Raw genomic sequence first — 57,671 nt, 5'->3', positions numbered from 1 at the left:
TAGCCTTTTTCATATGTTCGTTTTCCAACAACTTCATTAAAAGAAAATAACTCACCAGGAAATACAACATGATTATTTATTGCTTCAACTGCAAGGTTAATATTATGGGCACGGGATTTGTTTCTTTTATTAAAATATGTAACAAAATGCCCAATTGGTTTTACACGGATATTAGCTAGCAATTCACTATCTACTTTTGGATAAAGAGGAATCGTAGGTATTTCTATTTGTGATGGAGAATTGCCTAGTAAATAGTTAAAAAATAGCTGTATAAATTTTTCCCGATCTAGTTTGTAACCAATTTGTTCTGCGATTATCTTTCCTTGTTTATTAATATAAGCATTTATAGGACTGTAGTAAATTTGTTTATCTAATTTTTCGATAAAATCATTCGATTTTTCAATATCAATGACCGGTTCTCCTAAATTAGAAAAAAAATCGCTTTTATTTACGTTTCCGATTGTTTCACCGTTTAATATTAAGGTAAGGCTAGCTTCATTTACATTTGTTAGTTGCGCTAAAACAAAAAATACGAGTAATAATGAAAATCTCATTTTTAAAATCCTCCTACTGTATATTATGAGTAGGAAGATCTTAAAATAGTCGCTTAAAAAATTTGAGTTATAAAAAATACTCCAATTTGAAAATGGCAATTATTTGTTAAAACAACCCCAATTATATTAAAATAGGTTAATACTAGTTATATGGGGTGTTCACTATTGGGAGAAGCAGGCAGTATAAAAACATTTTATAATAATCACAGATCTATTTTATTTTTTATTATGATTACCTGGCTAAAAACATTTGTTGTTTCTACACTGATATTCCAACTGCATATTGCCAGAATATTTGAAGTCCTATTTTTTCTAGGAAGTACATTAGGCTTTTTAATTATGACATATGGCCTTGGAATGTATCTTAATGTAAAGTGGCAAAATCGATATTATTTATTTTTACATTGTGTGTTGACAATTATTTTATATGCAAACGTTGTTTACTATCGAGAATTTACAGATATTATTACTTTGCCAATGCTTTCAATGAGCGCAAACATGGGGGATTTAAGCACTAGTATTTTTGCTTTGGTTAAATGGTACGATATTATTTATTTTTTTGATTTAATTATAATTGTGTATCTATTGATGAAAAAAACAAATTGTTTAACTGTTCAAAAATTATTTTTTCAACAAACAAAAGGATATGTATTTACAGCAATCATCATTATGACGATTGTGATCTCACTTGGCAATGTTCTAGAAAAAACACATTTTTTTAATCGTGATCAGCTTGTTAGAACGATTGGGCTCTATAGTTTTTATGTTTATGACATGTTTGTACATACTCAGACAAATGCACAACCTGTCTTTTCTAATGAAGATGATTGGTCAAGAATTGAAAAACATTTAAATGAATATCACGTATCCCCAAACCCTGATATGTTTGGAATTGCTAAAGATATGAATGTGATCGTTGTATCGTTAGAGTCAGTAGAAAGTTTCGTTATTGGAGATACGTTATATGGTGAGGAAATTACCCCTTTTTTAAACGAACTGATAGATGATAGCTTTTATTTTGAGAATTTTTATTATCAAACAGGGCAAGGCAAAACATCGGATGCGGAATTCTTAATTAATAACTCTTTATATCCGTTGGGGAGGGGAGCCGTATTTTTAACTCATGATACAAATGAGTACCAGGCTTTGCCAGAAACATTGTCACATTATGGGTATTATAATTCGGTATTACATGCCAATGATAAAACTTTTTACAATCGTGATGTTATGTATCCGAATCTAGGATATGACAAATACTTTTCTTTTAGTGATTACAATATTTCAATTAGAAATTCTGTTGGTTGGGGTTTAAAAGATATAGATTTTGTGGAACAATCAATGAATTATATTAGAGAATTTCAAGAACCTTTTTATAGTACAATTATTACATTAACAAATCATTTTCCGTTTCACTTAGATGAAGAAGATCAATTCATTGAGCCGTTTGATTCTGAAAGTATTATCTTAAATCAATATTTTCCTACTGTTCGATATACAGATGAAGCGATAAGAGTTTTGGTTGAAAAGCTTAAAGAAGCAGGTCTTTATGAAAATACAATGCTAGTTATGTATGGTGATCATTACGGGATTGCCAATACGCATTACGAACAACTTGCTAGATTTTTAGATAAAGAGATTGATTTATATGAAGAAGTAAAATTAAACAGAGTACCTCTTATCATACACATTCCAGGAATTAAAGGGGAAGTACTTGATACAATTTCAGGACAAATTGATGTCATGCCGACATTGTTAAATTTGTTAGGCATCCCTGAAGGAGACCATACGATGTTCGGTAATGATTTGTTTTCAAAAGACAGAGAGGGATTTGCGGTATTACGGAATGGAACAGTGGTCACTGAAGAAAATATTTTTCTAAATGAAACCTGCTTAAATTATAAAAATGGTGAAGAAATTCCTTTGGAGCTTTGTGAACCAAATCGTGAACGAGGTGCATGGGAACTTTATTTTTCTGATAAAATTATTTATCGAGATCTTTTTCGCTTTAAAGAAAATCGACTTTTGGGCAATGAATAGTACGAATAATGATTTTGTTTATGGATAATTTTAACAATTTGGTGAATGATATAAACCTTACTTGAAATTCCCAAGTGAATTTACTGCAAAAAAGAAGACATTTATGGTAAACTTGATGATGTTACTATGATTATTAATACTATTAAAGAAACGTACTAGTTCAAATATTGGAGGGGAGTAGAGAAATGAGTAGTGTAGATCTTAAGGCATTTTTTCAAGAAAGAATTATAGAAGCTAAGAACCAGTTTGAACGCACCATCGATTGTAAATATACTGAATTTGATACTTTATATCCATATATGAGTGAACATCCGCAATTTTTCTGGTATAAGCGATATGTGGCATGGCAAGAATTATTAACTATTATTAAACTTTCTAAAGAGCTTGATGTAAAGTGGGATGATTCATTTACTAAAAAGCAAATTGATTATGTTGAAAAGAAAGTACTTGATGCTAAAGTTTTAGATGATTGGTATGATTTCGCAAATAATGAAGAAGAGGAATCTTCTGTAAACGAACACTAAGGGGCACTATAACAGTTTAGTTAAAACTATTTAATCCTACCTAAAATTTACTATTTTAGGTAGGATTTTTTATTTATTTCAGTATCTGAATTTAAAAGATACAATTCCTTTGCTTTTAATTCCTAAAAAATATTTTCTTGGGGATATTAACTGCAAAGGAGTGAAGTATATGCAGTCATTTACTCATTATAGATTAAATAAAACGAATAATGGGATAGAAATCATTTTATTTCTAAATGAAAATATGATGGAGTTTGCAGATGAACTTGGATCCATACAGCATGCTAATAAACAAACTATTGAAGAAGAGGCCGTTCGTTATACTAAAAAACAATTTCCTAATCTTAAAGTAAAAGCTATAAAGGTTATGGCTGGCGCATTATTAGTTACAACTATTGGTTTTTTTAGTCCTTCAACAAAAGCGGAAGCATCAGCAAGTGTACAACAAACTATTTCTACAACGTATCAAGTAGTGGCTGGAGATACGCTCTCAGAAATAGCTCAACGATTTGGTACAACTGTTAATGCAATCAAACTACAAAATAATTTAACAACAGATTTTATTAGAGTTGGTCAAACATTAATTATTCCATCTGGAAATATGCAAGATAGTACATACGTTGTTGTTGCTGGTGACACGTTATCACACATAGCTAAAAGAAATGGCACAACAGTTGCCGCCATAAAAAACAATAACAATTTAACGACAGATTTCTTACGAATTGGCCAAACGTTAGCCATACCAACTACTAATAACTCATCAACAATTCAACAACCTGAACAAACTGTAGGAACACATCATGTAGTAGCTGGTGATTCGCTTTGGAAAATTGCAAATACTTATGGCACTACCGTCGAAGTAATCAAAATTACGAATCAGTTAACGTCGGATTTTTTACAAGTAGGACAAGTATTAACTATTCCTAGTAGTTCTGAAGTAAGGACTGCTCCATCGACAGAGGTGAAAAATAATAGTAATCAAGAAGAATTAGAATGGCTTGCACGAATAATTTATGCCGAAGCTAGGGGGGAGTCATTAAACGGACAAATTGCTGTTGGAGCGGTAATCTTAAACCGTGTAAAAAGTAATCAATTCCCAAATAATGTGAAGGAAGTAATTTTTGAAAGAAGTCATGGACACTTTCAGTTTAGCCCAGCTGGAAATGGGGCACTAGATATGGCACAACCGAATTCCACTAATTATGATGCGGCAAAAAGAGCTTTGAATGGTGAAGACCCTACGAATGGTTCATTATATTTTTATAATCCAAGTAAGACAAGTGATACTTGGGTGAGGAGTAGAACTGTATCGACGATTATTGGAAATCATGTTTTTGCATTTTAAGAAAGAGTTAATGGATCGAAAACAGAACTCGTTCTAGCTTCGCAAGTACATCGAAAATTCAGATGGAGCCTTAACTCCACCTGAATGGAAGTTCCCACCAACACTACGCTTAGAAGTGGGGGGGCTTTGAACCTTAAGTACAAATTAGTTTGATTAATCATTTATCAGTAACGATTTACTTGTAAGGTGCATATTGACAAATTACATCTAGTATTTACACTCAAAAGTACCATCTTATAAAAAGGTAATTTACACCAAGAAAAGCTTCAGCGCCTTGGTCACGAGCGAAAGGCGCTGAAGCTAGACAGTTTCCGAGTTAGAAACTTTTAAATTCTGATTATGTAAAAAAGGCTTGGAGAAAAAATTATCTCTAAGCCTCTTAATATCTATTTTAGCTGTTTTTTATGACACATGTTCCGCTATTTTTGAAAAATTTGATTTAATTAAACTTTCGCGGACAACAGATATCTTATTTGATCAAAATCGTTAAAAGAATGACATTATAAGACTAAATAGCGGATCCTCTGTCCGTGAAATCTAAAATTTGCGTGTTATATTCAAAATAAAGGATCTACAGTCCGTTTAAACCGTAAATTTAACATAGTACACTACACGATTGAATTTGAGGACATCTTTTCACCAATTCCTTATTATCTCTAATAGATTTGGTGGTTCGATTTTCTGGATTAGTCAAATTTGTTGAGTGGGAATTCTGCAATTACTTTTGTGCCGTCTAAAAATAATAATGTTGAATCAAATGCATAGTTTTTTACTTTCTCCAAATCTGAGTCATCTTTTATTTGATACTCGACACTAAAGGTTGTATTGACTCCAGGCTCTAAAACACCACTTGCTCCTCCGCCTCTAAACATCATTTTTTTATATTTCGTATTATCTTCCATTACCATTAATGATGCTAACTTTTTATTTGGTTTAATGACAATCTCGAAACCATAATAGTAATGCCCAGGATAATCAAATGCGGGAACTAATCGGGAACCAGTTAGATTTTTTATCTTTATATCATAACGTAGTATGTGCTCTGCTTTTATTAGCGTCGTTTCTACATCAGTTATTTCAAGATCATTTTGACTCTCAAAGCCAGTTAATAAAAACAAACAAATAAACATAAATACAAATAGTTTTTTCAAAAAGATCATTCCTCTACAGTAATTTTATGAAAATTATTTTTTGAAAATAACACTCTCTTTATTCTATAATCAGAATTTATAAATTTCTAACTTGAAAACTTTCTAGCGTAAGCAGCCTACGAACTCGAGCACTTCAGTCAAGCAACGGACTTCAATTACTGCTTGAGTTCTTCGTCGATTAGCTTCATGCTACTTTGCTCCTGCGATTACTCGTCGCACGGAAAACAATTGCTCCTGCGATTACTCGTCGCACGGAAAACTGCTTCGAGGAAGCTTGCTACGAAGCTATGCTAGAAGACGCAGAAGCACTTAAACGTAAGAAGCCATCCAATATAGAATCGCTTTCAACAGTGAAAGCTGATGATTAGTTATTCTTATGCCTGTGGTATTACTTAAACTAACGATCAGTGTGGAATGAAGGAACCATCCCACCATTGATTAAAGTTCGACTTAATAATTTAAGTTGACAAGTTGCATTCTTTCTTCTCTTTTCATTTGATAAATCTAAAGAACGATATGTATCATCTCTTATCATTCGTTGCTTGATATTAAGTTATAAGCCGTTAGTCTTACCATAAATATATCTGAAGTACATTCTATCTAATAAGAAAGAAAAGTAAACTATATATGAACGAGGGACTCTCGCAAGAAATGACGAATAGTATGGTTGGATCAAGTAATGCGCCTCTTTTATCCCACTCTTAAAGGGCAGTAAGATCCCAACCTCAAAACGCAAGGGGAATCGAAAAAAGGTAAGGTGGGATTAACTGTCCTTAAAGGACAGGTATAGAATAACTTTCATAAGTGAAAGCTCGGTAATTAGTTATTCTTATGCAAATCGTATAAGTTAAGCTAATAATCGGTGGGAGATGAAAGAAAACCTATACTGATGGAAGTTCAACTTAATGGAAAAGATTATGAAGTTATTTCCTTCTCGGTCAACTTTAGGGCTTTTTAAAAAATTTAAGATATTAAATTCGATTAAGGAAATCTCTTAATCATTTAATTTAGCGAATGACGTGACACTATAAAAATTTAGGAGGGGTACAGATGAATAAAGTAACATTTTTAGGTTTATCATTAATAGTTATTGGCTTGTTTGCTTTAGTTATAAATTTTAATCAACCATTTTTTGGTTTGTTATCGGATAAAGTAGTGAATATAAATGAGAATGAAGTGATTGACGGAAGAAACATATCAAACATTGATGTTAACAACTCATCACTTCCAGTACTTATAAAACCTACAAAAAATAATGACATAAGGATTGAGTTTCAAGGTAAGGTAAGTGAAAAATATAAAAATGATTTTACTCTTGAAGTGAAAAAAAATAATGATAAGGTGCAAGTTATGATAAATAATAAAAGTCCAATAAAAACCGGTTTTAATTTTAGAACTACGAGAATAAATATGCAACTTAACATTTATGTCCCACAAAAGCTCTACGATTCTATTAGTATAAGTTCTTCATCAGGGAAGGTTATCGCAACAGATATACAAGCTAAGAACTTTTATTTAAGAGCAAGTTCGGGAAAAATTGAAGTTTTAAATTTATTTGTAGAAAAAAACCTTAAATTAGAAGCTTCAAGTGGTCGAATTGAGGCAAAAGATAGTGTAGCCACGTTTGTAGGTGTTACAGCAAGTAGTGGAACTATTTCTTTATCAAATGTTATTACAGAAAAGTTAGAGGTTACTTCTTCTTCTGGAAGAATTAATTTAACTGACATTGATGGAGATATAACAGCTAGTTCGAGCTCAGGTAAAATTACGATTAAAAACAAAGAGCTAACCAATGATATTACAGTAGCTACCTCAAGTGGTCGTGTCGAAGTAAAGTTTACTAATTCTCCGACCTCAGCCATTATTGACTTCCTAGGAAGCTCAGGTAATGGAAATGTTCATATTTCTGGTATGAAATTTGAGGAAAAGTCGAATAATCGTATTTTAGGAACAATTGGTTCGGAAAGTCCTAAAGTAAAAGTTCGAACCTCATCAGGGAGTTTTTATTTGAATTGATAAATTTATAAGGTATCTTAGTAAATAATGGCTCTTCCCAAATTGATTTTAGTATGTTAAGTATTAAATAAATATGTTTTGAGGGAGACAAGAATGAAAAAGCTATTCATTACATTCTCAATTATTGTTTGTCTTGTCGTTTTAGGGAAGTATGCTTATGATTTTTTTATTAATGTGGTTTCAGATAAATTAATAGAAAACGTTATTAATGATTTATTAGATGATCAGATTGTGGATGAACTTTTAAGTAACCCTGAAATTACTGAGCTAGTTAAAGAGTTTATGGAAAATCAGCAGATAAATCCAACACAAGAAAATCTTGAACAACTACCATTTTCCACAAAAGAAGAGGGAGTTAAAGTTATTTTGAAAAATTTTTCTATTAAAGAAATGAACGATATTTCAAATCAGTTCCAAAGCTCTTTAACGATAGATGAACAACTTCAATTAGTGTACCAATTAAAGGACCGCTTTTCTGAGGAAGAGTTAAATGCATTAATGGCCATAGGAGTTGCTGAGTTACAAAAGGAATTAATGAAAAGAAATCCTTAATATATACCGAAAAAAATTAAATAATATATACGAGAGCCCTAATTTTCAAAGGCTCTTGTTTTTTACAGTATCAAAATTTATAAATTTCTAACTTGGAAACTGTCCAGCGCAAGGCGTCATCCGCTCGATCACTTCAGACCTTCTCTTTCGGTCAAAAACCCGACCGCTACGAGCAGGTCTTCCAGTGTTTGTCGCCGATAGGCGGGCGCCTTGCGCTTTTCTTGAGTAAAAATTATTCATACGATTTTGGAAATAATAAAAACCTAAAGGAGGGTTTGAAATGAGTAAACTAAATAATGAAGCGGCACCAAATAACAATATGACACCTGGGGATATAAAAGCTTCAAAATATGCCCCGAAAGAAGACCATGAGTTTTCTGAAGAGCTTTCCGATGGTGGGGAGCGTGATGAAATAATAAAAAAACAGACGAAGGGTGTAAGACTTATTTAGTTGTAAATAAGGGAGTAAGGACGAAAAATCAGAGATCCTTACTCCTTTTTTCTTCTCACTCTTAATTGTGTAGTCAGTATACATAAGAATTCAATAAGAATACCAAATATAATTGACATTTTATAGTAGTGGTGTTAACTTAAGCGAAGTTAACTTATTGTATAAACGACACCTTATCGGACTATTTCATCCTAGCCTAAAATGGAATGTAAGGTTAGGTTTTCTTTTTGTAGAAAAAATTTATTATAAGGAACTGTGATAATTTTTTGCAATTGTACTATAAAGAAAATCTTTATTTAATATTTATTGCTTAACTACCTAAAAGGAGCTACATTTAGTATCAAGACTACCGGAAATAAGCAATTATGAAATTTATTAACTAATATATATTTAGATTTAAAGAAAGAGTGACGAAAATGGAAAAAACGATTGTGTTGATAACCGGAACAAACAGTGGGTTTGGTTATTTAGCTACGCTGCATTTAGCTAAACAGGGTTACTTTGTTGTTGCTACAATGCGAGACTTAAATAAAAAACATTTATTAATAGAAGAAGCCAAGAAAAACAATATATTAAACAATATAGATGTTTTACAATTAGACGTTACAAAAGATCAAGAAATTAATGAAATAAAAAATTATGTTCAACAAAGATATCATAAAATTGATATATTAATTAATAACGCAGGTTACTGCTGTGGGGGGATGACTGAACTTCTCTCCATTAACGATTGGAAATATCAATTAGAGACAAACGTCTTAGGCGTTGTCTCTGTTACACAAGCTTTTTTACCTATGATGAGAGAAAGGAGGAAAGGAAAAATCATTAATATTGGCAGTATTAGCGGCCGTTTTGGTTTCCCTGGTTTGGGGGCTTATGCTACATCGAAATTTGCCTTAAGTGGTTTTAGTGAATCACTTCGATTGGAAATATTACCTTTTAATATATATGTTAGTATCATTGAAGCTGGTTCTTTTCAAACGGATATTTGGAAGAAAAGTTTAAGTGAAGTTCAACTATCAGAGCAACAAGATTATCATGGTTTTATGAAATTAATTTTTAATGAAGCTAATAAAACAGCTAAAAAAGCCGCAGACCCAAACAAAGTTGTTTTATTAATTGAAAAAATATCTAAAGCAAGAAATCCAAAACTACGTTATCAAGTAGGTAGCGGAGTAAAATCAATGATATTTTGGAAGAATATATTACCTTGGTCACTACTTGAAAAAATAATCTTAGTGAAATTAAACAAGCATAATTAGATGAGATATTTAACAATTTTCATAAATAATAGGCTAAATTAGCCTTGGATTATATCGGTATGTAGGAAATCTCAAGAACTTGTTAATACTGGCTTCCTATATAAAATAAGCAGCCGTTATCGTTAAATTATTTTAAATTTAATGTTTAATTCCTTCTTTAATATAGTCGAAAACATCGTCAAGGTTATTATATCCTGTAGAGTCTCCTTCATCACACTCGATTACCCATCTAGAGTCAATTGGTGCTAATTTACCTTCATGATTTTTTTAAAATGGTTGGTGAATCATGTAAACATCACCGTTCTTACGTATTGTAAAACCAAAATAGTATCGATCATCTTCGCCTTCTTCTTCAAATACTGCAATATCTTCTAGTTCATACTGGTCAATCATGCTTGGTAATGATTCAGTCATTTCACGAATGATAGCTTCTCTTGATATAAAATCCATTTTCAAACCCCTTTATTAGTTTCTTTTACACTTTTAATATGCTTTAACTAGGTAATATTTATTTGATTTATTGAATACAACAAACTATATCTAGTTTGTACGATTAATGCGCCTAGATACAGTTTTCAAAATACGTTTTATGACACTCATTAAAATACATGTATATGAACGATAATTTTTCATTTTTGAGTCATAATAATTATATTGTTGAATGAAAGTAAAGGAGTTGTATGGATTGGGAGCGATCGATCGAAATGGTTATCGATTTGAACCAGAATACAGTGTGATCAGTCAGGTTGGAGCAGTACATGTCTATAAAAGTGGTACGTATGTTGAAGAAATAAAATTTCAATTTCAAGGAGAGTTTCCTGAATCAGAACAAATACAAAAGAATATTGATACATATTGTAATCAACACAATATATAATAATTGGAGGTAGTACAGATGGATGTAACATTAGGATATTTACGTGAATCTTTATCTAATTACACAGAAAAATATGAAAGTTGCCAACAAATTTATGATAAGTTAAAAGAAAATCAGTATAAAGACGAAGGTGAATTTGTTAATGATCTAAATGAGGCTGAGATTGCAGTATTAGATTTAGTGTTAAAAAATGAAATAAATTATGCAAAAAAAGAGCAAGATGAAAAAAGAGCTCACGAACTTAGCGAAGTGTATGAATTACTATTTTAGAAAATGGAATTTTGATTTAAAATAGATGTTGAAAGGGAGACGGTGTCATAAGTGCACTGTCTTTACTATTTTAATAAGTAAGTTTCTATGTGAATAAGAATGAGGTAAATTTATTATGGAAGACCTTATAATGTCTACATTAACAAAACTAGAAGAGGTACATCATATTAAAGTTATTTTTGCCTGTGAAGCAGGTAGTAGAGCAGCTGGCTTACATACGTCACTGAGTGACTTTGATGTTCGGTTTATATACATAAAGCCAATTGATTGGTATTTATCAATTGATTCCAAAAATGATGTGTTATCATTTCCTATAAATAATAAGTTAGATATACATGGTTGGGATTTACGCAAGGCACTGTATCTAATGAAGAAATCAAATCCAACATTGTTAGAATGGCTTTCATCATCCGTTGTTTATTTGGAAGATCCTATGATTGTGGCAGAACTAAGAAGGCTAATACCGTGGATGTATTCTAGAAAAACATGTTTTTTCCACTATTTGAATATGACTAAGAGGAATTTTGGGGTATGTAAACGTAAAGGTAATGAGGAAATAAAACACTATATTAACGTGATTAGACCATTACTTGCAAGCCTTTGGTTAGAAAAAAATAACTCATTCCCACCTATTGAAGTCAATGAGTTATTAAATGGAATTGATTTAAATCAACCAATAAATAAAGAAATCGAACAACTCATTAAAAGGAAGAAAGGAGATGAAAGCGAGGGTTGTATTCATTTTGATATTGTTAATTTGTACATTGAAAGCGAGTTAGAGAGATTATCAAATCAAGCTTTTCCAAATGATCAAGGACTAAATCAATCTACTTTTCAATTAGATGAAATATTTAGGTTAGCATTGATAAGATCGTGGGATATAAAAATATAAAACATTCTTGCTTATTCAATACGGTTTTAAAGAACTTTAAGTATTGGGAAAGGCTGACCAGAGAGGAATTATTATATGATTAAGTACATTATCTTTGATTTTGACGGTACATTAGTAGACTCGAAGGATATAGCTATTTCAGTTATAAACCAATTAGCGGTTAAATATAACTATGAAAAGTTAAGTCAAGAAAAAATTAAGGAATTAAGAAAAGTATCAATTAAAGAACGGTGCAAAACCCTTGGATTTCCTTTATATAAAATTCCCTTTGCCGTTATTGAATTCTTAGCTCTTTATAAAAAATTCACACATCAACTTAAGCTTTTTCCAGGAATAAAAGATATGCTTGAAAAGTTAGTAGGTAGCGGATATAGATTAGCGGTTATTTCTTCTAACGCCGAAGAAACGATTAGAGAGTTTTTTAAGAATAAAGGTATCTATTCAATCGATGAGGTTTATTGTTCAAATAATGTTTTTGGAAAAGCTCAGGTTATAAAAAGATTTCTGAAAAAACATAAATTACATCAATCAGAAGTTCTTTATATTGGGGATGAATTACGAGATATCGTCGCATGTCGACAAGTATCAATCAAAATCATTTGGGTAAACTGGGGTTTTGATTCCATTGAAGTGATAAATAAAGTGAGTCCAGATTATGTTGCTTCTACTCCAAATGATATTATTACAAGCGTATCATTAATAAATCATCCTCTATAAGTAAAGTTATTTTTAAATACTCATTAGCTGTATAATGAGGTAAGGTAGGAAAACATAAGTTTTTGAAGTGTAATTTTTCAATTTATCGTATAAATTTAATAAATCATCTAATTCTTGACTACACTTTATCGTTTGTTTTGATGAAATCCCATACTTTAATGATATTTGAAGCATTTCACGACGTTTTTCTTCAATCTTTTCGATTAAATTCAAAGTATTTAACATATATGTCACTCCCATTAAAACAGATAGTATTATTATCCTATAAATTTGATTGGGAATTAATGGGCTTTTTTGTCTAAAGTGTGAACGAAAAGTGAAAATAGTTCGAAAGTTTCAGTGTTGAAGATCCATCACCTACAAAAGGACTAAGGATACAGATTAGGAAAACACGGGACGAATTTCTCCGTTCGTTATTCTCGCCACAGTTACGTTGGTCCTTTCGCAATTAGATATAGATTTGTACGGATTGGTTTTAGTTATGAAACAGAAACTAGACTAATAATGGGCTAAATGATAAAGTTTCTCATAGTTACTATAATCGAAGAACTGCTAGAACTGAAATAATGTTTGGGTCTGCAGGTTACACGTACACGTATGTAATACATAAGCATTGTTTAGTAAACGTTGTAAGTGGACGCGTGAATCATCACCCAGAAGCTGTATTGATTAGATCATTAGAACCTTTTGTTGGCCTAGATTTGATGTATGAGCGACGAGGAACGATGAAAAAGGTTACTAAAGCGGTTAGGGAAGAATAGCTGACTTAGAAAGCCAGCTATTTAATCGTTATTGTTGTTGGATATTGCTCATTTGGTATTGTGGTTGACTAGGCATTTGATGCTGCATTTGATTAATCATAGAAGGTTGAGTTTGTTGGTGTATTGGTTGATATGAGTGTATCATGCTCGTTTGTTGATGCCCAATTTGACTTTCTATTTGATTACATGTTTGGATAATTTGTTGACACTGTCTTAGAGCTTGGTCATGCCCTTGTAAAGACTGTTGAATATATTGAACTGCTTGTCTTTCGCGTTGTAGCAATTGCTCTAACATTTGGATGTTCTGTTGTTCTTGCTGCATCATTTGTTTGTACTGTTGAGTACCTTGTTGAGTTTGGTGCATTAATTGTTGAGCTTGCTGACGACATTCATTAATTTGTTGGACCGAAGTACCTTGTGGCATCATAGTGTTCATAAGATCTAACCTCCAAATTGAATTTGTTTTTCGAAACAAGACTATTATGTGTTTTGTTTTTTTAAATATGTCTTACAAAATTTTGATATTACATAACCATAAGTTAGGAAGTTTCTTCCATTATAAAATGTGTTGTTTTAATGATGAAAAGGTGTGCTTTTGTTTGGGTATACGGATTTTTATTTTTTTCATTTACACAATCTAATTATTCATTATTTAAACTAGATCACTTACTTGGTAAGGTAAAGAGAGGAAAAACCCTCTCAAGAAATGCTTCATTTAGCGACTCATTCTTCTGAGCCATTGTCAAAACTAGTAATTGCTCTAAATGGTTCTTATAAAAGTTTACCAAGTGAACTCGTTTCAACAAGCTGAAACATTGGAAAATCAGGTGGAGAGTCTACTTCACCTGATTGGAAAATTCCACCTACGTTACGCTTAGAGGTGGGGGTCTATGAACCTTAAGTACAAATCATTTTGATTAAACATTTTGTGTTTAACTGCCGCTATGTGATCACACAATCTAATATCAGTGAAAAAACTTCTACTGATTGTACCGTTCAGTTTTATTGGATTTCTGTCGGCTCTGCATCTACCGCAAGTTCATAAGCAGTTAAAATCGAGTCTCTCTCGTCTGGATCGGTAATCCCCACTAAAAATTGTTCGTTATCTTGATCTTCAATTCTCATAAGAATTGTTTCACCATCATCTGAAAGTAGGACATAAGAGTTATCTTCCATATCAAATAACCCCTCAACATTGTAGTCCTTTATATTGCCATTTTCATCTTCAATTGTAATTTGATCTCTAATAGCATCGATTTCCATGATTTTATCACCTTCCTTCAAAGTCTCCTTTTAATTTTTCCTAGTTAATGAATTTCATAATTGTTTATTTTTGCTACTCTGATACTAAATGTTGTTGGATGAAGACCGTTTGAACAACATTTATACTTTTGTAGCTCCATTTAGGTAATTATGAATTTCACTCGGTATAAATAAAATTATTTTCTTTTTTCTAAACATAGAGGTCGATAATCAGGAAAATTTTACTTTATTCATAATTGATCAATCGAATAAATTATATAAATCGGTAAAAAATAATTCATATCTCGTTATTGTAGTGGTAGTACTTTTAAAATCAGTGGAGTTAAACTTTATAATCAGGAGGGGTAGTATGGAACAAAACTCTTTAACATACTTTGAAAAGTTAGAAAAGCTATATATATTAACCGAAACTCGTCAAATGTTACGTGATAAAGTTGCTGAATTAAGTTTCAGTAATGAAAACTTTGACAATATTAATGAAGATCTAACAAAAATTGAAGAAGAAATAATGTCTTATACAAATGGACATCCACTTGAAAATTTAGACTTTTCTAATATTTCATTATTGAACCCTGCAATTATCTCTTTATATGAAGAACATGAATAAGTTACAAGTGTAATAAATGATCGTAATATTTCTATCAATCAGAAGAAAATAAAGCTTATCGAGCGATTTGAAGAGAAATTGAAGAAGCAAGTTAACGAGACCACCATGTGCCATACACCCGGTTCATAATACATTTATTTGTCATTATGGAAAAAAACAAAAACAACTCAAATGAGATCTTATGAACTGTACTTGAAAAGTTTACGAAATGTCACAGGGATAGGAAATATCCTAAAGTAGAATTTTCAAGTTATTAACTTTGAACATAAAGGGACGAAACCACTTGGTTTCGTCCCTTTTAAATGATAAATGCAAAGTCATGTTTTCTACTCAATTTAGTAATTTACAAAATAGTACTTTGACTTCTTGTCAAAAAACACTATGGACATAGTGTTTTTGTATGGTGCATAATAGAAAAAAGACAATAGCGTACGAACAGGAAAAGAGGAAAATGAATTGGATTCTACAAACGCTTTTAGTAATTTTACCACTGATATTAAATATGCATTAGATGCAACTACAATAATCGCTATAACTGATTGTAAAGGTGAAATTATTTATGTGAATGATAAATTTTGTACCATATCAAAATACACCCGTGAAGAATTAATCGGACAGGATCATCGAATCCTTAATTCAGGTCATCATCATAAACAATTCTTTCACACAATGTATAAGACAATATTAAAAGGGATTGTATGGACCGGTGAAATTAAAAATAAATCCAAAGACGGAACGTACTACTGGGTTCATACAACGATCGTTCCTTTTTTAGATAAACACGGGAAACCGTATCAGTATATATCAATTCGCACTGATATTACCGACAGAAAAGCTACTGAAGAAAATTTGAAAAACACATTAAAAGTATTAGCGAATACTAATAAAGAATTAGCAGATATAAAACACGCATTAGATGCCTCTTCGATTTTAGCAATTACTGATAATAAAGGAATTATTACATATGTGAATGATACATTTTGTGAAATTTCAAAATATAGTCGTGAAGAATTAATAGGTCGAAGTCATAGCATATTAAACTCTAGCTATCATCGACCAAGCTTTTTTAAAGAAATGTGGAAGAAGATCGGAAAAGGTAATATTTGGAAAGGTGAAGTGAAAAATGTTACGAAAGATGGAAAGGAATATTGGGTAGATACGACGATTGTTCCTTTTTTGAATGATAAAGGCAAACCTTATCAATATGTTGCAATCCGTAAAGATATTTCAGACAGAAAAAAAGTTGAAGAAATGATATTAAGGTCTGAAAAACTTGCACTTATTGGAGAACTAGCAGCTGGAGTAGCGCATGAAATTCGTAATCCTTTAACCTCGTTAAGGGGATATACAGAATTTTTAAAAGATGAAACGATAGAAGAAGAAAAGCAACAATATTTTGACATATTATTAGATGAGATTGAGCGGATTGATTTTATTGTAGACGAGTTTATGTTATTAGCTAAACCAAAGATCTTAAAATTTAATCAGAAAAATCTAATTTCAATCCTTAATCATACTATAACATTCCTTAAAACAGAGGCTAAATATAAACGAGTTGTAATAATAACTGACTTTAATTCAGACGAGATTATTGTCGAATGTGATGAAAACCAGTTAAAACAAGTATTTCTAAATCTTGTTAAGAACGCGATTGAAGCGATGCCAACTGGAGGAAATCTTTATATTAGAGTAAGGCAAAATAAAAAAACGGTGAGTATTGATTTTCAAGATGAAGGTGTGGGTATACCAAAAGAAAAGTTACAACATCTTGGAGAACCATTTTATTCGACAAAAGAGTATGGAAATGGTTTAGGATTAATGGTTTGTTTTAAAATAATTCATGATCATAAAGGTACAATTTTTGTAGATAGTGAGGTTAATCATGGAACAACTTTTACCATTACAATGCCCAATTCGTAAAATTCAGTTGAATTTTTCTTGTACTTAAGAGTCGTATTTTCAAGTGAACCCTGGAGTATTATTATACTTCAGGGTTACATGTAAACCTAAAAAGATTAATGAACTTTTTGAATTTTTTACTGAGTTTTTAGTTTGTGCTTTACTTTTCTTAATACTTTATACACGAATGTCCTTATATCTACTCTTATGGGTTCGTATGTTTGTTTAAAAGTGTCAGCATTGCATGGATATTGCGCACCATCAGCATGTGTTATTAAATAATCTCCCGCCTTACCAGTTAATGTTCCTTCAGCCGTTTCAATAGTTATTGGGCTAGTAATTTTAACAGCTTCTACAATGACTGGCTTTCTTCTAAATTTTGGCATGTTAACTCACCCCCTATCTTAATTAGCGCCCCTAGGACAGAGTATTCATTATATAAAAAAACCGTGACACTCTAGTAAGTATAATAACGAAGTCATTTGGAATAATGATAAAGTATCGTTTTACTATTTTCATGAACTTCATAAACCGAGCAGAATAATATTCATTAATTTTAAAAATGAGGTGTTTACTTGAAAAAAAAGTCTTCAGAAATTAATAAACTAAAAAATAATCAGCAAGAACCACACTCAATAGAGATTAGTGAAACAGGGTATGGTTACGTTCCTACAGATTCAAGTATTGAAACTGAAAGAATCAATCAAATTGAGGATGATAATTAAATATAGTACCTTCATACAACATTTCTTTTTTGGCACATATTTTGGGAATAAATATAAATCTTAATAAATACATTCTTATTGTGCTTTCTTCTTTAATTTTTTGGAAATAATACTATCAGGAATGGGGTGATTTTAGTGCCAATTAGTGAAATGATTTCCAACTATGGTTTTCTTCTAGACGGCTTACTATTATTTCCACGAAGAGAGTATTGAAACAAAATTGGATTTAGGCACAAACAAAAAGACGACAGATATACGTTTTTATCTGTCGTCTTTTGCTTTATTTTTATAATCAGAATTTAGGGTCATAGACCCCCACCTCTAAGCGTAGCGTAGGGAATTTCCATTCAGGTGGAGTTGTGACTCTATCTAAATTTCTGATGTTCTAGCGAAGCTAGAACGAGTTTTCTGAGGTGTTATGCCGCGTTTTGTATTTCCGTTTTTTTGAAATACCATTTTAAAACTGAAGGGACAAACATAACGATTACAAGGATTCTTGTTAATTGTAGGGCACTAACTATGGCAGGGTCCCCACCGATAATAGAAGCTGTTAACACCATTTCAATTAAACCTCCAGGTGCAATACTTAAAATAGCCGTTGACAGATTTAGAGTAGTAAAGTGTGCTAACAATCCTCCTAAACCAAACGAAACAAAAATAAGGGCAAGAGAAACTCCAAAATAAACGAAACAATATTTCCCACCAAGTCTCAAGTCGCTAAAAGAAATATTTTTACCTAATCCAATTCCTACTGCTACTTGTGCTAAAATTAATAAAAAAGAGGGAAGGATTGATAAGTTGATCATACTTATGTTCATTAGTGCTGTAATTATTAGTGGTATTATTACTGTACCGGCTGGTAATTTATTTCGAAATAATATTCCCATAACTACGGGGATTACAAACCATAATAAATTCCAATTTCCAAAACTAAACACTGTTGCTGTTGACCACTCATAGCTAGAATAGCTTCGTTCATTGAAAATATAAGTAATCGTACTTGGTACCAAAAATAAAACGGTAAGTAACCTAACAGTTTGAAAAATTAATACAAATGAAGATTTAGCATTTAGAGCTTCACTAGCAATTACCATTTCTGTAATCCCACCTGGAATAGAACCGAAAGCACTAGTAATTTTATCTACATTTATCCACCTAGTTACAACTGAACTTAGTAAAATACTGAAAAGTATAAGGAGGAAGGTTGATATTAGGTAAGGAAGAAAATAGGGACCAACTGTTAAAAATGTTTCCTTTGAAAAATATAATCCAAAATAAATACCTAAAATAATTAACCCACTATTTTTTATGGAACCAGGCCAATATGACTTTCGCTTCATCAGTCCTTGCCAAACCATAACAAACGTTAATGACCCTAACATCCATGGTAACGGAAGATGGATGATACTAAATAAGTATCCACCAATAAAACCGACAACCGCAGTTTCGAGAAGTCGGAAAACGTATGTACTTCCCATGAAAATAACCCCTTTAATCATAATTAATAATATCAATATCGTGAATATTTATTAATGAGATTGTATCATAATATTCACTTTTACGTTTACCGAAGTGAACTCGTTTCAGCAAGCTGAAACATCGGAAAATCAGGTGGAGAGTCTACTCCACCTGATTGGAAAATCCGAGCTACGCTACGCTTAGAGGTGGGAATCTTTTATCCTAAAAAAAATTCAGATAAATTTTTTCAGTTTCAACGTAATTAATGAAAACATAAAAATGGCTTTTTAGTATGGTGTGAATTAAGTGCTACTAATTATTTAAGAGACCGTTTTATAAATGGGTTGTCTTTAATTTACGAGATATAACAAAACAAAAGAATATAGAAGAAAAAGCGCAAGCGCCTTGGTCACGAGCGAAAGGCGATGGAGCTAGACAGTTTACAAGTTAGAAATTTATAAATTCTGATTCGATGAAATAATCCATTATATGGATTATTTTAATTATTTAACAGATTTGCCTAATCGAAGGCATTTGAAGTACTTTAGCGGATTTTGGAACAGGTTATTCTGCAATTAATTATTTGCGAAAAATACCATGTGATATTATTAACATTGATAAGAGTTTAGTAAAGGATATACAAATAGAAGTAACAAATTTTGAAATAGTAGTTGGGATTGTTGCACTCTGTCATAAGTTAAACAAAACCAGTCGTTGCTAAAGCGGTTGAAACACCTCAACAGTTATTAATTTTGCAAAAAATTGAGTATAACGAAATTCAAGGATAGTTGTTTAGTAAGTCTGTTGAAGAAACTGAGTTTGTTGAGATTATAAATATGACTGGTTTTACAAAATTGTAATAAAGGATTAATTTAAGTAAAATTAAGACTGCAGCAAAGAACTGGCATAGAGAAAATATGTTATTTCTTTGCTTTTTTGTTTCAATATTCAATACTTTACGTTTATAATACTTTTGAACGTATAGACCGACCATGCTGCTTGGAAATGTTATTAAATGATTGAGTTTCATTATTACCACAACTGAGCCACGTAAAATAATATCAAGTTGCGAATGTTACTGGGACTAGCTATAGTATCTTAATGGTGAATATAATGAATGATGAAATTCAATGAAATAACTTTTTTTTTAAATTGGTTTCCTGTAAAATAAATATATATATGAGATATTATGACCTAGTCATAAGGAAAAGTTAGGGTGGTATAATGAAATGTGTTGGTATCATTGGTATTGGTGCCTATGTTCCAGAGAATATAGTAACTAATGAACAATTAGAAAAAATAGTTGATACAACTGATGAATGGATTCGCTCAAGAACAGGAATTGAAGAACGTAGGATTGCTGATAGCGAAATGGATACATCTGATATGGCAGTAATTGCAGCCCAAAAAGCACTAGTTGATTCTTCACTTGATGCTAAAGATATTGATTTGATTTTGGTTGCAACTGCGACACCAGATTATGTTTTTCCAACTGTAGCTTGTATGGTTCAAGAGGCTCTTGAAATACCGAATATTCCTGCTATGGATCTTAGTGCAGCATGTTCAGGATTTGTATATGCATTGGTGACAGCTAAGCAATTCATCGAAACAAATACATATAAAAATATTTTAATTATTGGTAGTGAAAAGTTTTCTAAAATTACTGATTGGTCAGATCGAAATACTTCAGTTTTATTTGGTGATGGAGCAGGTGCTGTTGTACTTAGTGAGGTTCCCCCTGGTAAGGGCATTTTATCTTTTGAATTAGGAGCAGATGGTACAGGCGGGAAACATTTACTTGTTGATAATAAATCGAATTTAGTCACAATGAATGGTCGCGAGGTTTTCAAATTTGCTGTTAGACAAATGCCTGAATCTAGTTTGAACGTAGTATATAAAGCTGGACTAAAAAAAGAAGATGTCGATTTTCTCATTCCACATCAAGCGAACATACGCATTATTGATGCTGCAAGAGAGAGACTGGGTCTTAACAAAGAAAAAGTTTCAACGACTGTCACGAAACACGGTAATACTTCAGCAGCTTCTATACCGTTAGCGTTATTCTCTGAGGTTGAAAAGGGCCTAATAAAAGATGGTGATATCGTTGTCATGGTTGGATTTGGTGGTGGTTTAACTTGGGGCTCGGTTTGTTTAAGATGGGGTAAATAATAATATTTTGAGAGGAGAGTTTACAATGAAAAAAAGAGTAGTAATTACAGGGATTGGAGCAGTAACACCTCTAGGAAACGATATTTTTACGACATGGGAAGAGATTAAAAAAGGTGTCTCCGGCATTGGTCCTTTAACAAAGATAGACACGGAGAACTTTAATGTAAAAGTTGCTGCGGTTTTAAAAGATTTTACTCCTGAACAATATATGGACAGTAAGGAAGCAAGAAGAATGGCACGCTTTACACAGTTAGCTATTGCTGCTAGTAAAATGGCTGTTTCTGATTCTGGTGTAGAAATTGGTAAGGATGTAGCCCCAGAACGGATTGGTGTTTGGATTGGTTCTGGAATTGGCGGATTAGACGCATTTGAGGAACAACATAAAAAGTTCTTATCTAAAGGACCAAAGCGTGTTAGCCCATTTATTATCCCAATGCTTATTCCGGATATGGCATCTGGACGTGTATCAATTGAATTAGGTGCAAAAGGGATAAATAACTGTTCTGTTACAGCATGCGCTTCAGGTGCTAATTCCATCGGTGATGCTTACCGTGTCATTCAGAATGGCGATGTAGACATGATGGTTACTGGAGGAACAGAATCTGCAATCACAGAAATGACAATCGCTGGTTTTTCAAATATGACGGCATTATCTACAAATCCTGATCCAAATACAGCAAGTCGCCCGTTTGACAAAAATCGTGATGGCTTTGTCATTGCAGAAGGTTCTGGGATATTGATTTTAGAAGAATTAGAGCATGCATTAGCACGTGGAGCGAAAATTTATGGTGAAATTGTTGGTTACGGGGCTACAGGAGATGCTCATCATATTACCACTCCAGCACCAAATGGGGAAGGTGGACAACGAGCAATGAAACTAGCATTGAAAGATGCTAATCTTGCTCCTGAACAAGTTGACTATATAAATGCTCATGGTACGAGTACACATTATAACGATTTATATGAAACGATTGCTATAAAAGAAGTGTTCGGAGAACATGCCTACAAGTTATCTGTCAGTTCAACAAAATCAATGACAGGACATATGTTAGGTGCTGCAGGAGCAATTGAAGCTCTATTCTCCCTATTAGCAATTAAAGATGGTATTATCCCACCTACCATTAATTACGAAACGCCTGATGATGATTTAGATTTAGATTACGTGCCAAATACCGCTAAAAAAGCGGACGTAAATACCGTAATTTCAAACTCATTAGGGTTTGGTGGACATAATGTTTCATTAGCATTTAAAAAGTATGAAGCTTAATTTCTAATAAATACCGAATAATCCCGAGAAGGTATTCTTTCCTGTTTTACTCGGTTAGCAAAAATAACGGACACGTATATTGACGATACGTGTCCGTTATTTGTTGAGCAGGTAAAAGAGGTCATCATAGGTCAGAGTGGAGCCCGTGATATGCAAAATTGACAATCAAACATACGTATGTTTTTGCGCATTAGACCTATTAGCTTCTTTCCTTCGTGATAACCTATCTCGCATAATAAAAGAAACAACATTTCGATAACCGGTCATATAATTAGAAAATAGGTTGATGTTTATCTAATTAACTCATACGTTTCTCGAAGAAAAGCAAAAAGTAAGGGGGGATACTTGCTATGCAGTTATCAGAACATTATGAATGGGTCTTGAGTAAAGTAAATATTGGTGTCCATATCGTCGATAGTCAAGGAATAACATCTTTTTATAATCAAACAATGGCTGATATCGATGGTTTAGTTCGAGAAAATGTTTTAGGTAAAAATATTTTTCAACTTTATCCCTCTTTAACAAGTGAGACGAGCACATTAAACCTAGCATTAAGTAAAGGATATGAAAGTGTCGATGTAATGCAAACTTATGTAAATTTACAAGGTAAACAAATAACCACAATTAATAGCACTTACCCATTGTATGAAGGAAATAAAATTATAGGAGCTGTAGAAACAGCCAAGGATATAACCCAAATTGTTAGCATGTACGATCAAACACTTGAATTAAGAAAACAACTTATTGAATCAAAGAGAAAAGGCAGAACATCAAATGGTTCGGCAGTTTATCATTTTAGTGATTTGATCGGTAAAAATCCAAATTTTCAACAGGCGGTATCAATCTCAAAAAGGGCTGCCCGTTCTCTTTCACCAGTTATGATTTGCGGAGCTACTGGAACAGGAAAAGAATTAGTTGCTCAAAGCATTCATAATGCCAGTGCTCGCCGCCAAAAGCCCTTTATTGCATTAAACTGCGCGGCAGTGCCAAAAGAATTGTTGGAAGGTTTATTATTTGGTACGAGTAAAGGTGCTTTTACCGGTGCAATTGATCGACCAGGTATTTTTGAACAAGCTGATGGTGGAACATTATTTTTAGATGAGGTTAATAGTCTTGAACTTTTACTTCAAGCAAAGTTACTCCGAGTCCTTCAGGATGGAAAAATTAGAAGGTTAGGCGGAAATGAAGAAAAAAAAGTCGATGTTAGAATTATTTCAGCGATGAATATGAAGCCTAAAAAAGCGCTAGAGAAAAATATACTAAGATCTGACTTATATTATCGATTAAATGTCGTCCATATAGAATTACCTCTCCTTAAAGATAGAAGAGGAGACATCCCTATCTTAATCGACCATTTTATTAATAAGTGTAATGAATTGTTTGGGTTGAAAGTTAAAGAAGTAAGTATAGAAGCATTACAATATTTACGTCAATACGATTGGCCAGGTAATATTCGTGAGTTAGACCATGCAATCGAATCTGCTTTTAATATTATTGATTTTGGTTATGAAACGATAGAGAAACACCACTTGCCCTCTCATATTTTTAATACGGCATCACAAGTAATTCCTGAAACGGCTAGATTTTCACCAATAAAAGATAGAATCGATCTACCAAATATTATAGAAGAATTTGAGCGTGAAACCATTTTCCGGATGTTTAATGATAATGATCGTAATATTTCGAAAACAGCCAAAGCATTAGGTATAAAACGACAGGCGTTACAATATAAATTAAATAAATACGGAATAGAAAAATAACGTAAGATATCTAAATTCCAAAATACAGATTTATGCGACTTAGATTATATCTAGTTGGATTAGTACGTTTCTAACTAGATGGATATAGTTTGCTATCGATTGAATAATTGAATTGAAAAATTCACTCAGATGCAAAAAAAATGGCAGTAATGAAAAATCATTTGCTGCCATTTTTTTTGCATTATATAAAAATTAGCCTCTTAACTACTTTTCTTTATATGGTTTTACTCCTTGGCACGTTTCTTGCAATGATAAATGGTAAGTAGATTGCATTGAAAAGTAGGGGGTAAATGTATGATAAACAAAAGTGGGAAAATTGTTAGACGTCACTACAGTGAGATAGATCTATGGAAAGGTGTCCCAGAAGAAAAATGGAATGATTGGATGTGGCAATTAACGAATACCATACGTACGTTAGATGACCTAAAGAAAGTTGTCAATTTAACTCCTGATGAAGAAGAAGGGGTACGTATCTCAACTCAAACTATTCCTTTAAATATCACTCCTTATTATGCATCATTAATGAATCCAAACGATCCACGTTGTCCTATTCGTATGCAGTCAGTACCTTTATCTGCAGAAATAAATAAAACGAAATATGATTTAGAAGACCCTTTGTTTGAAGATGAAGATTCTCCTGTACCTGGTCTAACGCATCGATACCCGGACCGAGTCTTATTTTTGGTAACGAACCAATGTTCAATGTATTGTCGCTACTGTACTCGTCGTAGATTTTCTGGGCAAGTTGGAATGGGAGTTCCTAAAAAACAATTAGACGTTGCTGTTAATTATATTCGTAATACGCCAGAAATTCGTGATGTGTTAATCTCTGGTGGCGATGGACTATTAATTAATGATACTATTCTCGAATATATTTTAAAAAATTTACGCTCCATTCCTCATGTAGAAGTTATTCGAATTGGTACACGAGCGCCAGTTGTTTTTCCGCAGCGAATTACTGAAAAACTTTGTAATATTTTAAAGAAATATCATCCAATCTGGTTAAATACACATTTCAATCATTCTCTCGAATTAACTGAAGAAGCTATAAAAGCTTGTGACATGCTGTCTATGGCAGGTGTCCCGATAGGAAATCAAGCCGTCATATTAGCTGGGATTAATGATAGTACGATAATTATGAAAAAGCTTATGCACGATCTTGTTCGGCATCGTATTCGTCCTTATTATATTTATCAATGTGATTTATCAGAGGGGATTAGTCACTTTCGCGCTCCAATTTCTAAAGGGTTAGAAATTATTGAAGGTTTACGTGGACATACGTCAGGATATGCTGTACCGACCTTTGTTGTTGATGCTCCTGGTGGTGGTGGAAAGATTGCCATACAGCCAAACTATATCATTTCACAAAGTCCCGATAAAGTTGTGCTTCGTAATTTCGAAGGTGTAATTACTTCCTATCCTGAACCAAAAGGATACGTTGCAGGGCGTGCTGATGAGTATTTTAATGAAATATACAATATGAAAAAAGAAAAATCCGTTGGTATTTCCGGTTTGCTTAATGATGAACAATTTAATTTAGTTCCAGAAGGGTTAGAACGCTTAAATAAACGAAAAAAGTATTATTCATCAGAAAATCACACAAGCCTTAAGGATCAACGTGAAAAACGAGATCAAATGAAAGAAAAGTTGATAAAGTCGAAGGGAAAAAAAGCGGAGGGCAATTCCGAAACGCAATAATAAAAAAGAAGGGGGAGAGATTGTGAATTGTATGTGGTGTGAAAGTAACCAGATAATAGAAGCAACAAAGGATTGTTATTGGATCCTACCTGATGGTTTGGCCTCCGTTCAAATTTTACAAGTACCAGCCCTTTCATGCAAAAACTGTGGTCTTTATTTAACAGATGAAATAAATCATGAGATAGACTTTGCTTTATATACACGGAACCTACCCGCTAGAAAAAACGGAATTCTATATAAGGAATTAATTAATGCTCCTTATAAAACTACGTTTTAATAGTGGGTATTTACCCCACCGATTGGAAGTGATCGTTCATATACTCGTTAAATTATAGTCAAACTTTCTAACGGTTTGATAGGGACATGACTTACTTGAAATAGTTAGATAACTATATTCCTACAATAATTATAGACTAAACTTCAATAAAGAAAGGAGAAAAAACGATGAAGAAAATTTATCTGTCCTATATTACCCAATGGGAAAAAGGTCAAAGTTATTCGATGCAAGTGTGTTATGACTTTGTGAGCGAACGATTACGTGTCGATGATTATCAAGGAAATATGGAAGAAATGGTTTCAATGTTAAAAAAACTTTCGAAGAAATCGTCTTTTTCAAAAATTATTGTTAAGTCTCGAGTTGAGGATTGGCGCTTTTTACTTTCAAAAGGTTTTTTCTTAGAAGGGGTTATTGATAACTATTTTAAAGGTCATGATGCTTACTTTATGGTCTACTATTTGTCAGATAAAAGAAGAACAAGCCGAGAATGGAAAAAGGAAGATGAGTTAATTGAAAAAGTATATGAGTTACCAACTTCAAGTTCAGTAGATCCAATACCTTCTGAGTACACAGTTAGACTAGCAAATGTAGAAGATGCATCGGCATTAGCTAGCTTATATAACCAGGTTTTTAGCTCGTACCCTACCCCGATAAACGATGAAATGTATATTCAAACTGCTATGAAAGAAGGATCGATTTTTTACGTAGTGGAATGGAACGGAAGTATTGTGAGTGCAGCAAGTGCAGAGGTAAATACTACGTATTTAAATGCAGAAATAACCGATTGTGCAACGCTTCCAGGATATCGTAGCTATGGATTTATGAAGTTACTAATCTCAAAATTAGAAAAAGAATTAGTAAAAAGAAAGATTTTCTGCTCTTATTCGTTAGCAAGAGCAGGATCTAATAGCATAAATGCATGTTTAAGAAAACTTGATTATCAATACAATGGGAGATTAACTAATAACTGCTCTATAAACGATAAATATGAAAATATGAATGTTTGGGTAAAAAAGTTAATCTAACTGAGTTAATTAATCTTATATTTTAATCAAATATCTTTTTTATCCCACTCTAAAGTGGCAGTAATAACCCTACCTCACTCAAACCTCAAAAAAATTAGGTGGGATTAACTACCCTAAATGTACGATATAGAATAACTTTCGCTCATCATTAGTTATTCTTATCCCTGTGGTTAAGTTAAACTAACAATCATTGGGGGATAAAGGAACACCCTCAATGATCGAAGTGCAGCTTTGTTAATAGTTTTTACGTTAACTAGGATTTTTTGGAACATTTGCTAGTAAGTATTGGCAAGAGGAGGCAAGGAATGGAACGTAGCCATTTAATTAAACCACTGTTAGACGGTGTCTATCCTACTATTGCTTATGGTAAAGGGGTCTATCTCTTTGACACTAATGATAAAGATTATCTAGATGGTTGTTCTGGTGCAGTAACCGCAAGTATCGGTCATGGGGTTCCAGAAATAATTGAAACTCTTTATGAACAGGCAAAAAGAATATCGTTTGTTTACCGCGCTCAATTTACAAGTGAACCAGCCGAATTATTAGCAAAAAAATTAAGTGAAATGACAAAAGGAGATGTAAATTGGACTTTTTTTGTTAATAGTGGCTCCGAAGCAACTGAAACGGCTATGAAAATAGCAATTCAACATTGGCAAGAACAAGGAATATATACGAAAAACAAAATCATTTCGCGTTGGATTAGTTATCACGGAATTACATTAGGGGCATTATCGATGTCAGGACATGTCGGACGAAGGGAGCGTTTTGTTCCGTTATTAGAGGATTTCCCTAGTGTGTCTGCACCTTATTGTTATCGGTGTCCGTATAACGATACGTATCCTAGTTGCAATCTTCTTTGTGCACTTGAACTAGAACGAGAGATTAAACGTATTGGGAAAAAATATATCGCGGCGTTTATTGCTGAACCAATTATCGGTGCAGCGGGTGGTGCTATTGATCCTCCGAGTGGGTATTACGAAAAAATTAAAGAAATATGTGCAAAAAATGAAATACTTTTCATTGCTGATGAGGTGATGACCGGAATAGGCAGAACTGGAAAAATGCTCGCAATGGAACATTGGAATGTTGTCCCTGATATAGTTGCACTCGGAAAAGGTATGACGGCCGGTTACACGCCAATGGCAGCGACATTAGTAAGTGACAAAGTTATGGCACCGATTTTAAACGGGTCAAAAATAATCATGAGCGGTCACACATATAGTGCCAATCCACAGTCAGCAGCTGTATCATTAGCAGTAATTAACTATTTAGAAAAAAATGATTTACTAAAGCAGGCTGAACAAATTGGTGATTATTTAAGATCTCAATTACTCACACTTGCTAAAGATTATCCGATGATAGGCGATGTTAGAGGGAAAGGTTTACTTCTCGGTATTGAATTTGTTGAAGATCAACAACAAAAACGTCCATTTCCAATTCAGTTCAGGTTGACAACTCTTATTGTTCAAAAATGTATGGAAAAAGGTTTATTAGTGTACCCAGCCAATTCTGGTGATGAAGGGGTTGGTGGTGATGCGATTATTATTTCTCCACCATTAGTTATTACAAAGAAGGAAGTTGATGAACTTATTATAAGACTAAAATCAGCTTTAACTGAAGTAAGTGAACTCGTTTCAGCAAGCTGAAACATTGGAAAATCCCACCTACGCTACGCTTAGAGGTGGGGGTCTTTTACTCCCCAAAAAATTCAGATAAAGAATTAAACCAAATTAAGATTAATTTACAGAAATAAGAGGGGATGAAACTCATGAAAGTTTTTACATTAGATGAGGCCCTAACGAATATAAAAGACGGAATGACTATCATGTACGGTGGTTTTGGTGGTGTCGGTAATCCTCCTACACTCATTAACGGAATTCTGACTAAAGGTAGTAAAGAGTTGACGTTAATTGGAAATGATGCTGGCTTCCCTAATATTGGGATTGGGAAGTTGATAAGTCAAGGGAGAGCGAAACGTTTAATCGCCTCTCATATCGGTTCTAACCCAGTGGCCGGGAAATTAATGAGTGATGGAAAATTAGATGTGGAATTTTCACCACAAGGAACATTAGTAGAGCGCATTCGCTCAGGTGGGATGGGATTAGGTGGTGTTCTCATTGATATAGGAATGAATACTAGTTTTTCAGAGAATAAAAAAGTAGTCGAGCTTGATGGAAGGCAGTATTTAATTGAATCAGCTTTAACTGCTGATATTTCTATCGTCTTTGCAAAAAAAGCAGACACTTACGGTAATTTAATTTATGACAAGAGTGCAAGAAATACAAATCCACTTATAGCAATGGCTGGTGATTTAACGATTGCGGAAGTAGAGGAAATTGTACCAGTTGGAAAACTCGAGCCAGAAGAGATTATTACACCAGGTGCATTTGTTGATATCGTCATACAAACCGAGGGAGTCGATTGGAAATGGGTATGGGAGTAGGCGTAAGAGAGCGAATTGCTATGCGTGCCGCTGAGGAAATAAAAGACGGGATGATCGTCAATTTAGGCATTGGTATCCCTACACTAGTAGCAAATTACTTACCTACATCGGTAAATGTAATGTTCCATGCTGAAAACGGAATTTTAGGAACTGGTCCTAGTCCCAGCAAAGGCAATGAGGACGCTAATTTGTGTAATGCTGGAGGATTTCCGATAACAGTTGTTCCTGGAGCCTCTTACTTTGATAGTGCTACTGCATTTGGAATTATAAGGAAAGGTTTAGTAGATGTCACGATTTTAGGAGCGTTAGAAGTTAGTGAAAAAGGAGATCTGGCTAACTGGATTGTCCCAGGAAAAAAAGTCCCTGGTATGGGCGGGGCAATCGAACTCGCACAAAAGTCGAAGAAAGTAATCGTGCTTATGAACCATGTAAATAAAAATGGAAGTCCTAAAATCTTGCAAACATGTAGTCTTCCATTAACTGCTCAAAGCTGTGTCAATTTAATTATTACAGACTTAGCGGTATTTAAAGTAACAAAAGATGGATTATTATTGCTAGAAATTATGAAACCTTATACCGTTGCTGATGTTTACAAACATACTGGTTGTGACTTTACAGTTAATTCTAATTTAAAAAATATGTAGTCGAATTGTTTTTTAAAGATTAAGAGTAAAAAATCATTAATTAAAAAGCTGTCTAGTTACAGTGCCTTACCGACTAGTCCCCTTACCTCATCTCACTTTGTCTACGATAAGTCTAGCTTTTTACGTATAGAGCTGTAGAGTTTTGGCTTTTGTAATCAGTTGATTTTTTTGAAGGAGGCTCTGAAATGAACCGAACGCAAGAAAATATCCACAAATGGTTAATCGAAAACCGTGAACAAGCGATTATATTTTTACAAGATCTTGTCAAACTTCCAAGTATTCAAGGTAATGAAGGACTTATCCAATCGGTTATTGCCACAAATTTTTTACAAATGGGTCTAGAAGTTCATATGTGGGAACTTGATGGTAAGGATTTAAAAAAACACCCTTACTTCTTTTCTACACGCGATTCTTTTGTAGAAAGCCCAAATGTGATTGGTATTTTAAAAGGGAAAGGGAATGGGAAATCATTGATTTTAAATGGACACGTCGATGTAGTACCGGCCGGGGATCTTTCGCAATGGGAAAATCATCCGTATCTTGGTGTGGTACAAGATGGAAAAATGTATGGACGTGGTACGAGTGATATGAAAGGGGGTAATCTTTCAAGTTATTTGGCAGTTAAAGCTATTAAAGAGTTAGGAATTCAATTAAAAGGGGATGTCATCTTACAAAGCGTAGTTGAAGAAGAAAGTGGTGGTGCGGGAACTTTAGCTGCAGTAATGAAGGGGTTTACAGCAGATGCAGCGATAATCCCAGAACCAACAAACATGAAAATTTTTCCAAAACAACAAGGCTCCAAGTGGTTTCGAATTCGCGTAAAAGGCCGCTCTGCCCACGGTGGAACAAGATACCACGGAGTCAGTGCAATTGAAAAAAGTGCAATAGTTGTTAAACATATTGAAGGACTCGAAACCGTTCGTAATCAACGCATTAACGACCCGCTTTATGCTAATATCCCCATTCCAGTCCCAATAAATATCGGTACAATTAAAGGTGGAGATTGGCCTTCATCAGTAGCTGATCTCGTATTATTAGAAGGTCGAATTGGGATTGCCCCAAATGAAATAATCGAAGACGTCCAAAGAGAGTTTAAAGAATGGTTAAAAAAACTTGAAAATATTGATCCGTGGTTTAAAGAACACCCCGTAGAATTAGAGTGGTTTGGAGCACAATGGGTACCTGGATGTATCGATGAAAACCATCCTTTAATGGCAATTTTAAAGGCAAAGTATAAGGAGGTCGTAGGATTCGACGCAGTCATAGAAGCATCTCCGTGGGGTACAGACGGTGGTTTACTTACACAAGTAGGTAAAACACCATCCATTGTTTTTGGACCAGGCATCTCCAGTAAGGCCCATTTTCCAAATGAATATATTGAATTAGATGATATTTTCCTTACAGCTGAAATTATAGCGCTAACGATTATTGATTGGTGTCAAATTGCAAAAATAAAAAAACGATGATTGTGAGGTGACCCTTTGAAAAAGTTCATTGATTTAAAAACTGAAATACCTGGACCTAAAGCAAAGGTTTTATTAGAGCGTCGTTACGAAAATGTTCCTAGAGGCCCTTTTAATACAGCGCTGACTTTTGTTAAAGAAGGTCGTGGTGCCTTACTTACTGATGTTGATGGAAATACATTTATAGATTTTGCCGGTGCAATTGGAACAATGAATGTTGGCCATTGTCCGAAACAAGTAGTAGATGCACTAAAACATCAAATAAGCGATTATTTGCATACTTCCTTTCATGTTATGATGTACGAACCGTATATTACATTAGCAGAAAAAATAAATTCGATTACACCTGGCACACATGATAAAAAAACATTTTTTTTAAATAGTGGTGCCGAAGCAGTAGAGAATGCGATTAAAATTGCTAGGAAATTCACGAAGCGAAGAGGAATTATTTCTTTTGAGCGTGGATACCATGGTAGAACATATATGGCAATGTCCATAACGAGTAAAGTAAAACCGTATAAAAATGGTTTTGGTCCATTTGCAACTGATACGTATAAAATGCCTTATCCGTATTACTATCGAAAGCCAAGTGGAATGACGAACGATGATGTCGATGACCTTATTTTATCTCAATTTGAAGACTTTTTTTTACGTGAAGTATCTGCTGAAGATGTGGCTGCAGTTATTATGGAGCCCGTACAAGGAGAAGGTGGGTTTATTGTGCCATCGGTTGGTTTCGTTCAAGGAGTTAAAAAATTATGTGAAAAATATGGAATTTTATTCATAGCTGATGAGGTGCAAACAGGGTTTGGTCGTACAGGAAAGATGTTTGCAATCGAGCACTATGGTGTAATTCCAGATTTAATGACATTATCAAAATCAATTGCTGCTGGTTTACCGATTAGTGCAGTTACAGGGCGTGCGGAAATTATGGATGCACCTTATTCTGGAGAGATCGGTGGAACATACGGGGGGAGTCCACTTGGCTGTGTCGCCGCATTGAACGTTATTGATATGATAGAGAAAGAAAAACTTTATGACCGGGCGCAATCTATTGGTGAACAAATTGTGAATCGATTTTCCATACTAAAGAAAGCTATCCCACAAATTGGAGATATTCGTACGTTGGGAGCTATGACTGCAATTGAGTTTGTGAAGGATTCCCATACGAAAGAACCAAACAAAGAGTTAGTTGGAAAAATTGTTCAAGAAACAAATAAACGTGGAGTTGTCATTTTAGGGGCTGGTCTTTACAGTAATGTATTACGTTTTTTATGTCCACTTGTTATTACTGATGAACAACTTCATGAAGGTCTAGAAGTGATTGAAGAAGTCATAGATGAAATTATTAATCGCGAAGTAGAATAGCAATATCTGTGTAACGACAATTGAGAGGAATAAACAAGCTTCTATTATGTTTTACAATATTTATATTGATGTTTCAAACAAAAGAATTGCACCTCGACTAATTGATCGTTAAAATGAGCAGTGAAATAAAATTTTAGGAAGAAAAGAGGAACTCCAAATGATTCAACGTATAGTTTTAGTTAAATTTTCCGAGGATACCACTGCCGATCAATTACTTGAAGTGATTGAACGATTTAAAGCATTGAAAGAACACCTTACTGGTATTGTTGAACTTCATGCTGGACTAAATATTTCTGAGCGAAACAAGGAATATCAAGTCGTTCTTATGGTTCGTTTTGAAGACCGTGCATCTCTTGATGCCTATGTAACAGACCCTAATCATCAAGCTGTTGCTAATTATATTAAAGAGGTTGGAAGAGTAGACAGTATCGGAGTAGACATCGAAATTTAATAAAGTTTAACGATTAAAAAAGCCTAATGTTTTCGTTAGGCTTTTTACAATTGTGTATGGTATATTTGGCATTGTTAATAAAAACTAAGGTGAGGCGAATAAGAGATGTCAAAAGTAATTTTATTTGATTTAGATGGTACATTGCTTCCTATGGACACGGATTTATTTGTGAAAAACTATATACAGAAATTAGCATCAAGAGTATCACACATACTTGATCCTCATGAATTTACAAAAGCTCTACTTGCTGGTACAGATGCGATGATACGTAATCTAGAGGAAGAAAAAACAAATGAACAAGTCTTCACGAAGTCATTCCTATCATTAGTGAATCTTAATAAAGAAGAAATTTGGCCGACATTAGATAAATTTTATGAAGAAACATTTCCTACTTTAGATTACTTAACGGAACCCACACCGGTCGCAAAAAAAGTAGTCGAAGAAGCCATAAATCAAGGTTACCGTATTGTGATTGCTACTAATCCCTTATTTCCAAAAGCAGCTATTTATGAGCGTTTACGTTGGGCTGGTATTAACGAATTAACATTTGATATCGTGACTGTATACGAAGAAAGTGTTTATACAAAGCCACATGTCGAGTATTACCGAAATATTTGTCACCGCCTAGAAGTGAAGCCAGAAGATTGTATTATGGTTGGAAATGACAAGCAAGAGGATATGTCCGCATCACAAATAGGAATGAAAACATTTCTAGTTCATGGTTTTGTCATTGATCGCGGTGAACCGAACTATCCAATCAATGACGAGGGAACATTGGAACAATTATACGAGAAGTTGAAAGGAAAACTAGGGATATTTGCTAAAGAAATAGATTAAACACTAAAGGAAGCAATTAAGAATACATTACATAAAAGAAGTCTGACTACGGAAATGTTGATCAGACTTTTTGTATTTTTATTTTCTGTCAGGAAAGAGTACAACAATTGAGATTCTGTTATGGCTAATACTGATGAACAATTTCACAATAAATTATAAAACTGACAACTCCTATAGGAATTCATATTTAGAGCCTTGCTTTAATACTGTAAGGGGTATATAATGGAAGTGCGAATGATTCTTAAAGTGATTAGCGTTTGATAAGTATTGCATGAAGGGTGGAAAAATAAATGAAATATGACGATAAGGTTAAAAATAGAGTAAAAAGAATTGAAGGACAAATAAAAGGAATTTTGCGAATGATGGAAGAAGAAAAGGATTGTAAAGAATTGGTTGTTCAAATGTCAGCTGCACGAAATGCTCTTGATCGCGCAATAGGCGTAGTAGTTAGTGAAAACTTAGAAAAATGTATCAGAGATCAAATAGAAAAGGGTGAGGGAACGGATAAGTTTATACAAGAAGCTGTGGAACTATTGGTGAAAAGTAGATAAAGCGTAATTCCATAAAAAAAGCTTCTAGGCTATTAATATAGCTTGAAAGCTTCTTTTTTTTCTATGTAAGAAAGTATAAAATTGCAAACTTGGAAACTGTCTAGCTTCAGCGCCTACGAGCTCGGTCACTTCAGTCAAGCTATTGACTTCAATAACTACATGAATAACGTCTCTGAATAGCTTCATGCAGCTTTGCTTCGAGGAAGCTTACTACGAAGCAATACTAGAAGACGCAGAAGCACGTAGGAAGCTAAAGAGCGGCTTCCGTCAAAGGCCTTCCAGTGCCTTTCGCTCGTGACCAAGGCGCTTGCGCTTTTCTTATATCGCAATACATTTATACAGCTGAAGATAAAATCTTTGGCTCTAATGCAGAATGGACAATTTGTGTTTCTTCAAGGGTAAGTGGAACTAACGGTAATCGTACCGACCCAACGTTTTGACCAAGCATTTCTAGTGCAGCTTTTACAGGAGTTGGGTTGGGTGCAATAAACATTGATTTCATAATCGGTAATAGATTACGATGCATTTGGGCAGCTTGTTTATATTCGCCATTTTGGAATGCTGTAATCATTTGTTTCATTTCAAGACCAACAACGTGAGAAGCAACACTTACTACACCGTACCCACCAATTGACATTAATGGTAGTGTTAAACTATCATCTCCAGTATAAACTAGGAAATCTTCAGGCGTGTGTTGAATAATATTGGCAATCGCTTCTAAGTCTCCACTAGCTTCTTTAATACAAACGATATTTTCAATTTGAGCAAGGCGTATAATTGTCTCTGGTAACATATTAACAGCACTTCGTCCAGGAATATTGTAAAGCATTACTGGTAATTCTGTTGATTCAGCTATTGTTTTGAAGTGTTGATAAAGTCCTTCTTGACTTGGTTTATTATAATAAGGTACGACTAACATAATGCCGTCGACCCCTACAGAACTTGCAATTTTTGTTAACTCTATAGATGCAACTGTATTATTTGATCCAGTTCCTGCAATTACCGGAACACGCCCGTCTACCACTTCTACAACATATTTAAATAATTCAGTTTTTTCTTGAGTAGTTAATGTCGGAGATTCACCTGTTGTTCCAGCAACAACGATACCTTCCGTTCCAGTTGCTATTAAGTAATTAATTAATGAGTTTGTTGCTTGAAAATCAACTTTTCCTTCTTGATCGAATGGGGTAACCATCGCAGTTAATAATTGCCCAAAATTCATGTAGAACACCTCTATTCATTAGATTTTTTTCGCCATTGTTTATAATGACGATGTTAAGTTCTGAATAGAGCTAAATCGCAAAGATCACCGTAAACCTTTAGAAAAAACAAAAACAACAACGAGGGAATCGCTGCTGCTAGGAAAAAATCAACGGTTATTCTAGCGTAAGATAGCCCTCCATATAGTTAAAAACTATACGACAGTTCTGTATTTGTTCAATGACAGACCCAGCAACAAAGCCAATGAGAAACTCGTCGCTTCGGCAAATCCCCCTTTTCAAACCCGTCAACGGAGCTCACTCTCCTTAAAGTTTGTACTAATGGTCATTGCGCCTCTATCACTTCAAAAAATGAAGTAGAGAAAATATGAACTTTTGTAAACCTTAACAAATTCTAGCCTCTTTTGCAATACAATTTGAAGAAAAAATAAAAGATTTCTTTTAGGAAAACACTTCTCTTATTGAGTGAATTTCATTATTCAAGCAGCATCAAACTATATGTAGTTTGATAGTGCGATCATTCACTACATATAGGTGAACTAGCACATAAATATCCCATTATGAAAATCGCTAATTTTATTTAACTCTTTAGCGGCAGTCACCCAACTAATTGAAGTTCAGCTTTGTTAATAGGTGAAGGTAACTCGGAAATATATTCATCTGAGTGAATTTCATCATTACAAAAACCGAGCTACATAAATCTATTTATAGTTACGAACAGTTTGATGTAACTCTATATAGCACCTTGGTGGCGAGAAGGATGGATTATGAAATTCATTAAACTATTAATTATTGCCACTTTTTTAACCGCCACTTTTTATACAATAACCTAAGGAGATCTCGGCGATATTTCTTAATGATATAATGGATGAGAAAGTAAAGGATGATGCCAAAAATAACCATATTAAGACACATGCCAACTATAAATGTCTTACCAATTTTCAAACCTGCTTCAAGAACTTCTTCAGGTTCAACGGGGCTCACTTCAATTTCTTCAATTATTATTTCGATGTTATTTTCAAATTGCATAGGTATTAAGGATTCACCGACGATAATATTTAAATAAAAAAATAACGGGAACGCCCAAATAAAGGCTATACATCCAATTAACCCTGCAACAGGATTTCCTTTCACTAATTTAGGTCCTATAGTGGAAAGAAACGGTCCAAAGCCAAATGATGGTATAAAGTTTATTAAAAAGCCAATCGAAAAGCCTCCTGCTATACTATGAGCTCTATCATTAATCCTTAATAACCTAAGACAAAGATATTTAAGTTTTCTTAGCTGTTTATTTATCATAGTTCACCAACCATTACAGTGTCTAATCTTAGAATATATCTTTTTGTGACATGATTCAAACTACTTCGATAAAAATTATTAATTTGTACAAAAATGTACTAGGGAAAAATTTGGAATGTGAAGATAGTGTCTTGTTTTGTCGAATGCATTCAAAAGTGTGTGTTTTTTTGACATAATGTGATTATAGTAATAAATTTGTGGTTTATTTAATGTAAGAGGGTGGTATCATGCGCAACAATACTGAATTGTTAAAGGAAATCGAACATACTAGAAAACTTATGGTTAAACATGCTTCTTTGAAAGGATTATCCTCTGAGGAAACTATTAAAGTTAGTCAGAAGCTTGACCACCTTTTAAATGAATATGACAAAATAGAAAAAATGTTAAGAAATGAAAGTACGGATCACTTAGCAATTGATATCGAGAGAATAAATTCTGTTATTAATAATGAGGCCAAAATTTTAATTACCGATACCGAGGGAGTTATTCTTTTTGTTAACGAAAAGTGCTGCCAAGTAATAGGTTATGAAAAAGACGAAATAATTGGAAAACACACTCGAGTTTTTAATTCCGGTTATCATTCAACACAATATTTTAAAGATATGTGGAACACCATTCTTTTAGGTGACATTTGGAAAGATGAAATTAAAATTAAACGCAAAGATGGCTCTACAACTTGGAATGAAATGACGATTTTTCCGGTTTTAGATGCAAAAGGAAACCCTTATCAATTCTTAACTCTTAGAGAAGATATTTCTGATAAAAAAGAATTTGAGTTTCGGGCCATACAAAAAGAGAGAATGTTAAATTTTTTTACAAAGAATTCAAATGATGTGATTGGCATCATTGATCAAGAGATGAAAATAATCTATCAAAATAATTCAGTAGAACAAATGATGGGATACAAAGTTGAAGATGTAATAGGAACAAATCTATTTGACTACTTTAATAATGAAGATACTAAAACGAAAAAGCTAAAAAATCTCGTAGCTAAACAGGAAAAATCATTACATTTTCATATTAATGTAAGACACAAAAACGGTTCGTGGATTCTGTGCGAATTAAATACTACTAATTATATTGATGACCCTTATATAAACGGAATAGTTTTCAGTTTACGTACTATTAACGAACAAGAGAAAGTGAGCCACCTTTCATATTATGATTATTTAACTGGGTTGAATAATCGCAGAAGTTTTGAAAAGCGTTTAGCTGAAGAAATCATTCACTCAAAAGAAGATAATCTACAGTTTACTGTTATATTAATAAACTTAGATGGATTTAAGTACGTTAATGATTCTTTTGGGCATGATGTAGGTGATAAACTTCTTAGAGAAGTTTCACTACGATTAAGAAATGTGTTAAACAAAAAGCTATTTTGCGGTAGATTAGGTGGAGACGAGTACGGCTTAATTTTTCCTAACACCAATAATTTTGATGAAATCCATCAGGTTGGAAAATTTTTGGTGAATTTATTTGACGAAAATCCATTTAAAATTGATGATTATGAATTTTTTATCTCAGCTAGTATAGGAATTAGTGTCTATCCTTCTTCTGGAGATACAATTAAAAAGTTATTAAAACATGCTGGTACTGCAGTGTATCATTCAAAAATGGAAGGGAAAAATCAATATCAAATTTATTCCCCAAACATGAATTTAAATAGTTTTAAAATGTTTACTCTTAAAAATGATCTGAAAAAAGCTTTAGTTAAAGAAGAGTTCATTATTTACTTTCAACCACGTATTAACCCATTAACATTTGAGGTAACTGGAGCCGAAGCGCTAATGCGTTGGAATCATCGGAAATGGGGCATTGTTTCTCCAATTGATTTTATTTCACTAGCTGAAGAATCAGGATTAATTGTAAAGATGGGCGAATGGCTACTAAGGGAAGTGTGTCGTCAAATTAAAGGATGGTTAGAACAGGGCATAAACTTTGAGAAGATATCGATAAATATCTCTTCCCTTCAATTATTCCAAGCGGACTTTGTTTCAACGGTTTCGACAATATTGAATGAAGAGGGCGTCGACTCAAGTTACTTAGAATTTGAAATAACGGAAAGCGTCATAATCGATCGAGAAGAACATGTATTAAAGACATTAAAGCAATTAAAAAGCATGGGTATTTCCCTAGCACTAGATGACTTTGGGACAGGCTATTCATCTTTAAATTATTTGAGAAAATTACCATGTGACACAATAAAGATTGATAAAAGCCTTATAAACGACATTTTAAGTAATAATGAAACTTATGAAATATTCGAAGCTACGATTCGCTTGTGTCATAAGTTAAATAAATCGGTAGTCGTTGAAGGAATTGAAACAAATGAACAACTTTCAATTATTCAAACTTTAGATTGCAAGGAATTTCAAGGTTACTTATGTAGTAAACCACTAAAACAAGAAAAGTTTGTAGAATTTCTACTATTAGGAAAATGGACGAAGGAGCCAAAAAAGAAAATGATGATACAAGAAAACCAAGAAATAATTTAAAAAATAATTTATGTTTATGTATAGCCTTGAATTTAATACAAAAAAAGTAGTCACCAATGGAGGTGAACTACTTTTTTGCATAATCAGAATTTATAAATTTCTAACTTGGAAACTGTCTAGCTTCAGCGCCTACGAGCTCGGTCACTTAAGTCAAGTTTCTGACTTCAATGACTACATGAATAACGTCTCTGAATAGCTTCATGCAGCAATGCTTCGAGGAAGCCTACTTCGAAGCATTGCTGTAAGACGCAGAAGCACGCGGAAGCCAAAGAGCGGCTTCTGTCAAAGGCCTTCCAGTGCCTTTCGCTCGTGACCAAGGCGCTTGCGCTTTTCTTATTTGCTATAAAAAGCACGTAAGCTTTTTAGCCTATGTATCCTTTTTCCTTTAGCGCTTCAAATGCTTCTTTTTCTTTTTCATCCTTAATTTGATAGACTAATGAAGTACCATCTACTTTTGCACATCTACCACCGAACGGTTTTAATAGTTCTTTTACTTCTTTTATATCAAATTCTGTTTTTATTTCGTAAGAAACTTTCATATCATTCACCTCCTCTATTAAATTATACACAATTTAAAGAAAGAATAGTTACAAATATTCCTTATATAACAAGATGTCTAATGAAATCTGGAGATGTTTACAATGCATTTCATTAGTTAACTGGAAACCTGCAATTTCTTCACACTTTTTAAGTCTGTAAGTTAAGGTGTTACGATGTATGTTTAATTCATTAGATGTATCGTTAATATTTTTATATTTTGTAAGGTATAAATGAAGTGTTTTTGCGTAATTTGTTTTATTTTTATGATCATATTCAATAAGAGTTTTACAACCTGGATACACAAAAACTAATGAGGATTCTTCTTTCAAAGCAGATTCAATTAAGTGTTGGTAAACATAATTTTCATACTTATAGTAGTTTTTTTTTCTATCTATTTTTCTTCCAATTTTATTTGCAACTATGGCTTGTCGATAATAAATAGTAGAATTGATTAATTCGTAATAGACATTACTAACTCCAAAATGAATAGTAAGATTTTTAAGTATGTCCACTGTAACTTTTATAGACCGTTCAATCCCTTTGCCAAATAATAGAAGAACTAGATAACCTCCGTGAGTACATAAATGGATATTTTCGATTTTTAACGTAAGCTGGTTATGTGCAATAGTTAATAATGACGTATTTTCTTTCATGAAATTTAGAGGTGCAGCGAAAATACAATATGGTGCTTTAAACGGTAGTTTAGCTCGAGCCATTGTTTTTTGAAGTGTATCTTCAGATGAAATCCCACCGTCCAAAAGATTTGCAAGAAATGTTTGTTTCAAAATAGATGGCTCACTAGCTGGTGTTGTTTTTCTTTTCAGAATAGAACATAAAACCTTACATACTAAATGGGTTATTTCATAATCTGCCTGCGAAAAAGGTTTATTGTATTCAATAATACCTAAATAACCATATATTTTCTTTCCATCAATAACTGTTGCAGAAAGTCTTGGTATTTCTTGTGCCCAACTCCAATTTAAATAAATAGGCCTATCACTAACTAATGACTTCTCTTTTGTTTTGTCTGTTTCAAACATCATAACAAAATCCTGTTCTAAAAATCCTCTTACATATAGACTATCCCATACTGGATCATTTATTTTTTTTTCTGGATAGAAGCCTAGCAGTCTATACGTAGGATCCGTTAATGCAATGGGATTTCCTAATATTCCGTAGGCTGTATAAAGGATTGAAGAGATACTAGATTCTTTGATTACTTCATCAAAAAGACGTTCTTTTGCGTCTTGAATAACTTTTTTTTCTGCAAGGGCCATTTTTACAATGGATACAGCGATATCAAATTTATGATCAGCTACGTAGATCAAATTATTATTATCAATGTTAATCAAGTCGCTAGCGAGATTACTTTGAAATAAAAAGTTGGCATTTTGTGGAAGCGTGGACAATACTTGTGTGCTGCCATAATAAAGTGTGTTTAACTCAAAATTTTGTAAATTTGAATGTAATGGTTCAATGTTAGCAATACTGCGTTCTGGATAACTAAGCTGTTTCAATGGAGCTAATTTTTGTAAGCGTTCAATAAGTTGTAATATTTTCATACAAAATCCTCCGCAGCCTAAAGATTAGTTATATCAACCATATTTTATCTTAGTTGTTAAAATTGCACAATTAGAATTGGTTAAATTATGAAAAATGACATTGTGAAACGTTTAACAAGTTAATATAATCGAAGTAAATAAAGATTGAGGGAGGGTTTTGTCATGTTGAAGATGTTAAGTAAAGCGAATATCGGTAAGATGAATTTACGGAATCGTGTATTTATGGCACCAATGGGAACGACTACAGATCCTGATGGTGGGTATTCTGATCGAAATATTCATTATTTCACCGCTCGTGCAAAAGGTGGAATAGGCCTCATCATTACTGGTGCAAATACAATAACTGATAAATATGAACCTCGTCCATGTCATCTCCTTGACCATTTCAATAAAGTTGGCCGATTAAATCTTTTAATAGAACGTGCGCATCAATATGGTGCAAAAGTATGTGTTCAATTAAGTCCTGGTTTAGGGCGCGTTTCATTTGTGGATCCATTTACACCACCATACGCACCAAGTCCAGTTCCCGCTTTTTGGTTTCCATCTTTAACATGTAAGCCATTTACTATTGAAGATATTCAATATCTAATAAAGGCTTTTGGATATTCAGCAAGCCTAGCCAAGCAAGCAGGTGCAGATGCTATTGAAATTCATGGTTATGGAGGTTATCTGATAGATCAATTCCACTCAACTTTATGGAACAAACGAACGGATGAATATGGTGGAGATTTAGAAGGAAGAACACGTTTTAGTCGTGAGTTAATAGCGGAAGTTCAAAAAACATGTGGAAAAGATTTTCCGATCATATTTAAATTTACTCCATATCATGGTGTAGAAGATGGACGTGAACTTGAAGAAGGTATTGAAATAGCAAAGATATTAGAGAACGCGGGTGTGGCGGCACTTCATGTAGATAAAGGCTGTTATGAAGCATGGTATCATGCAATCTCAACGGTTTATGAAGAAAAAGGCGCCCAAATTAACCTTGCTCAAGCTATTAAAAAAGCAGTAAAAATACCGGTTCTCGCACAAGGAAAGTTAAGTGAACCAGCTTTTGCAGAGCAAGTATTACAAGAAGGGAAGGCAGACTTTGTTGGACTTGGTCATCAACTACTAGCTGATCCTGAATGGGTAAATAAGGTCGCTGATGGAAAAATTGATGATATCATTCCTTGTATTGGATGTAATGAATGTCTCTTAGGTGGGTTCTCAGGTAAAAACACAACCTGTGCAATTAACCCAACGTGTGGTTATGTAAGCGAATACAATCTTAAGGAAGCGAAAAAAACAAAATCAATTTTAGTCGTTGGTGGTGGACCAGGAGGAATGACCGCAGCGATATCTGCTGCAAAACGAGGTTTTAAGGTAGAGCTTTGGGAGAAAAAAGACCATTTAGGGGGGAACCTACTTGCAGCTGGTGCGCCATCATTTAAAAAAGATGTTATAAAATATACTGATTATTTAAAAACACAAGTAAGTAAGCACCCAATTAATTTAAAATTACTTAAAGAAGGGTCAGTTACTGATATCATCAATCGAAAAGATGACCTTGTTATACTTGCTCTAGGGGCGAAAGAAGCAACACCACCTATTCCTGGGATTGATAAGGCCCATGTTAAGTATGCAAATAATGTATTACTTGGTAAAGAAATAACTGGTGATGAAGTAGTAGTCATTGGTGGCGGTTTAGTTGGTTGTGAAACAGCCCTTTTCTTAAAACAACAAGGGAAGGAAGTAACCATAGTTGAGATTCTTGATGATATTTTACAAGGAGATAGTCATTCATTAAATAATAAGATGAAGCTAAGAGCCTTACTAAAAGAAAGTGGTATTTATATTATGACAAAAACAAAAGTTGAGTCTATTTGCTATACAAACGTAACTTTGCTAACAGATGGAAAGGAACAAATGTATGATTGTGATTCAGTTGTCATTGCTACAGGATACCTTCCAGAGAGTGAATTAATAAAGGAATTAGAGGATACAGTTCCAATAGCTTCAGTAGGAGACTGTGTTAAACCAGGAAAAATTTTAAATGCTGTACACGATGCCTTTCATGCAATTCGTCTTCAAAATGCATAAAGTTACAACCTGTAAATAAAAGAAGTATGCCTCATTCTTCTTGAAGCGTACTTCTTTTTGTGTGTTATATGGATTGCATTTACCTTTTTACTAAAGATGGATACATAGTTCAGAAGTCATGTTTTTTAGTTAGATTAATGAATATTTTTCTTGATTAGTTTTAAAATAAAATTATTAATTCAAGTAAAGAGGAGTGCAAACATGGATCGGAAAATTTTAAGATTCCTACTATTATTAGGACTCGGGCTACTGCCTACTATTTTCTTGAAAAAGAAAAATATAAAGGATTGGGTTATTTCATTTTTACTAAATTCCTATTTTGTCACTTATATCGACTCACTTATGGTGAAAACAAAAAGAATTTCCTATCCGGCCCGGTTTTTACCAAAGTCTTTTGAAACGAGCGTGATTTATGATTATTTACTCTGCCCATTAGTTTGCGTTTGGTTTAATCAAGTTAGTTACAAAAAAAATATAAAAACAATCTTACTTCAAGCATTACTCTTTACGGTGCCAGCTTGCGGACTTGAATATTGGTTTGAAAAATATACTAATTTAGTTAAATATAATAAATGGTCAATTATTCGCACATTTTTTTCGTTGTTTATCATTAAACTGCTAGTTAGAGGATTAGTTGAATGTTTTAGAATATTTGAAGACTCTGAAAAAAATATGCATGAGAAACAAAAAACGTTTAACGATAATCTAGTTATCGTCAATAAATAAATGATCTCTTATCAGAGATCATTTTTTCATAGAAGGGTATCATTATATCTCAATAAATGCGCCAAGTTGTATGGAGTATTTCGATATAGTCCCATTAGGCAATTCCAGGGCTGATACGGCATGCTTAATAGGAAAAATAACTGACCAAGGTTTTACATTTTCTTTAATAAAAATAATTTGATTTTTATCGTTCAAAAAAACAACATCTATGGAGAAATTCATAAAAAACATGTGAATGGAATTGCAAGGTGACAGTAATATGCCTTCTTTAACAATGGGTTTCATACGAAACATTAAACCTTTTAATCTTTTAAGAAATGTATTGTATTGAAAAATTTTGATAGGAATATGTTGCACAGAATTTTCTAGGATTAACTTCATGAAAACCACATCCTTTTCTGCTAGTAACGTAATTGTTTATAAATCGAACGTTATAATTATTTTAAAATAATATACCAACATTATCTAAAATATGAACTATTTTGTCATTGTTGACTAGGTAAATTCCGTGCTACTATGACATTACAGCGACGAGATAACCTAAACAAATTGTTTAAGAATTTTTCGTTTGTTGCTTTCACATTATGTTAAGGGCAAACTAAAGGAAACTTTAGGACGCAAAGCTATAGGGGCTTCATCGAAGTTGCGATATGCTAGCCAGTTACCGAAAATAGTGATCACTAAGTACTATTCTTCGGATCGATATTATTTATACAAAAATACTATTTGAAGGGTGGTCACAAAAAGATGAACAAATTTATTAAATTTCTTAAAGAAGAAGAAGGTCAAGGAATGACTGAATATGGCTTAATTTTAGGTGTTATTGCGATTGGAGCGATTGCAGCATTCACATTATTCGGTGATTCTTTAATTGAAAAAATTAATGAAGTTGCAGAAACAGTATTTTCAAACTAAATTTAATTTATATATGTGACTTTTTAAATAAAAAAGGCAAACCATAGGAAACTTTGGGACGCAAAGCTATAGGGACTTCATCGATGTTGCGATAGGTCAGCCAGTTACCGAAAATAGTGATTTCTACTATTATTCTTCGGGTGTAGTATTTTTTTTTGATCGAAAAGTTTAAAATTTTGTACCTGTTATGATGTCTAACCAAGGTGCTGTGCGCATTTCTTATGTAATCAAATAAAAACTAATAAAGGATGGATACAAATTATGTTAAATAAATTCATGAAATTTTTTAAAGAAGAAGAAGGACAAGGGATGACTGAATACGGCTTAATCTTAGGTGTCATTGCAATTGGAGCGATTGCAGCATTCACATTATTCGGTGATTCTTTAATTGAAAAAATTAATGAAGTTAGAGGTTCAATCTTTTCAACTGAATAATTACAACATATCCTAGCGTAGTTCCTAAAATCCTACTTTCTTTTAAACAAAGAAAGTAGGATTTTTTTTACACCGTACAAATAAGATAGTAAATAAAACAAATACTAATTTATAAGGACTAATTTTGGTGAACACCCCTATCGATTAAAGAATTTGAGGTGATAGGAAATGACATTTGTCGTTTTACTGATTACGTTAGCGATTTCATTTATTACTGATATAAAAAGTAGAAAAATATTCAATATTGTTACGTTTCCATCCATGTTTATAGGAATTATTTTTAACACCATTACATTTGGATGGGAAGGGTTGTTTTTTAGCATTTTAGGTTTATTAACCGGGTTTGGGTTGTTAGTCATCCCTTATGCGTTAGGTGGAATAGCTGCGGGCGATGTTAAGCTATTAATGGCTATTGGCGCCTTACAAGGGAGTTCCTTTGTTTTTGGTTCCTTTTTATATATAACCATAATTGGTGGTGTCATTGCTCTTGTACTATTAATAATGCAAGGAGAATTGCGAAATACAATTAAACGTATTTTTACAACAGCTCAGTTAAAAACTTTAAATGGTCTAAATAAAAATGAATTACATCATGCATTTCCATATGGTGTTGCCATTGTTTTAGGAACAATATGTTATACGGGAGTGATTTACTTTTGATTAGATCACAAAAAGGACAAGCTACCGTTGAATTAGCGATTACATTAACCATTCTAGTTTTTCTCATATTTATCATTATTGATTTCGGCCGTATTTTTCATGCTTATCTTACCCTAGAACATGCAGGGCGAGAAGGGGCTAGGGTTGCAAGTGTAGGGGGGACAGATACAGACGTTATTCAAAGGGTAAAAGAGTCTGCCCCATCACTTAACACGAACCAAATTACGATTTCTCAAATACCTTCAAAAGTAGGACGAACGAGAGGAACATACGTAACCATTGACTTGGCCTATCCAATTACGCTCTCCGTCCCGTTATTAAAGACAGTATTACCCGATCCCGTTGTATTAAATGCTAAAACAGTAATGAGAGTGGAATGAAGAAATGAAAACATTTTTAAAAGAAGAATCTGGATCTGTTATTATTTTAGTTGTTTTATGTATGACCGTCTTTATTGGAAGTATAGCTTTCGTTATTGATATGGGATCCTTATATCTTGAGAAAAATCGCCTTCAAAAAATTGTTGATGCCGCTGCTTTAGCTGGAGCACAAGAGCTTCCAAGCAGTGAAACAAAGGCACGTCAAGAAGTGTATAAAACTATCGAATTAAATGATGACGATCTTAAACAGTTTACAACCTCGATTAATAGTGATTCTACGTTAATTGAAGTAAGTGGTGAAAAACAGGGGACACTATTTTTTGCAAAAGTACTTGGTTTAAGAGAACCAACGATAAAAGCTAGCGCTGTCGTTCAACTCCAACCACTTACGACAGGGAAGGGGTCAATTCCTTTAGGAGTACAACCATCAATGAATTTATCATTTGGAAGTCTTCAAACGTTAAAGGTAAGTGACTCCGCATATGGTCATTTTGGTGCCATTGCATTAACGGGCCCAGGAGCTAAAGATTATGAAACTGATTTAAAAAATGGTTATGAATTTGATTTAACGGTAGGCATAACTCTAAATACACAAACAGGACAATTAGCAGGTCCTACGAGACGGGCTGTTTTGGATCGAATTTCTCGTTGCCCAAATGCAACGTATTTAAATTATCCGCCAAATTGCTCAAGAGTTGTACTTATTCCGATCTACGAACCAGTACAAACCGATCAAAAGCAAATTAAACAAGTCAAAGTTGTTGGATTTGGTTCGTTCTTTCTTGAAGACGTAGCAACAACTAGCGAAGGTGCTGAAGTAACTGGACGTTTTATTCAATTTAGTCAGTTAGGTACTTCGTCTCCTAATCAAGTCAATTATGGTACATTCGGTTTTAAACTTGTTCAATAAAACAAAGGATTATATCCGATATTTTCAACAGTAATTTTCAACCACCGGGCGAAAGGCATCTTTAAAAGATTAAAGGAGATGGAAATGAATACAAAAAAAATATGGATATTAGCGATTTTTTTTGGGTTGTTAATGTCAATACTCGTTTATACATTAACATCAAGTAACGGGAATGCTAATCAAACATTAAATGAACCACAATTAAACGAACAAGAGATAAACGATCAAGAAGACTTGGGAATGACAGAAAAATTTTTTTTTGAAATTCAGCCAGGAAAAAGAGCCATTTCAATTGCAGTCAATGAAGTGCAAAGCGTTTCTAGATTTGTAAAACCGGGTTCTTATGTTGATGTAGTTGCCATTTTGCCTTTTCCTATTGGTGAACATACATCAGCTCGAATTTTACTTGATGATATTAAAGTGTTAGCAGTTGGCAAAACGTTTCAAATAGAGAATGATGAAAGAAATGAAGTATACGAAATGGTGACACTAGAAGTAACGCCGGAAGAAGGAACTGCACTAGCGTTTGCAAAAGAAATTGGTGTAGTCACGCTTATGTTGAGGGGAGCGGACGAACAGGAGACATCTATTCGTACTAAGATTTCATTTGAGGATTTAGTAAAAGGAAAGATGCAAAGATGAGAATGAATTATTTGATTCTTTCAGAAAAAAAAATGTATTCAACTGCCATAAAAATGATGTTAGATGATTTGAAAAAAAATAATAAGATTTATGAAATTTTTTCTGATCTTAAAGCTGATCTATTTAACTCTAAAGCAAATATTGTTGTAATCGGACCAAATTCGTTACAAAATCCATATGAAATTTGCCAAGAAATAACGAGGAGCTTTCCATTAACAGCGGTATTATTATTGTTAAACAGCGAAGATATTGATTATAAAAAAGGCATGTATTCAGGTGCGGTTGATGTACTCGATATTGAAAGTGACGAACAAGAAGTTATCGATTCATTAAAAAAGGCTGAGACCGTCGTTACTCTTAAAATAGATGCAGACATTGATGAGGATGAAAAAAATAATGCAAAAATCATTACAGTTTGTAGTACAAAAGGTGGAGTTGGTAAAACCACTTTAAGTGTGAATATGGCTGTTGCTTTTAATAAGCATAATTTGAAGGTTGTAGTTATCGACTTGGACTTACAATTTGGTGATGCAGCACTACTTTTTGATCAGCAACCAACTCATACCATTTACGATTGGGTGAAAAGATCTTACGAAAATGGGGATAAATCATATCAAAGCTTTGTAACAAAGGACAAATTCGGAATTGATATTTTAGCGGCACCTGCTCTCCCTGAATTTGCAGAATTAATTACAGGAGAACATATCACATATCTGTTAGAAAAGATGAAAAAAGATTATGATGTGATCATCGTTGATACACCAGCAGCATTTGTTGAAACAAGTTTAGTTGCTTTAGAATCATCAGACGTCATTTTACTTATTGCATCATTAGATTTACCTACGTTAAAAAATGGAAAGTTAGCGATAGAAACGTTAAATTTATTGGGGTTAAAAGAAAAAATTTACGTGATATTAAATCGTGATTCTGAAATGGCAGGTATGACCAGAAGTTTAGTTGAAGAGGTTTTGGAAATGAAAATATTTGGGAGAATTCCGAGTGATTATCATACCGTAATATCTTCGATTAATAAAGGTGAGCCATTTGTAGATATGGCTACTAGAACGCCTATCGCAAAAGCAGTGATGAAAATATCTGATCAATTATTGCAGGAAGGACAAGAAGAAGTAGAAGTAAATAGGAAAGCGAAGAAGAAAAATAAGTTATTTTTTTTTCAAAGAAATAAAAAATAGGGGGAGTGTCATTTGTCATTATTAAAACGATTAAATGAAAAAAATATCGCTGCTTCCTCAACTGATCGTAAACAAGATCATCACCAGTCTCAAACTCGAGAAGGGAGTAAATCAAAGGAAACAGAGTTAAAAGTTTCGTTACAAAATCATTTAATTTCAGAATTAAAAAAGAAGCCAGACCTTACAGACAATGGACAAAAAGAGTTAATTGAATTAGAAGCAATGAAGTATATAAATGAAAAAAACGATCGGTTATCGTTTGAAGCAAAAAAAGAATTAATCGAAATAGTTTCTCACGAACTCATTGGCTATGGACCTATTACAGCTCTATTAAATGAATCTGATGTGTCGGAAATAATGGTCAATGGGCCAGATCAAATTTACGTCGAAAGAAATGGAAAACTTATGTTAAGTGATCACTATTTTCGGGACAATGAACACGTACTACAAGTGATTGAAAAAATTGTTTCACCATTAGGTAGGAGAATAGATGAGAGTAGTCCGATGGTTGATGCTAGACTTCCTGATGGATCTAGAGTGAATGCGATTATTCCACCCCTATCGTTAGTAGGACCAGTGATTACCATTCGGAAATTTCCGCAAAATCGCTTGCAAATTTCAGACTTAATAAATTTCAACTCATTAACAGAACATATGTCACAATTTCTTGATGCGTGTGTAAAAGCACGGCTTAACATATTTATTAGCGGGGGTACGGGTAGTGGTAAAACAAGTTTATTAAACATTTTATCTTCCTTCATCCCACATGATGAAAGGATCGTCACGATCGAGGATGCTGCTGAACTACAGTTATTACAAGACCACGTCGTTTCTTTAGAAACAAGACCACCGAATGTTGAAGGAAAAGGAGCCGTTTCGATTCGAGATTTAGTAAAAAATTCGTTAAGAATGAGACCAGACCGGATTGTGATTGGAGAGGTTCGTGGTGGTGAAGCGTTGGATATGCTTCAAGCCATGAATACCGGACATGATGGTTCACTAGCTACGGGACATTCTAATTCTCCTCGAGAAATGTTATCTCGACTAGAAACGATGGTATTAATGGCAGGTATGGATCTTCCAATTCGAGCGATTAGGGAACAAATGGCTGGTGCTGTTGATCTCATAATCCAACAGTCCCGATTAAAAGATGGAAGTCGTAAAGTCATTAATATTACCGAAGTGATCGGTATGGAGGGTGAAACGATCGTTTTACAGGATCTATTTGTTTTTCGTCAAACCGGTACAACTGCTGAGGGAAAAGTAATTGGACAACATACATCTACCGGCATTCGACCTTATTGTTCTGATAAATTAGAGCAGTATGGATTTGAGTTACCTGCGACCTTTTTTGTAGAAAAAAGTTAATAAAAAATTGTAATCAAAAAGGCTTAAATATGAGCAATAGTCTTTTGTTTTCTTATTGGGGGGATCATTTTCATGTTCATTTTTATTTTTATTCTCTCTACTTTATCTTTTGCGTTGACTACTATTTATTATCGGAATAAAAAGCAAAAGGTTCAAAAAAGAATTAATCGATTTATCCCACGATCTTCAAAAGTATCTCAAGAAAAAGAAGTGGAAGTACCATCAGTCAAACCGACGGTGTTCAAAGAATTCATAACAACAATCGCTAAAAATATTAAAGCTTCAGAAACGAAACAAAATAAATGGAAAATTGAGTTAGAAAGTGCCGATATTCCCTTAAAAGTGGAAGAATTTATGACTATAAGAATAGTCCTTTTCTCAATTATGTTTATAGCCCTAATATTATCAGGTGTGAACGTACTATTATCAATCGTAATTGGATTAATCAGTTGGAAGCTCCCCACTATTTATGTAAAAAAGAAAAAAGAAGCAAGAGTATCAGATGCAGCGACATTATTGCCTCAAACATTAGAAACGATGGCGAGTGCAATGAAATCAGGCTTTAGCTTTCTACAAGCCATGCAATTAGTGTCAAGGGAAGTCCCTGCCCCAATAGGAATTGAGTTTGAACGAACGATTAAAGAAATTAATTTTGGTATACCGACAGAAACCGCATTTGCAAATTTACTGAAACGCCTTCCTAATAAAGATTTAGAAATAGCTGTTACAGCTGTCGTGATACAACGTTCAACAGGTGGAAATTTAGCTGCGATATTAGAAACGATCCATGAAACGATATCTGAGCGTGTGCGAATGAAAGATGAACTAAAGGCACTTACTTCTCAAGGGAGAATGTCTGCTTTAGTCATTACATTATTGCCGATTATTTTAGGTCTACTATTAAATGTAATGAATCCCGAGTATTTTAGTCCAATGTTCTCACATCCACTAGGATGGTTGTTATTGGCCGGTGGAACGATTTCAGGTATTTTGGGATGGATATTTATTCAAAAGGTCGTAACGATTGAGGTGTAGAATATGTTAATATTTAGTTTATGGCTTTTTTCTTTCTTGTTTTTTACATGCATTGGTTTTCTCTTCTTTAACCGACTGTATAAAAGTAAAATGATAATGCATAAAAGGGTTTCCTTATTAATAACACCGACACAAAAAGGTATAAAAGTAGATGAAACTTTAAGAAATAAAACGTTATCAGCAAGACTAATTCAACCTACAATATCAAAGATACGTGTTTTGGCTGTAAATAAAATGCCAAAACAAAAAATGGTTCAAATTGAAAAAAAACTTCAAGCAGCGGGGCATCCACTAGGAATGTCTGCAGGTGATTTTCTGTTAATCCAACTAACCTTACCGGTCGCTTTATTTATCGTATTTACGATATTATTAGCCCCTGCAACTGAAGAAACAGGAAAGGTCGTCCTATTATCTGGTATTGTTGCTTTTTTTTCTTATGGTTATATGAATTATTATTTAGTTGCAAAAAGTAACCAACGGACGAAGCAAATTGATAAAGCAATGCCTGACTTTTTTGATATGTTAAATGTTTCAATAGAAGCTGGTATGGGATTGGATGGCGCATTAAAAAAAGTGTGTTCTCAAATGGATTCACCACTTTCAAGAGAATTTTTATCGGCATTGGAGGATATGAAGCTCGGAAAATCAAGAAAACAAGCATTTATTGAGTTAAAAGAGCGAGTGCCTTCAGATTTTTTTAAAAGTGTAATGAGTTCAATGATCCAGGCTGATCAAATGGGAATAGGAATAAGTAAAGTATTAAGAGCTCAAACAAAGAGGATTAGAGAAAAGCAACGTTATAGTGCAAAAGAACAAGCTATGAAAGCCCCTGTTAAAATGCTTATTCCAATGGTTTTGTTTATCTTCCCTACATTGTTTATCGTTCTAATTGGCCCCGTCGTAGTAAATTTTATTACTCAATTTTTGTAAATCTTATTTAAATCTAAATAAAGATGAACTTCAATCAGTGGGGGTTTTACTGCCTCTTATAGAGTGGGATGAAATTTATTGTTGTAGGAAATTTAAAGAATAATTTTTCATAGTTTGTAGCAAAAAAGGGAAAATTTAAGTCAAAGGAGGTTGAAAATGAAAAACATCTTTTTTATCTAGTGTCTTTGTTGTTATTTTTTGTAATAAGCGCCTCACTCCCAATGGATGTTTATGCAACCATTACTACTAAAACGACAGAAGAAGAAAGCTCCGCTCGAATTCACAAAATAGGCGAAACAGCTAATGTTGGCGGATTAGATGTTACTGTTTTATCCTATACAGTAGCAGAAGATTATGGTGAAGGGCTAAGGTTAATCTTACACTTATCCATATTTAACCACTCAGAAGAGAAAATCGATGTTTTAACGAATAACATGAAGCTAATAGATCAACAAGGTAAACTTCAACCTAGAATTATTGTGGAAGGTGAAAAGGCTATTCCAACGATTACGATCAAACCAGCAGAAATGTATGATGAGAAAATTATTTTCGAAATCAATGATTTAGACATGTACAATTTTTCTGTAAGGAATCCATTTTATACAGGTGAGGCACATTGGACAATTGAACTTAATGACTAATATCAAAAAACTACCTTTTACTATTTATTTAAAAGGTAGTTTTTTGATATATTTTTTTGTACGATTAACATAAAAGATTTTTCAGATGGTAGTCTAAGAAAAACGAAGGTGTGCTTATGAATAGAATAAAGAAATTACCAAATTAATCAAAAAAACAGTAAATGGAGGAATTGTTTTGGATCCACGTAGTAAATGGAATAGCAAGTATAAAGACCGTTTAAGTAGTAATACGCAACAGGTTGCTCCAAATGAAAGGTTAAAAAATGTGTCCGACTATCTTACAGGTGGGAAAGGCCTAGATCTTGCCTGTGGCCTTGGAGCAAACAGTTTTTTTCTTGCTCAATTAGGCTATAACATACAAGCATTGGATATTTCGGAGGTAGCTACACAATATGTTAGAGAACAGGCGAGGGAAAAGCAACTTGATATAGTTGCTACTGCAATTGATCTAACTAATTTAAGTAAACTCAATTTTAAAAAGAATTTATTTGATCTAGTTATCATTACTTATTATCTTGATCGCGAAATTTTTCCATATGTTAAATCAATCATTAAAGATAATGGATACTTTTTTATGGAAACATTTTATTTATCAGAAGAAACAAAAGAAGTTGGAGTTTCTAATAAATACAAGCTACATCCTAATGAGTTACTATCTACCTTTACTGATTGGCAAGTTCTTTATTTTGAGGAAAATGAAAAAGAGGGACGACAAACAATACTAGTAAAAAAAAAGTCGATTTCAAATGACCTCGAATAAAGCTAAGTTATTTGATATGAGATTAATATCTTAAGTATGAAATGAGTAAAACTCTAATTCTATTTAGTCAAGAAAAGCGCAAGCGCCTTGGTCACGAGCTCGTAGGCTGCTTACGCTAGACAGTTTTCAAGTTAGAAATTTATAAATTCTTATACTGTAAAAAAACACAATTAGTTTCCTATAATCTAATTATGTAAACTACGTTTTCTAATAATAAAAAAAAATAGAATGATTATTTATCATTAGTAATTTTAAACATTCACTGAATGTACATTTACTTTCTCTAATAATTTTGTATAAATTGTGAAACGATTCACAAATACAAGTAGGTACAGCATATTATTAAAATGTAAAGTATTTAAGATTTAGCAGAATAGTACATGTTTATTATTTTATAAAAAGAGGTGGATGTTTATGGAAAAAAACAGTAACATCTCATTAGAAAAACTTTTAATAAATACTGAGGTCCATCGCAATTTATCTGTACCCCAACTTATAGAAGTCGCGATAAAAAGAGGAGAGGGAAAGCTTACTAACACTGGAGCCTTACGAGTTTCTACAGGAAAGTATACAGGACGTTCTCCCAAAGACAAATACATTGTAAAAGAACCTACTATAGAACAAAAAATTGCGTGGGGAGCTGTCAATCAGTCAATTGAAGAAGAAAAATTTGAAGCTCTTTTTGCAGATGTTCTGCAATATTTAAATGAAAAACAACTATTCGTGTTTGACGGCTTTGCGGGTGCTGATGACTTGTATTGTCTACCGATTACTGTTGTAAATGAGTATGCATGGCATAATTTATTTGCTCATCAGTTATTTATTCGCCCAACTGACGAGGAATTAAAACATCATAAAGCTCAATTTACAGTAGTATATGCACCAGGTTTTCGAGCCAAACCAGAAAAACACGGCACAAAAACAGAAACTTTTATTATTGTAAATTACAAAAAGAAAATGGTCTTGATTGGTGGTACTGAATATGCAGGTGAAATGAAAAAGTCAATTTTTAGTGTAATGAATACAATCTTACCAGATAATGACGTTCTACCAATGCACTGTTCAGCAAATATTGGGGAAAATAATGATGTAGCACTTTTCTTTGGTCTTTCTGGGACCGGAAAAACAACATTATCCGCCGACCCGAATCGCTATCTAATTGGAGATGATGAACACGGTTGGTGTGATGCTGGAATATTTAACTTTGAAGGTGGCTGTTATGCTAAGGCAATCCACCTTTCTATGGAAACTGAGCCAGAAATATATAAAAGTGTTCGTTTTGGCGCCATTCTTGAAAACGCTATTATTAATGAAAAAACAAGAGTACCAGATTATGATGATAATAGTTTAACTGAAAATACTCGTGTTGCTTACCCAATTAACCATATTGATAATGTAGTTATTCCAGGGTTAGCTGGGCACCCGAACGTAATAATATTCTTAACTGCAGATGCATTTGGAGTATTACCACCAATTTCTAGACTTACAAAAGAACAAGCAATGTACCATTTCCTTTCTGGCTACACTAGCAAACTTGCTGGAACAGAAAGAGGAGTAACAAAACCTCAAGCGACATTCTCTACATGTTTTGGCGCACCTTTCTTGCCTCTCTATCCAAGCGTTTATGCAAAACTACTAGGTGAAAAAATTGATAAATATAATACAACTGTTTACCTTGTTAATACCGGCTGGACTGGTGGGCCTTACGGAGTAGGAAAACGTATGAAATTAAGTTTTACACGAGCTATGATTACAGCAGCTTTAAAAGGAGAATTAGATAAATTTGCATTTAATCCGGACCCGATATTTGGGCTACTAATACCGGAGTTTTGCCCTGGTGTTCCTAGAGATGTATTAAATCCTCGCAACACGTGGCCAAATAAAGATGACTATGATCAACAAGCTAAAGATTTAGCTGATCGCTTTAAAAAGAACTTTGAGAAACTAGAAAGTAATGATCTAGGTATTAAATTGATGAAGTTTTAATAAGAATTTTAAATTCATAAAATATTAAATTAATAGTAGAAAAAGCATCTTCACCATAAACGTGAAGGTGCTTTTTACTTTTTCATATAATCCAGAATTTATAAATTTCTAACTTGGAAACTGTCTAGCTTTAGCTCGTGACCAAGGCGCTTGCGCTTTTCTTGTCTTAATTGTATATTTATTTGGCTCATAATGATTTGATTACTAATATTTTTCATCAAAATAATTTCAAATTCAAATTTAGAATGTCTATGTTTATTAATTTAAATGATAAATACATTTAGCCAGTCACTTTAATTTATCTCTATTTAAAAACAACGCTTCAACTTGTATTTGGCAAGTAAAAAATGTATGAAATGGCAATTAAAAATGCATGCCACTTGCCACCTATAAATTATTGATGCAATAAAGACTCTTTATAACGGAAACTATCACCTTTAAATACTAATAAATGCGAATGATGAATTAATCGGTCAATGACAGCCTCAGTTAGTATGGGATCACCAAAAACATGGTTCCACTGACCGAAATTGTAAGTTTGTTGTAATTACTATACTGGAATTTTCATAACACATTGA

59 protein-coding genes, 2 pseudogenes and 3 riboswitches (1 of these 64 running past the window's edge) are annotated in these 57,671 nt (G+C 33.4%); of the genes and pseudogenes, 46 read left to right on the top strand and 15 right to left on the bottom strand.

What is annotated here, in order from left to right; genetic code table 11:
- Positions 1-554, bottom strand: partial view of a VanW family protein gene (locus BKP37_RS16915; RefSeq protein WP_071310809.1) — the 5' portion only. 301 nt of this gene lie to the left of the window's left edge; the window shows 554 of its 855 coding nt (coding positions 1-554); its start codon is at positions 552-554; the stop codon falls past the left edge of the window.
- Positions 555-719: 165 nt separating this feature from the next.
- Between BKP37_RS16915 and BKP37_RS16910 the strand changes: the two genes are divergently transcribed.
- From BKP37_RS16910 to BKP37_RS16900, 3 genes are all read left to right on the top strand, one after another.
- A complete protein-coding gene (locus tag BKP37_RS16910) occupies positions 720-2,591 on the top strand; it encodes an LTA synthase family protein (protein ID WP_245712553.1) in 1,872 nt (623 codons plus the stop codon).
- Positions 2,592-2,776: 185 nt separating this feature from the next.
- Positions 2,777-3,115, top strand: a complete 339-nt coding sequence (locus tag BKP37_RS16905) for a hypothetical protein (protein WP_071310807.1) — start codon at positions 2,777-2,779, stop codon at positions 3,113-3,115.
- Between the two features lie 169 nt (positions 3,116-3,284).
- The gene (locus BKP37_RS16900; protein ID WP_071310806.1) at positions 3,285-4,460 is read left to right on the top strand and encodes a LysM peptidoglycan-binding domain-containing protein; all 1,176 of its coding nucleotides are present in this window, start codon (positions 3,285-3,287) and stop codon (positions 4,458-4,460) included.
- Positions 4,461-5,146: 686 nt separating this feature from the next.
- Here the strand turns inward: BKP37_RS16900 and BKP37_RS16895 are convergent.
- A complete protein-coding gene (locus BKP37_RS16895) occupies positions 5,147-5,611 on the bottom strand; it encodes a hypothetical protein (RefSeq protein ID WP_071310805.1) in 465 nt (154 codons plus the stop codon).
- 1,050 nt (positions 5,612-6,661) lie between these two features.
- On the opposite strand from BKP37_RS16895, the gene BKP37_RS16890 reads away from it, so the two are divergent.
- From BKP37_RS16890 to BKP37_RS16880, 4 genes are all read left to right on the top strand, one after another.
- Positions 6,662-7,627: a DUF4097 family beta strand repeat-containing protein gene (locus tag BKP37_RS16890; protein ID WP_071310804.1), complete on the top strand. Its 966-nt coding sequence runs from the start codon at positions 6,662-6,664 to the stop codon at positions 7,625-7,627.
- 93 nt (positions 7,628-7,720) lie between these two features.
- Positions 7,721-8,179 (top strand): hypothetical protein, encoded by a 459-nt coding sequence (locus BKP37_RS16885; protein WP_071310803.1) that lies wholly within the window; start codon positions 7,721-7,723, stop codon positions 8,177-8,179.
- A gap of 280 nt (positions 8,180-8,459) precedes the next feature.
- Positions 8,460-8,630 carry a hypothetical protein gene (locus BKP37_RS20230; RefSeq protein WP_169823177.1) on the top strand — a complete coding sequence of 57 codons (171 nt, stop codon included), beginning with the start codon at positions 8,460-8,462 and terminating at the stop codon, positions 8,628-8,630.
- Between the two features lie 416 nt (positions 8,631-9,046).
- Complete coding sequence (locus tag BKP37_RS16880; protein WP_071310802.1) at positions 9,047-9,892, top strand: SDR family oxidoreductase; 846 nt, start codon at positions 9,047-9,049, stop codon at positions 9,890-9,892.
- A gap of 267 nt (positions 9,893-10,159) precedes the next feature.
- On the opposite strand, the gene BKP37_RS21080 is transcribed toward BKP37_RS16880, so the two are convergent.
- Complete coding sequence (locus BKP37_RS21080) at positions 10,160-10,342, bottom strand: DUF5634 family protein (protein ID WP_084034835.1); 183 nt, start codon at positions 10,340-10,342, stop codon at positions 10,160-10,162.
- A gap of 235 nt (positions 10,343-10,577) precedes the next feature.
- Here BKP37_RS21080 and BKP37_RS16870 point away from each other — a divergent pair, with 235 nt between their 5' ends.
- The 4 genes from BKP37_RS16870 (at position 10,578) to BKP37_RS16855 (ending at position 12,648) form a co-directional block, all read left to right on the top strand.
- Positions 10,578-10,769 (top strand): YbxH family protein, encoded by a 192-nt coding sequence (locus BKP37_RS16870; RefSeq protein ID WP_071310801.1) that lies wholly within the window; start codon positions 10,578-10,580, stop codon positions 10,767-10,769.
- Between the two features lie 18 nt (positions 10,770-10,787).
- Positions 10,788-11,039, top strand: a complete 252-nt coding sequence (locus tag BKP37_RS16865; protein ID WP_071310800.1) for a sigma-G-dependent sporulation-specific acid-soluble spore protein CsgA — start codon at positions 10,788-10,790, stop codon at positions 11,037-11,039.
- A gap of 115 nt (positions 11,040-11,154) precedes the next feature.
- Positions 11,155-11,931 (top strand): nucleotidyltransferase domain-containing protein, encoded by a 777-nt coding sequence (locus tag BKP37_RS16860; protein ID WP_071310799.1) that lies wholly within the window; start codon positions 11,155-11,157, stop codon positions 11,929-11,931.
- Positions 11,932-12,006: 75 nt separating this feature from the next.
- Complete coding sequence (locus tag BKP37_RS16855; protein WP_071310798.1) at positions 12,007-12,648, top strand: HAD-IA family hydrolase; 642 nt, start codon at positions 12,007-12,009, stop codon at positions 12,646-12,648.
- A 12-nt stretch (positions 12,649-12,660) separates the two neighbouring features.
- On the opposite strand, the gene BKP37_RS16850 is transcribed toward BKP37_RS16855, so the two are convergent.
- Entirely contained in the window at positions 12,661-12,873 is a 213-nt protein-coding gene (locus BKP37_RS16850) for an aspartyl-phosphate phosphatase Spo0E family protein (RefSeq protein ID WP_084034833.1), read from the bottom strand.
- Between the two features lie 341 nt (positions 12,874-13,214).
- Between BKP37_RS16850 and BKP37_RS19470 the strand changes: the two genes are divergently transcribed.
- A complete protein-coding gene (locus tag BKP37_RS19470; protein ID WP_342707803.1) occupies positions 13,215-13,409 on the top strand; it encodes a DNA-3-methyladenine glycosylase in 195 nt (64 codons plus the stop codon).
- 28 nt (positions 13,410-13,437) lie between these two features.
- Here the strand turns inward: BKP37_RS19470 and BKP37_RS16845 are convergent, their stop codons facing one another.
- Both BKP37_RS16845 and BKP37_RS16840 read right to left on the bottom strand, forming a co-directional pair.
- The gene (locus BKP37_RS16845) at positions 13,438-13,845 is read right to left on the bottom strand and encodes a hypothetical protein (protein WP_071310796.1); all 408 of its coding nucleotides are present in this window, start codon (positions 13,843-13,845) and stop codon (positions 13,438-13,440) included.
- A 566-nt stretch (positions 13,846-14,411) separates the two neighbouring features.
- Positions 14,412-14,672: a DUF1292 domain-containing protein gene (locus tag BKP37_RS16840; protein ID WP_071310795.1), complete on the bottom strand. Its 261-nt coding sequence runs from the start codon at positions 14,670-14,672 to the stop codon at positions 14,412-14,414.
- A gap of 349 nt (positions 14,673-15,021) precedes the next feature.
- Here BKP37_RS16840 and BKP37_RS16835 point away from each other — a divergent pair, with 349 nt between their 5' ends.
- Together BKP37_RS16835 and BKP37_RS16830 are read left to right on the top strand one after the other, a co-directional pair.
- Entirely contained in the window at positions 15,022-15,279 is a 258-nt protein-coding gene (locus BKP37_RS16835) for a hypothetical protein (protein WP_071310794.1), read from the top strand.
- Positions 15,280-15,735: 456 nt separating this feature from the next.
- Complete coding sequence (locus BKP37_RS16830) at positions 15,736-17,199, top strand: PAS domain-containing sensor histidine kinase (RefSeq protein ID WP_071310793.1); 1,464 nt, start codon at positions 15,736-15,738, stop codon at positions 17,197-17,199.
- Positions 17,200-17,315: 116 nt separating this feature from the next.
- On the opposite strand, the gene BKP37_RS16825 is transcribed toward BKP37_RS16830, so the two are convergent.
- Positions 17,316-17,564 (bottom strand): hypothetical protein, encoded by a 249-nt coding sequence (locus BKP37_RS16825; RefSeq protein ID WP_071310792.1) that lies wholly within the window; start codon positions 17,562-17,564, stop codon positions 17,316-17,318.
- Between the two features lie 189 nt (positions 17,565-17,753).
- Here BKP37_RS16825 and BKP37_RS20225 point away from each other — a divergent pair, with 189 nt between their 5' ends.
- Entirely contained in the window at positions 17,754-17,903 is a 150-nt protein-coding gene (locus BKP37_RS20225) for a hypothetical protein (RefSeq protein WP_169823175.1), read from the top strand.
- Positions 17,904-18,319: 416 nt separating this feature from the next.
- Here BKP37_RS20225 and BKP37_RS16820 read toward each other — a convergent pair whose 3' ends face one another.
- Entirely contained in the window at positions 18,320-19,381 is a 1,062-nt protein-coding gene (locus BKP37_RS16820; RefSeq protein ID WP_071310791.1) for an AbrB family transcriptional regulator, read from the bottom strand.
- Positions 19,382-19,917: 536 nt separating this feature from the next.
- Between BKP37_RS16820 and BKP37_RS21075 the strand changes: the two are divergent.
- The 15 genes and pseudogenes from BKP37_RS21075 to BKP37_RS16750 all read left to right on the top strand — a co-directional run.
- Positions 19,918-20,082 (top strand): annotated as a pseudogene (locus tag BKP37_RS21075) (EAL domain-containing protein); the annotation flags it as partial.
- A 503-nt stretch (positions 20,083-20,585) separates the two neighbouring features.
- Positions 20,586-21,530: a beta-ketoacyl-ACP synthase III gene (locus BKP37_RS16815; RefSeq protein WP_071310790.1), complete on the top strand. Its 945-nt coding sequence runs from the start codon at positions 20,586-20,588 to the stop codon at positions 21,528-21,530.
- Between the two features lie 25 nt (positions 21,531-21,555).
- Complete coding sequence (fabF, locus tag BKP37_RS16810) at positions 21,556-22,797, top strand: beta-ketoacyl-ACP synthase II (protein WP_071310789.1); 1,242 nt, start codon at positions 21,556-21,558, stop codon at positions 22,795-22,797.
- 350 nt (positions 22,798-23,147) lie between these two features.
- Positions 23,148-24,557, top strand: coding sequence for a sigma-54 interaction domain-containing protein (locus BKP37_RS16805; protein ID WP_071310788.1), 1,410 nt, complete (start codon positions 23,148-23,150; stop codon positions 24,555-24,557).
- Positions 24,558-24,851: 294 nt separating this feature from the next.
- A complete protein-coding gene (kamA, locus tag BKP37_RS16800) occupies positions 24,852-26,255 on the top strand; it encodes a lysine 2,3-aminomutase (protein WP_071310787.1) in 1,404 nt (467 codons plus the stop codon).
- Positions 26,256-26,286: 31 nt separating this feature from the next.
- A complete protein-coding gene (locus BKP37_RS16795; RefSeq protein ID WP_245712556.1) occupies positions 26,287-26,532 on the top strand; it encodes a YokU family protein in 246 nt (81 codons plus the stop codon).
- Between the two features lie 167 nt (positions 26,533-26,699).
- Entirely contained in the window at positions 26,700-27,557 is an 858-nt protein-coding gene (gene ablB, locus BKP37_RS16790) for a putative beta-lysine N-acetyltransferase (RefSeq protein WP_071310785.1), read from the top strand.
- Between the two features lie 305 nt (positions 27,558-27,862).
- Entirely contained in the window at positions 27,863-29,203 is a 1,341-nt protein-coding gene (locus BKP37_RS16785; protein WP_071310784.1) for an aspartate aminotransferase family protein, read from the top strand.
- A gap of 122 nt (positions 29,204-29,325) precedes the next feature.
- Entirely contained in the window at positions 29,326-30,000 is a 675-nt protein-coding gene (locus tag BKP37_RS16780) for a CoA transferase subunit A (RefSeq protein WP_425425001.1), read from the top strand.
- Positions 29,985-30,644, top strand: coding sequence for a 3-oxoacid CoA-transferase subunit B (locus BKP37_RS16775; protein WP_071310782.1), 660 nt, complete (start codon positions 29,985-29,987; stop codon positions 30,642-30,644). Before BKP37_RS16780 ends, BKP37_RS16775 begins: the two co-directional genes overlap by 16 nt.
- 185 nt (positions 30,645-30,829) lie before the next feature.
- On the top strand, positions 30,830-32,110 hold the full coding sequence (locus tag BKP37_RS16770; protein WP_071310781.1) for a peptidase: 1,281 nt from the start codon (positions 30,830-30,832) through the stop codon (positions 32,108-32,110).
- A gap of 15 nt (positions 32,111-32,125) precedes the next feature.
- Entirely contained in the window at positions 32,126-33,475 is a 1,350-nt protein-coding gene (gene gabT, locus BKP37_RS16765; RefSeq protein ID WP_071310780.1) for a 4-aminobutyrate--2-oxoglutarate transaminase, read from the top strand.
- Positions 33,476-33,632: 157 nt separating this feature from the next.
- A complete protein-coding gene (locus tag BKP37_RS16760) occupies positions 33,633-33,926 on the top strand; it encodes a Dabb family protein (RefSeq protein ID WP_071310779.1) in 294 nt (97 codons plus the stop codon).
- A 105-nt stretch (positions 33,927-34,031) separates the two neighbouring features.
- Positions 34,032-34,763: an HAD family hydrolase gene (locus BKP37_RS16755; RefSeq protein ID WP_071310778.1), complete on the top strand. Its 732-nt coding sequence runs from the start codon at positions 34,032-34,034 to the stop codon at positions 34,761-34,763.
- A gap of 290 nt (positions 34,764-35,053) precedes the next feature.
- The gene (locus BKP37_RS16750; RefSeq protein WP_071310777.1) at positions 35,054-35,314 is read left to right on the top strand and encodes a metal-sensitive transcriptional regulator; all 261 of its coding nucleotides are present in this window, start codon (positions 35,054-35,056) and stop codon (positions 35,312-35,314) included.
- Between the two features lie 24 nt (positions 35,315-35,338).
- Here BKP37_RS16750 and BKP37_RS20220 read toward each other — a convergent pair whose 3' ends face one another.
- From BKP37_RS20220 to BKP37_RS16740, 3 genes are all read right to left on the bottom strand, one after another.
- Entirely contained in the window at positions 35,339-35,500 is a 162-nt protein-coding gene (locus tag BKP37_RS20220) for a hypothetical protein (protein WP_169823173.1), read from the bottom strand.
- Positions 35,501-35,648: 148 nt separating this feature from the next.
- Entirely contained in the window at positions 35,649-36,536 is an 888-nt protein-coding gene (gene dapA / locus BKP37_RS16745) for a 4-hydroxy-tetrahydrodipicolinate synthase (RefSeq protein WP_071310776.1), read from the bottom strand.
- Between the two features lie 162 nt (positions 36,537-36,698).
- Positions 36,699-36,881, bottom strand: a riboswitch (Lysine riboswitch).
- 442 nt (positions 36,882-37,323) lie between these two features.
- On the bottom strand, positions 37,324-37,833 hold the full coding sequence (locus tag BKP37_RS16740) for a DUF2062 domain-containing protein (RefSeq protein ID WP_084034829.1): 510 nt from the start codon (positions 37,831-37,833) through the stop codon (positions 37,324-37,326).
- A gap of 227 nt (positions 37,834-38,060) precedes the next feature.
- Here BKP37_RS16740 and BKP37_RS16735 point away from each other — a divergent pair, with 227 nt between their 5' ends.
- Complete coding sequence (locus BKP37_RS16735) at positions 38,061-40,328, top strand: EAL domain-containing protein (RefSeq protein ID WP_071310775.1); 2,268 nt, start codon at positions 38,061-38,063, stop codon at positions 40,326-40,328.
- A gap of 362 nt (positions 40,329-40,690) precedes the next feature.
- On the opposite strand, the gene BKP37_RS20215 is transcribed toward BKP37_RS16735, so the two are convergent.
- Together BKP37_RS20215 and BKP37_RS16730 are read right to left on the bottom strand one after the other, a co-directional pair.
- A complete protein-coding gene (locus BKP37_RS20215) occupies positions 40,691-40,867 on the bottom strand; it encodes a hypothetical protein (protein ID WP_169823172.1) in 177 nt (58 codons plus the stop codon).
- 48 nt (positions 40,868-40,915) lie between these two features.
- On the bottom strand, positions 40,916-42,430 hold the full coding sequence (locus BKP37_RS16730) for a PucR family transcriptional regulator (protein WP_071310774.1): 1,515 nt from the start codon (positions 42,428-42,430) through the stop codon (positions 40,916-40,918).
- 162 nt (positions 42,431-42,592) lie between these two features.
- Here BKP37_RS16730 and BKP37_RS16725 point away from each other — a divergent pair, with 162 nt between their 5' ends.
- Together BKP37_RS16725 and BKP37_RS16720 are read left to right on the top strand one after the other, a co-directional pair.
- Positions 42,593-44,512: an NAD(P)/FAD-dependent oxidoreductase gene (locus BKP37_RS16725; RefSeq protein WP_071310773.1), complete on the top strand. Its 1,920-nt coding sequence runs from the start codon at positions 42,593-42,595 to the stop codon at positions 44,510-44,512.
- A 201-nt stretch (positions 44,513-44,713) separates the two neighbouring features.
- Positions 44,714-45,238, top strand: coding sequence for a CBO0543 family protein (locus BKP37_RS16720; RefSeq protein ID WP_071310772.1), 525 nt, complete (start codon positions 44,714-44,716; stop codon positions 45,236-45,238).
- Between the two features lie 42 nt (positions 45,239-45,280).
- On the opposite strand, the gene BKP37_RS16715 is transcribed toward BKP37_RS16720, so the two are convergent.
- The gene (locus BKP37_RS16715) at positions 45,281-45,619 is read right to left on the bottom strand and encodes a DUF192 domain-containing protein (RefSeq protein ID WP_071310771.1); all 339 of its coding nucleotides are present in this window, start codon (positions 45,617-45,619) and stop codon (positions 45,281-45,283) included.
- A gap of 201 nt (positions 45,620-45,820) precedes the next feature.
- Positions 45,821-45,907, top strand: a riboswitch (cyclic di-GMP riboswitch).
- Positions 45,908-45,985: 78 nt separating this feature from the next.
- Here BKP37_RS16715 and BKP37_RS19780 point away from each other — a divergent pair.
- The 13 genes from BKP37_RS19780 (at position 45,986) to pckA (ending at position 57,093) form a co-directional block, all read left to right on the top strand.
- On the top strand, positions 45,986-46,153 hold the full coding sequence (locus BKP37_RS19780) for a Flp family type IVb pilin (protein ID WP_139193168.1): 168 nt from the start codon (positions 45,986-45,988) through the stop codon (positions 46,151-46,153).
- Between the two features lie 25 nt (positions 46,154-46,178).
- Positions 46,179-46,265: riboswitch (cyclic di-GMP riboswitch) on the top strand.
- A 149-nt stretch (positions 46,266-46,414) separates the two neighbouring features.
- Positions 46,415-46,588: a Flp family type IVb pilin gene (locus tag BKP37_RS19775; protein WP_139193167.1), complete on the top strand. Its 174-nt coding sequence runs from the start codon at positions 46,415-46,417 to the stop codon at positions 46,586-46,588.
- A gap of 168 nt (positions 46,589-46,756) precedes the next feature.
- Positions 46,757-47,248, top strand: coding sequence for an A24 family peptidase (locus BKP37_RS16710; RefSeq protein ID WP_071310770.1), 492 nt, complete (start codon positions 46,757-46,759; stop codon positions 47,246-47,248).
- Positions 47,245-47,628 carry a TadE family protein gene (locus BKP37_RS16705; protein ID WP_169823171.1) on the top strand — a complete coding sequence of 128 codons (384 nt, stop codon included), beginning with the start codon at positions 47,245-47,247 and terminating at the stop codon, positions 47,626-47,628. The genes BKP37_RS16710 and BKP37_RS16705 overlap by 4 nt, the downstream gene beginning before the upstream one ends.
- Positions 47,629-47,632: 4 nt before the next feature.
- On the top strand, positions 47,633-48,538 hold the full coding sequence (locus BKP37_RS16700) for a pilus assembly protein TadG-related protein (RefSeq protein ID WP_071310768.1): 906 nt from the start codon (positions 47,633-47,635) through the stop codon (positions 48,536-48,538).
- Between the two features lie 84 nt (positions 48,539-48,622).
- Positions 48,623-49,180: a Flp pilus assembly protein CpaB gene (gene cpaB, locus BKP37_RS16695; RefSeq protein ID WP_071310767.1), complete on the top strand. Its 558-nt coding sequence runs from the start codon at positions 48,623-48,625 to the stop codon at positions 49,178-49,180.
- Entirely contained in the window at positions 49,177-50,373 is a 1,197-nt protein-coding gene (locus BKP37_RS16690) for a CpaE/TadZ family protein (protein ID WP_071310766.1), read from the top strand. Before cpaB ends, BKP37_RS16690 begins: the two co-directional genes overlap by 4 nt.
- Before the next feature lie 12 nt (positions 50,374-50,385).
- Positions 50,386-51,741, top strand: a complete 1,356-nt coding sequence (locus BKP37_RS16685; RefSeq protein WP_071310765.1) for a TadA family conjugal transfer-associated ATPase — start codon at positions 50,386-50,388, stop codon at positions 51,739-51,741.
- Between the two features lie 72 nt (positions 51,742-51,813).
- The gene (locus BKP37_RS16680; RefSeq protein WP_071310764.1) at positions 51,814-52,776 is read left to right on the top strand and encodes a type II secretion system F family protein; all 963 of its coding nucleotides are present in this window, start codon (positions 51,814-51,816) and stop codon (positions 52,774-52,776) included.
- A 96-nt stretch (positions 52,777-52,872) separates the two neighbouring features.
- Positions 52,873-53,706, top strand: coding sequence for a type II secretion system F family protein (locus BKP37_RS16675; RefSeq protein ID WP_169823170.1), 834 nt, complete (start codon positions 52,873-52,875; stop codon positions 53,704-53,706).
- A 188-nt stretch (positions 53,707-53,894) separates the two neighbouring features.
- Positions 53,895-54,347 carry a DUF4352 domain-containing protein gene (locus BKP37_RS16670; RefSeq protein WP_169823169.1) on the top strand — a complete coding sequence of 151 codons (453 nt, stop codon included), beginning with the start codon at positions 53,895-53,897 and terminating at the stop codon, positions 54,345-54,347.
- Between the two features lie 175 nt (positions 54,348-54,522).
- Positions 54,523-55,107 (top strand): class I SAM-dependent methyltransferase, encoded by a 585-nt coding sequence (locus BKP37_RS16665; RefSeq protein WP_071310761.1) that lies wholly within the window; start codon positions 54,523-54,525, stop codon positions 55,105-55,107.
- Between the two features lie 414 nt (positions 55,108-55,521).
- The gene (gene pckA, locus BKP37_RS16660; RefSeq protein ID WP_071310760.1) at positions 55,522-57,093 is read left to right on the top strand and encodes a phosphoenolpyruvate carboxykinase (ATP); all 1,572 of its coding nucleotides are present in this window, start codon (positions 55,522-55,524) and stop codon (positions 57,091-57,093) included.
- A gap of 394 nt (positions 57,094-57,487) precedes the next feature.
- On the opposite strand, the pseudogene BKP37_RS19460 reads toward pckA, so the two are convergent.
- Positions 57,488-57,671: pseudogene (locus BKP37_RS19460) on the bottom strand (ATP-binding protein); the annotation flags it as partial.

The sequence above is a fragment of the Anaerobacillus alkalilacustris genome (assembly GCF_001866005.1).
Classification (GTDB): Bacteria; Bacillota; Bacilli; order Bacillales; family Anaerobacillaceae; genus Anaerobacillus; species Anaerobacillus alkalilacustris.
This window is presented reverse-complemented; position numbering and strand designations above follow the sequence as displayed.

What these genes read in the sequence shown, in the direction of transcription:
- BKP37_RS16725 (WP_071310773.1), top strand. Translation starts at nt 42,593, where the DNA reads ATGTTGAAGATGTTAAGTAAAGCGAATATCGGTAAGATGAATTTACGG.
- pckA (WP_071310760.1), top strand. Translation starts at nt 55,522, where the DNA reads ATGGAAAAAAACAGTAACATCTCATTAGAAAAACTTTTAATAAATACT.
- cpaB (WP_071310767.1), top strand. Translation starts at nt 48,623, where the DNA reads ATGAATACAAAAAAAATATGGATATTAGCGATTTTTTTTGGGTTGTTA.
- BKP37_RS16675 (WP_169823170.1), top strand. Translation starts at nt 52,873, where the DNA reads ATGCATAAAAGGGTTTCCTTATTAATAACACCGACACAAAAAGGTATA.
- BKP37_RS16820 (WP_071310791.1), bottom strand. Translation starts at nt 19,381, where the DNA reads ATGGGAAGTACATACGTTTTCCGACTTCTCGAAACTGCGGTTGTCGGT.
- BKP37_RS16775 (WP_071310782.1), top strand. Translation starts at nt 29,985, where the DNA reads ATGGGTATGGGAGTAGGCGTAAGAGAGCGAATTGCTATGCGTGCCGCT.
- fabF (WP_071310789.1), top strand. Translation starts at nt 21,556, where the DNA reads ATGAAAAAAAGAGTAGTAATTACAGGGATTGGAGCAGTAACACCTCTA.
- BKP37_RS16795 (WP_245712556.1), top strand. Translation starts at nt 26,287, where the DNA reads ATGTGGTGTGAAAGTAACCAGATAATAGAAGCAACAAAGGATTGTTAT.
- dapA (WP_071310776.1), bottom strand. Translation starts at nt 36,536, where the DNA reads ATGAATTTTGGGCAATTATTAACTGCGATGGTTACCCCATTCGATCAA.
- kamA (WP_071310787.1), top strand. Translation starts at nt 24,852, where the DNA reads ATGATAAACAAAAGTGGGAAAATTGTTAGACGTCACTACAGTGAGATA.
- BKP37_RS16740 (WP_084034829.1), bottom strand. Translation starts at nt 37,833, where the DNA reads ATGATAAATAAACAGCTAAGAAAACTTAAATATCTTTGTCTTAGGTTA.
- BKP37_RS16785 (WP_071310784.1), top strand. Translation starts at nt 27,863, where the DNA reads ATGGAACGTAGCCATTTAATTAAACCACTGTTAGACGGTGTCTATCCT.
- BKP37_RS16780 (WP_425425001.1), top strand. Translation starts at nt 29,326, where the DNA reads ATGAAAGTTTTTACATTAGATGAGGCCCTAACGAATATAAAAGACGGA.
- BKP37_RS16860 (WP_071310799.1), top strand. Translation starts at nt 11,155, where the DNA reads ATGGAAGACCTTATAATGTCTACATTAACAAAACTAGAAGAGGTACAT.
- BKP37_RS20215 (WP_169823172.1), bottom strand. Translation starts at nt 40,867, where the DNA reads ATGAAAGTTTCTTACGAAATAAAAACAGAATTTGATATAAAAGAAGTA.
- BKP37_RS19470 (WP_342707803.1), top strand. Translation starts at nt 13,215, where the DNA reads ATGTTTGGGTCTGCAGGTTACACGTACACGTATGTAATACATAAGCAT.
- BKP37_RS16770 (WP_071310781.1), top strand. Translation starts at nt 30,830, where the DNA reads ATGAACCGAACGCAAGAAAATATCCACAAATGGTTAATCGAAAACCGT.
- BKP37_RS16710 (WP_071310770.1), top strand. Translation starts at nt 46,757, where the DNA reads ATGACATTTGTCGTTTTACTGATTACGTTAGCGATTTCATTTATTACT.
- BKP37_RS16900 (WP_071310806.1), top strand. Translation starts at nt 3,285, where the DNA reads ATGCAGTCATTTACTCATTATAGATTAAATAAAACGAATAATGGGATA.
- BKP37_RS19775 (WP_139193167.1), top strand. Translation starts at nt 46,415, where the DNA reads ATGTTAAATAAATTCATGAAATTTTTTAAAGAAGAAGAAGGACAAGGG.
- BKP37_RS16890 (WP_071310804.1), top strand. Translation starts at nt 6,662, where the DNA reads ATGAATAAAGTAACATTTTTAGGTTTATCATTAATAGTTATTGGCTTG.
- BKP37_RS16760 (WP_071310779.1), top strand. Translation starts at nt 33,633, where the DNA reads ATGATTCAACGTATAGTTTTAGTTAAATTTTCCGAGGATACCACTGCC.
- BKP37_RS16735 (WP_071310775.1), top strand. Translation starts at nt 38,061, where the DNA reads ATGCGCAACAATACTGAATTGTTAAAGGAAATCGAACATACTAGAAAA.
- BKP37_RS21080 (WP_084034835.1), bottom strand. Translation starts at nt 10,342, where the DNA reads ATGGATTTTATATCAAGAGAAGCTATCATTCGTGAAATGACTGAATCA.
- BKP37_RS16750 (WP_071310777.1), top strand. Translation starts at nt 35,054, where the DNA reads ATGAAATATGACGATAAGGTTAAAAATAGAGTAAAAAGAATTGAAGGA.
- BKP37_RS16730 (WP_071310774.1), bottom strand. Translation starts at nt 42,430, where the DNA reads ATGAAAATATTACAACTTATTGAACGCTTACAAAAATTAGCTCCATTG.
- BKP37_RS20220 (WP_169823173.1), bottom strand. Translation starts at nt 35,500, where the DNA reads ATGAAGCTATTCAGAGACGTTATTCATGTAGTTATTGAAGTCAATAGC.
- BKP37_RS16905 (WP_071310807.1), top strand. Translation starts at nt 2,777, where the DNA reads ATGAGTAGTGTAGATCTTAAGGCATTTTTTCAAGAAAGAATTATAGAA.
- ablB (WP_071310785.1), top strand. Translation starts at nt 26,700, where the DNA reads ATGAAGAAAATTTATCTGTCCTATATTACCCAATGGGAAAAAGGTCAA.
- BKP37_RS16720 (WP_071310772.1), top strand. Translation starts at nt 44,714, where the DNA reads ATGGATCGGAAAATTTTAAGATTCCTACTATTATTAGGACTCGGGCTA.
- BKP37_RS16885 (WP_071310803.1), top strand. Translation starts at nt 7,721, where the DNA reads ATGAAAAAGCTATTCATTACATTCTCAATTATTGTTTGTCTTGTCGTT.
- BKP37_RS16865 (WP_071310800.1), top strand. Translation starts at nt 10,788, where the DNA reads ATGGATGTAACATTAGGATATTTACGTGAATCTTTATCTAATTACACA.
- BKP37_RS16680 (WP_071310764.1), top strand. Translation starts at nt 51,814, where the DNA reads ATGTTCATTTTTATTTTTATTCTCTCTACTTTATCTTTTGCGTTGACT.
- BKP37_RS16715 (WP_071310771.1), bottom strand. Translation starts at nt 45,619, where the DNA reads ATGAAGTTAATCCTAGAAAATTCTGTGCAACATATTCCTATCAAAATT.
- BKP37_RS20230 (WP_169823177.1), top strand. Translation starts at nt 8,460, where the DNA reads ATGAGTAAACTAAATAATGAAGCGGCACCAAATAACAATATGACACCT.
- BKP37_RS16840 (WP_071310795.1), bottom strand. Translation starts at nt 14,672, where the DNA reads ATGGAAATCGATGCTATTAGAGATCAAATTACAATTGAAGATGAAAAT.
- BKP37_RS16855 (WP_071310798.1), top strand. Translation starts at nt 12,007, where the DNA reads ATGATTAAGTACATTATCTTTGATTTTGACGGTACATTAGTAGACTCG.
- BKP37_RS16880 (WP_071310802.1), top strand. Translation starts at nt 9,047, where the DNA reads ATGGAAAAAACGATTGTGTTGATAACCGGAACAAACAGTGGGTTTGGT.
- BKP37_RS16700 (WP_071310768.1), top strand. Translation starts at nt 47,633, where the DNA reads ATGAAAACATTTTTAAAAGAAGAATCTGGATCTGTTATTATTTTAGTT.
- BKP37_RS16850 (WP_084034833.1), bottom strand. Translation starts at nt 12,873, where the DNA reads ATGTTAAATACTTTGAATTTAATCGAAAAGATTGAAGAAAAACGTCGT.
- BKP37_RS16845 (WP_071310796.1), bottom strand. Translation starts at nt 13,845, where the DNA reads ATGAACACTATGATGCCACAAGGTACTTCGGTCCAACAAATTAATGAA.
- BKP37_RS16805 (WP_071310788.1), top strand. Translation starts at nt 23,148, where the DNA reads ATGCAGTTATCAGAACATTATGAATGGGTCTTGAGTAAAGTAAATATT.
- BKP37_RS16690 (WP_071310766.1), top strand. Translation starts at nt 49,177, where the DNA reads ATGAGAATGAATTATTTGATTCTTTCAGAAAAAAAAATGTATTCAACT.
- BKP37_RS16755 (WP_071310778.1), top strand. Translation starts at nt 34,032, where the DNA reads ATGTCAAAAGTAATTTTATTTGATTTAGATGGTACATTGCTTCCTATG.
- BKP37_RS19780 (WP_139193168.1), top strand. Translation starts at nt 45,986, where the DNA reads ATGAACAAATTTATTAAATTTCTTAAAGAAGAAGAAGGTCAAGGAATG.
- BKP37_RS16825 (WP_071310792.1), bottom strand. Translation starts at nt 17,564, where the DNA reads ATGCCAAAATTTAGAAGAAAGCCAGTCATTGTAGAAGCTGTTAAAATT.
- BKP37_RS16835 (WP_071310794.1), top strand. Translation starts at nt 15,022, where the DNA reads ATGGAACAAAACTCTTTAACATACTTTGAAAAGTTAGAAAAGCTATAT.
- BKP37_RS16815 (WP_071310790.1), top strand. Translation starts at nt 20,586, where the DNA reads ATGAAATGTGTTGGTATCATTGGTATTGGTGCCTATGTTCCAGAGAAT.